The organism is Nocardia sp. NPDC004573 (genome assembly GCF_053602135.1).
Genome location: NZ_JBSGDA010000022.1, coordinates 1 through 57,671, shown reverse-complemented (window position 1 = coordinate 57,671; position 57,671 = coordinate 1). Strand labels below are relative to the sequence as shown.

Sequence of the window (57,671 nt, the reverse complement as noted above, 5' to 3'; positions counted from 1 at the left end):
CCAGCTGAATCACCCCGGTATCGCGGGGATCTACGACTACGGCGAGACGATCGACCCGCAAGGCAGCGAGATCGCCTACCTGGTCATGGAATTCGTCCAGGGCGAACCGCTGAACACGGTGCTCAACCGCCTGGGCAGGCTGTCGGTCGCCCAGGGCCTCGACCTGCTCGAGCAGACCGGGCGCGCTCTGGAGGTGGCGCACCGCGCGGGCGTGGTGCATCGCGACGTGAAACCGGGCAACATCCTGGTCACCCCGACCGGACAGGCGAAGATCACCGACTTCGGTATCGCCAAGGCGGTGGACGCGTCCCCGGTGACCAAGACCGGCATGGTGATGGGCACCGCGCAGTACATCGCACCGGAACAGGCGGTCGGCGAGGACGCCTCCGCGGCCAGCGACGTGTATTCGCTCGCCGTGGTCGGCTACGAGGCGCTGTCCGGACAACGGCCGTTCACCGGCGACGGCGCGCTCACCGTCGCGATGAAGCACGTGCGCGAGACGCCGCCCCCGATGCCGGCCGATCTGCCCGGCAATGTGCGCGAGCTCATCGAGATCACGATGGAGAAGGATCCGGGGCGCCGCTACGCCAGTGGCGGCGAGTTCGCCGACGCGGTCGCCGCGGTGCGCGCGGGCCGACGTCCGCCGCCGCCGAGCGGCGCCCACCCCGCCGCGCCCCTCACCGGCGCCACGCGAGTCCTCCCGCCCGGCCCGACCGCCGTGATCCCCTCCACCCCATCCGACTTCGACGGTGCGACGGTGCGCTACTCGACGCCCGCGGCAGGCGCGGTGAACGCGGCGAATCGCGCGGGCACGGTCGCCGCCCCGGCCACCGTGCTCAGCCGTGGCGCCGCGGCGGGCGGTCCGCCGCCCGGCGACGACAAGCGGTTCACCTCGACCCAGAAATGGTTGGCGGGTCTGGGTATCGGCGCCGTGCTGCTCGGCGCGCTGACGGTCTTCTTGTTGTTCGGCGGCGACACCAACCCGGATTCGACACCGTCGCCCACCACGACGTTCGCGCCGAACCCCAAGCCCGCGCCGCCGGTGGCCACCACGACCACCCCCAAGCCCGCGCCCGCGCCGGTGGAGACCGAGACCTACGAGCCGACCACCACCGAGCCGAAGACCACGACACCGGAGCCGACGACGACCACCCCGCCGCCCACCACCACGGCACCGAGCACCACCAAGCCGACCACCACCGCGCCGACCACCACTACCCGGCCGCGCGTCCCCACCCTCGATCTACCGTTCCCCGAGATTCCCGGTGCCCGGGGGCCATCGGCCACCCGTAACAGCACCGCCACTCCTCCGCAAGGACTGCCATGACGACCCCGAAGAATCTCTCGTCTCGCTACGAGCTGGGCGAGATCATCGGGTTCGGCGGTATGTCCGAGGTGCACAAGGCGCGCGACGTCCGGCTGAGCCGGGATGTGGCGATCAAGGTGCTGCGGGCGGACCTGGCCCGCGACCCCACGTTCTACCTGCGGTTCAAGCGCGAAGCGCAGAACGCCGCCGCGCTCAACCATCCGGCCATCGTCGCGGTCTACGACACCGGCGAGGCCGAGGTGGACGGCGGCCCGCTGCCCTACATCGTGATGGAGTACGTCGACGGCGACACGCTGCGCGACATCGTGCGCGGCAAGGGACCGCTCCCGCCGCGCCGCGCGATGGAGGTCGTCGCGGATGTCTGCGCCGCTTTGGATTTCAGCCACAAGGCCGGGATCGTGCACCGCGACATGAAGCCCGCGAACATCATGATCAACCGGGCGGGCGCGGTGAAGGTGATGGACTTCGGCATCGCGCGCGCGCTCGCCGACAGTTCCAACCCGATGACCCAGACCGCGGCGGTGATCGGCACGGCGCAGTATCTCTCGCCGGAACAGGCCCGCGGCGAAACGGTGGACGCGCGCTCGGACGTCTACTCCGTCGGCTGTGTGTTGTTCGAGATCCTCACCGGCGAGCCACCTTTCACGGGTGACTCACCGGTCGCGGTCGCCTACCAGCACGTCCGGGAGGATCCGCGGCTGCCCTCGCATGTGTACTCGGGCGTCCCGCGCGAGCTGGACTCGGTCGTGCTCAAGGCGATGAGCAAGAATCCGGCCAACCGCTACCAGACCGCGGCGGAGATGCGTGCCGACCTGATCCGGGTGCTCGGCGGTCAGAAACCCAGCGCTCCCATGGTGATGACCGACGAGGATCGCACCACCTTCATGGGCCAGGACGAGCCCCCGCCGCGCATCTACCGCACGGTCGAGCGGCACGACGATACCGCGGAACAGGATCCGGCCGAGCCGAACGGCCGGCGTCGGACCACCTACATCGCGCTCGGCGTCGCCGCGGCTGTCGCCGTGGCGTTCGCGCTGTTCTGGGTGCTGCTCGGCCCGGGTAGCCGCCCGGATCAAGTGGCCGTTCCCGACCTGTCCAACAAGTCCTCGCAGCAAGCGCAGGACGCGTTGCAGAAGCTCGGCTTCACAGTGGCGGTCCAGCAGAAGCCCGACAGCAAGATCGCGACGGGCAACGTCATCGCCACCCAGCCACTCGGCGGCTCGCGGATCGACGAGGGCAGCACGGTCACCGTCCAGGTGTCCTCCGGTCCCGCGCAGGTCCAGGTGCCGAAGCTGACGGGGCTGACCCAGGAGCAGGCCGAGCAGGTGCTGAACTCCAAGGGTCTGCGGATCAACCCGAACATCGAGCGCAAGCCGTCGAGCACCGCCGAGAAGGATCAGGTGATCGAGCAGAACCCGTCGCCGGGTTCGAAGGTGGACGTCGACTGGGAAGTCGTCGTCACGGTCGGCACCGGTCCGGAATCCGTGCGGGTGCCCTACGTCGTCGGCCAGTCGATCGATGTGGCCCAGCCGAACATCGAGGGCAACGGCTTCAAGGTCGTTGTCCAAGAGGTGCAGTCCTCCAAGCCCAAGGGCGAGGTGGTCGCCTCCACTCCGGCCGGCGGCAGCAACGCGGAGAAGGGTTCCACGGTCACCGTCCAGGTGTCCGCGGGTGATCTCAGGATGCCGTCACTGATCGGCCTCACCGTCTCGCAGGCGGTGGAGAAGCTGCGCGCGGAAGGCTGGTCGGGTAGCACCAGCCAGATCAGCCAGTCGCCGCAGGGCACCTTCGACGCGGGCAATGTCGGGCGCATCCTCAGCCAGCAACCGTCCGCGGGCAGTTCCATCCAGAAGAACAGCGCCATCCTGGTCGGTGTGGGGGTGCTCGGCCCGCCGTGATCGGCGTCGCCGCTGGTATCCAGAAAACGAGACCATCCGGTGTGAATTGCGGGAGAATGATGCTGCTCCATCCCAATCAGCGCAGCTGAGCACGAGGAGGTAGCTCATGACCACTGCCAGGGACATCATGAAACCGGGCGTTCAGTGGATCTCGAAGGACACGACCATCCAGCAGGCCGCGCGCACCATGGCCGAGCTCAACGTCGGGTCCTTGATCATCTCGGACGAGAACGAGCGGATGTGCGGCATCGTGACCGACCGCGACATCGTGGTGAAGTGCATCGCCCAGGGCAAGGCGCCGGCGGATTGCCGCGTCGACGAACTGTGCGAAGCGACGCCACGGTGGGTCGACGCCAACGCCGACATCGAGGAAGTTCTCGATGAGATGGAAAGCAACCGCGTCAAGCGCATGCCGGTGATCGAGAACAAGCGGCTGGTCGGCATGATCAGCGAGGCGGATCTGGCCAGGCACCTGGACGACAACCAGCTCGGCGAGTTCGTGACCGCCGTCTACGGGCGTCCATAGATCCCGGAAGCAGGTCACCGCACCTTCCGCGGGCACTTCGACACGAGCTGCCGTGCCGCCCCGAGGCTGAATCCACTCGGCGACAGCGCTCCTGAGGTCCGGCAACTCGGCACGAAGGGCGATACAGGCTTGAACCGCGGACGGCCTAACCGTCGTCCGCGGTTCACGCGCTCGTAGCCGTGGCGCACGACGTCGATCGTTGAACGCGGCAGCGGCGTCAGATCGGCTCGGCCTTCGGTAGATATCGCAACACGGCGACATCGCCGACTTGCGTCACGCCCGCTAATCGCATCCTGCGGTGTGGCGCCCCAGGAAAGTCGGCCGGATCGACAAAACGCGGCGCGGCGGCGTCGCCGACCAGGATGGGGGCGATCGCCAAGTGCAGTTCGTCGGCCAGATCGGCAGCGAGAAATGCGGTGTGGATACGGGTGCCGCCCTCCACCATGAGGCGCTCGACACCGCGTCGGCCGAGGTCGTCCAACAGCGCACCGAAGTCGAGGTCGGCGCCCAGATCCACGACTTCGGCCAGTCCCGCCAGCCGGGCGGTGAGTTTCGGCGCGCCCGCCGCGGTGGTGTAGACGAGTTTGTCGCCGCCGTGGTGCCAGAACCGCAGCCCGGGATCCAGTTCGCCGCTCGCCGAGAGCGTGACCTTCAGCGGGTACTCCGTTCTACCCGCCGCGACGCGGGCTGCCCTGCGCTCGGAGCTGTCGACGAGCAACCGCGGGTTGTCGCTGCGCAAGGTCTGCGCGCCGACCAGGATGGCGTCGGAGTCCGCGCGGACCTGGTCGACCCGATCGAAGTCCGCGGCGCCGGACAAGCGCAGCCGCTCGGGACTCGCGTCGTCGATGTACCCGTCGACGCTCACCGCGGCCGACAGCAGCACATGCGGACGGGTCACTGCAACACCAGCGCGGCGACCTCCGCCTCCAGCGCCTGCACCAAGCCCTCCGCGGGACGCTTCCCGCACACGCCGAGCCAGTTCGCCAGCATGCGATGCCCACCCTGGGTCAGCACCGATTCCGGATGGAACTGCACACCGTGGATAGGCAGGGTCCGATGACGCATGGCCATCACAATCCCGCTCTCGGTGCGTCCGAGTACCTCGATCTCCTCCGGGAGGGTCTCCTCGAGCACGGTGAGCGAGTGGTACCGCGTGGCGGTGAACGGGTCGGGCAGACCGGCCAGCACGCCGGCGCCGATGTGGAACACCTCGCTGGTCTTCCCGTGCAACAACTCGGGAGCCCTGGTGACGGTGGCGCCGAACGCCTCGCCGATCGCTTGGTGCCCGAGGCATACGCCGAGCAGCGGGACACTCTGCTCCGCGCAGGCGCGCACGAGCGGGATGCTGGCGCCCGCACGATCCGGGGTGCCTGGGCCGGGGCTGATCAGAATGCCGTCGAAGTCGCGCACAACCGCGCCGACGTCGGCCAGATTCGGATCGTCGTTACGCCACACGACAGCGTCGACACCGAGCTGGCCGAGGTATTGCACCAGGTTGAAGACGAAGCTGTCGTAATTGTCGACGACCAGAACACGCATGGCATCGAGATTACGTCCCCGCACGGCACCGCGTCGCATCCATTACCTGTTGGGATAGCCTAGAGAACACGACCTGCCGCCGAATTCGAGGACGTCATGCCCAAGTCGAAGGTCCGTAAGAAGACCGACTACACGATCAACCCCGCCAGCCGGACCCCGGTGAAGGTGAAGGCCGGCCCCTCTCCGGCCTGGTATGTCGCCATCATGCTCGGGTTCATGCTCGCCGGGCTGGTGTGGCTGCTCGTCTACTACTTGGCAGCCGAGCAGATCAGCTGGATGAACGACCTCAACGCCTGGAACTTCCTGATCGGCTTCGGCCTGATGGTGGTGGGCTTGATCATGACGATGCGCTGGCGCTGAGCCGGCGACATCGACCCGGATTACAGACGTGTCATTCATGCACACCTGTGGATGAGCCTGTGTACAACTCGAGGAGCGATTGGGGAGTGTCGTGAGTCCGGAGCGCTCCGTCCCCGGCCCACTGGATCGTGACGAGCCGAGCCTGACCTGGACCACACCGACGCCCGCGCTCGCCGCGGTCGCCGTCGGCGGCATCGCCTTGGCCGTTGCCGCGGTGGTGACCACCGAGGCGGCCAGCCGCCTGCTCGTCGGGCTGGCAGCCGTCGGCCTGCTCGCGCTCGCCGGGCTCGGATTCCGGCAACGCCCGCGGCTGTCCGTGGTAACCGGCGAGCGACCACGCATGGTGGTCCGCACGCTGACCGGACCGGACGAGTACGCCCCGGAACAGATCGTTCGCGCCCGGGTGGTGAGCTACCGGCGTCTCGGACGCAAGATGCCGATGCTGGAACTCGACGTCCTGCACGACGGCGCGGAGCGGCTGCTGATCTTCGGCCGCTGGGATCTGGGCGCCAACCCGGAGCTCGTCTACCAACAACTGGTCGGAGCACTGCGGCTCACCGAGGACAAGACCCGCTGACGAGACATCCGGTGACTCTGCCGACCGAATGTTTCACGTGAAGCCAATCCCCCTGTCAGACAGTCGAAGTGATAGCGCTCACAGTCACTGCGGCCAATGCCGCGACCGCGACCAGAGCCACCGCCACCCAGCCGACGGTCCGCGCCGCTTGCGGAGTCCGCACGCGCAGCCAGCCCGGCAGGAACAGGATGCCCAGGGTCGCGAGCGTGCCCGCGGCCAGTCCGCCCAGGTGACCCCAGAGCGAGATGCCGGGCAGCGACAGACTGATGAACACATTGATGCCGATGATGATGAGCATCTGATTCGGGTTCTGTCGCAGACGGATCAGAATGACCGTGATCGCACCGAACATGCCGTACACCGCACCGGACGCACCCGCCGTGAGGCTGTTCTGCGCGAACAGCATGACTCCGGCCGACCCGCCGAGCAGCGAGACCAGGTACACCGCCAGGTAGCGCGATCGCCCGAGCACCAGCTCGGCGTCTCGGCCCACCACGTACAGGGCGAACATATTGAGCAGCAGATGGATGGGGCCGTAGTGCAGGAATCCGGAACCGAGCACCCGCCACCATTCACCGTCCGCGACCGCCGGTGCGTACAAGACCCAGTCGATGAACAGTGCGGAGCCCAGCTGGTTGTCCATCAAGCTCTTGGCCTGGGCCGCGGTGATCGCGTAGATCACTACGTTGATCGCGATCAGCGCGTAGGTGACATAGGGAGCGGACGCTCGAGCCGCCGCGCCCGAGACTGTCCGCACCGGCGCGGCGCTGCGCTGATCCGCACGCAGACAGTCGACACAGTGCTGGCCGACGGCCGCGGGGTGCAGGCACTCCGCACAGGACGGCCGCCCGCACCGCGTGCAGGCCAGGCCGGTAGGGCGATTCGGATGGCGGACGCATGTGGGTGCGGGCGGCTGGGGATTCATAGTCTCATTCGATCGTGATCTTGGTGATGACGACGGGCTCCAGCGGCCGGTCGTTGCGGTCGGTCCTGGTGGCGGCGATCGTGTCGACGACCTTCCGGGAATCCGGGTCCACCACCTCACCGAAGATCGTGTGCTTGCGGTTGAGGTGCGGCTGCGGGCCGACGGTGATGAAGAACTGCGAGCCGTTGGTGCCCGGCCCCGCGTTGGCCATCGCCAGCAGGTAGCCCTGGTCGAAGCGCAGTTCGGGGTGGAACTCGTCACCGAATTCGTAGCCGGGGCCGCCGCGCCCGGTGCCGGTGGGATCACCACCCTGGATCATGAAGCCGGCCATCACGCGATGGAACAGGGCACCGTCGTAGAACGGGCCGGTGTTGCCTCCACTCGCGTTCGCGGTGGTGTACCGCGCCGAACCGTCGGCGAGACCTAGGAAATTGCGGACCGTCTTGGGCGCGTGGTTACCGAAGAGCGAAAGCTTGATATCGCCGTGATTCGTGTGCAGCGTTGCCACGGATGTCTGATTCGGTGAGGTCACGCCGCCCATCGTGCCACGGTCCGCGACAGGGCCGCGGAACTGGGCCGGACCGGCTTGTGAGCTGGGCCTCCTGCGCGAATCGCCGCCCTGTGCATACAGTGGTCCCATGACCTCGGGGCGCCTGCATGTCTCTTCGCGTTCACGTAACCGGCTCATCCTCGCGGCCGCCGTCGCGCTGACGGGTGGTGTGGCCTATCTGGTCCGCACCCGGCGGCCGCAGCAGCCGGAACCCGCCCCCGCGCCGCCGCGCATCGGATACTCCCGCAACGGCTCCGCACCGACCCCGGTGGCGGGAGCCGGCGCGGAGCACGAGCACTGACCCGCACCCGGCAGATCAGCGACTGACGGTCTTCTTGTACTGACGCAGGGCCAGCGGCACGAATACCACCAGGATCACCACCACCCAGGCCAGGGAGGTGATCACCGGGTGCCGCAGCGACCAGGCGTCCGATGTCGGCGCGAGCGGACTGGTGTTGCCGAACAGGTCACGCGTCGCCTGAGTGAGCGCGGAAACGGGGTTCCATTCCGCGATCACGCGCAGGGCGGTGGGCAGCTTGTCGCTGGGGACGAAGGTGTTGGCGATGAAGGTGAGCGGGAAGATCACCATGAAACTCGCGTTGTTGAACACCTCCGGCGCCCGTACCAGCAGGCCCACCACGGCCATGATCCAGGACACCGCGTAGGCGAACAGCAGCAACAGGATGTAGGCCAACACCGCGTCCAGGAACGAGCCGCGAATCCGCCAGCCGACGAGCAGACCGGTCAATGACATGACCGTCAGGCTGACCACGTTGATCACCACGTCGCTGACCGTGCGGCCGACCAGTACCGCCGACGAGGCCATCGGCAGGGAGCGGAATCGGTCGATGATGCCCTTCTGCATGTCCTCGGCCAAACCCGCCCCGGTGAAGGTCGCGCCGAACACCACGGTCTGCGCGAAGATGCCCGCGATGAGGAACTCGCGGTATCCGCCGGACAGACCGGGCACATCGATGGCCGCGCCGAAGACGTAAGCGAACAGCAGCACGAACATGATCGGCGACAACGTGGAGAAGATCAGCACGTCGGGCACCCGTTTGATCTTGATGACGTTGCGTTTCGCGATGGTCACGCTGTCGCTGACCACTATGGACAGTCGCGCGCCCAGCGAGGGCCGTGCCGGGACCGAAGCCGTCGCGGTCATCGGGTCGTTCCTTCCGTAGCTTCCGACTGGGCCTGCGACGAGCCGTCGGCGGCGATCGTCTCCGCTTCGTGGCCGGTGAGAGTGAGGAAAACGTCGTCAAGGGACGGACGGCGCAGACCGACATCGTGGATCTGCACGCTGTGGTCGGCCAGCCGCCCGACCGCCTCCACCAAGGCTTGGGATCCGTCGGCGACCGGAACGATGATCCGGCGCAGCCCCGGTTCGAGATGGATCTCGCCGTCGGCCAGGCTCTTCAGTGCGGCCTCGGCCGTCGCGAGATTGTCGGCGCGGTCGACGGTCAGCTCGATGCGATCGCCGCCCACCATGGTCTTGAGTTCGTCCGCGGTGCCCTTGGCGATCACCTTGCCACGGTCGATCACCGCGATGGAATCGGCGAGCCGATCCGCCTCCTCCATGTACTGCGTGGTGAGCAGCAACGTGGTCCCGCTCGCGACCAGTTCCTCGATGACGTCCCACAGGTCGAGGCGGGCACGGGGATCCAGCCCGGTGGTCGGCTCGTCGAGGAACAGGACGGGTGGATTGGCGACCAGCGCACCCGCCAGGTCGAGGCGACGGCGCATACCGCCGGAGTAGCCCTTGACCGGACGGTCCGCGGCTTCGGTGAGCCGGAATCGCTCGAGCAATTCGCGCGCGCGTGCCTTACTCCGTTGCACGCCCATGTGATAAAGACGTCCCACCATTTCCAGATTCTCGAAACCGGTGAGATATTCGTCGACTGCGGCATATTGCCCCGACGCCCCGATGCGGGATCGTAGTGTCTGCGGATCACGCAGCACGTCGATTCCCGCGACCGTCGCGTGCCCGGCATCCGGTACGAGCAGGGTGGTGAGCACTCGGACGGTGGTGGTCTTACCTGCGCCGTTGGGTCCGAGCAGTGCGGTGACGGTGCCTTCCGGGACTCGCAGGTCGAGTCCGTCGAGGGCCACCAGCCGGCCGTATCTCTTGACCAACCCGTCGGCGACTATTGCGTCGGGCATGATTCTCCTGAGGTTGCTGCGTTCGATGCGCTTGGGTGCGCCGCCGAGCGCCGATCGATGCGTCGGATCGGGTGACCGGCCGATACCGAGCCAGTATTGTCCGGGCCGCCGACAAATTCATCCGAATTGTTTCCGCCCCGACCGGACGGCTCGGGCCACGCGAGAAGGCCGCATTCCGATCCAGTGGTGCTCGGGGGTACCGGATCGGAATGCGACCGGTTCGATGATCTCGTGGGACGGGCAGCCGAGCGCGCGTAGCGCACTACCCGAATCGAGCGGAGCCCGTACTCGGACCGCGAGGATTCGAACGCGGGCTCTCGCGACGAGCGGATCAGCTCGGCGCGAACGATCGAGTCGATGGACACGAACACATGTTCGCATCGGGGTACGACACAGTTCGGTCGTCGCACGGAGACCGGCGATATGGGGGGGCATCCGTGATCGGCGTGCCGACACGCCCGGAAGCATTGTCGAGTCGTTGCGCGGCGACTGGTCGGCATGTTCCACGCCGCCCCACTCTTTAGCAGGTCAAAGGGGTAGAACTGCACGGAAAAGGTTGGTCGACAAGGGTTTTGGCAAACAACAAGACAACAGCCGCCCCGCAGCGCGGACCACCGGTCGGCTCACCGCGACCGCCCCCGGTCGGCCTCGAGTAAGCCGACCCGAAAAAACTTGGAACGTGGCCGTCCCCACGCGCACACAATCGCAGATCATCGAGTAGCATCGTTCTCGTCGGCCCCTCCCCCCCGGGCCGACCCTACGCGGGCCTCGGCTAACTCCCCCCCTTCGCCGAGGCCCGCTCCCCATTTCCGGGACAGTGAGCGCCTATTCCGCCCGATCTCCTTCTGCTTCCACCGCTCGCCACGCCGCGATGAGCCGCTGCTCACGCGCCCGCCCGGCGGTCGCGAGCAACGGACGGTCCCGCTCCCACCGCTGCCGGATCACCGGGTCCGCGGTCTGCCACAACAGCTCCAGCTCGGTCGACAGCGCAGCGAAGGACGCGAAGACGCCGCCGAGGGCGATGTGCACGCCCGGAGAAGTCGGCGCATCGATGTCCAGGCCACGCACGGCGGCCACCAGGGTCAGCAGCCGTTGCAGGCTCTCGCGCGGCCAGGCCGACGCCCGCGCCACCCGCACCAGCCAGCCGAGCGTGGCGGCCAGCACGTGAATGTCCTCGATCGTCCGAAACGGCTTCAGGTAGTCGAGATACCCATCACCCGGGAGCACCAGCGCGGGCACGTCGGTCAGCACGACCGAGGCGTGGGGAACCTCGGGCGCGAACGCGAGCGGGGGATGATCGGTCAGGCGCACCCCGGCTTCGCCGGCCCGGATCAAGCATGCGCGCAGGCGATTCCGTCCGTCCGCGGCCGTGCCGACGCTGGCGATCACGAGCAGTTGCCGCGCGAAAGAGCCCATGGTCGCGAAGGACTTCGCACCGTCGACCCGCCAGACCCCGTCTCGCTCGGTGAGCCCGGTGCGGATCGCCGAGGGGTGACCGCCGCCCTCCTCGGTGGCGCACATCGCGACCAGCTCGTCGTCCGGCAGATCGGGAATCAGCGTCCGCAGCGCCTCCTGATAGCCGGACAGGAAGGCGAAACCGAGCCGGTCGGCGCCGAAGCCGCCTGCGATCGCGACCTCGACCGGTTGACCGAATCGGTTCGCGGCCACCCGATGTCGCGTCCAGGCCGCGGCGACATCGTCCAGCGGCGCGGCCGCCACCGGCTCGGTCAGCAGGAAGTCGAGCAGTGTATCCACCTCAGCACGGTAACCGAGCGGCCACGCGGACGGCTCGCTACGCCCCTGCAGGAGCCTGCCGGTTCTGGCAACCAAATGGCAATCGTCGGTGCTGCGTGGACGAATTCCACCGAGAAGCCTGCTTCACTGGGGTGTCGCCTCGTATCGGAAGGAGTTCGGACCGTGCCGGAGCTGGAAGAAAGTCGCAAGAAGGCGCTTTTCGACAGCGAGGCCAGACTGTCCTGGGTGCTCGCCGCGCTCGCCGGTCTTATCGGCGCGGCAGCCTTCATGCATACGGCCGGTTATTTCGTCACCTTCATGACGGGCAATACCGAACGAGCCGTCCTCGGGTACTTCCACGACGAGCCGGACATGGGTTTGGCCGCCGCCGGGTTGCTCGCGTCGTTCCTGTCGGGGGTCGTGGTGGCTTCGTGGTGCCGCAGGCGCTACTGGTCCGGACATCCGCACGGACCCACCCTGCTCACCACCGTCTGCTTGGCCGTGGCCTCGGCCGTCGACATCCTCGAGTACCAGACTTCCGATGAGCCGATCGGCCTGCTGCCGATCATGTTCGTCGCCTTCGGCGTCGGCGCGTTGAACACGTCGTTCGTGCAGAACGGCGAGGTGTCGGTGCCGCTCAGCTACGTCACCGGGACGCTGGTCAAGATGGGGCAGGGCATCGAACGCCATCTCAGCGGTGGCGACTACGCGGACTGGCTCGGGTATTTCCTGCTCTACGCCGGTTTCGGGCTCGGCGCGCTGCTCGGCGGCCTGCTGAGCCTGCTGGTCGCGGGCTGGGCGATGCTGATCACCGCGACCGTGGTGTGCCTGCTCGTCACCGGATTCACTTATCTACACCTGGACCGGCACGGTCCCCTCAGCGAGTAAGCCGCCGACGGACGTCGGTCGGCGATCACGACTACGGTGGCCGCGTGCAGAACATCGAAGACGAAGCCACCGCGTTCGCCGCGCTCGTGATGCGACAGCTGTCCACGCTGGGCGAGACCGACGTCGAATACCAGCCCGACGATTTCGCGATACGCGCGGGCGATCTGATTCTCGATCTGCACAACATCTTTCACGAAACCCGTGAGCTCGATCCCGCGGAACGCGAGGCCCGGGTGGCACAACACTGCGACGCCCTGAGCGAGCTACGCACCCCCGCCCCGGATTGGCCGACGGTTCGGTCCATGCTGCGGCCGGTATTGCGTCCCAACAGTTTCGGCGTAGGCATCGAACCCGAGTCGCGACCGGTCGCGCGCCCCGCCTTTCCCTTCGTGGACGAGATGGTCGCCATCGACATGCCCCATACCCGATCCATCGTCACCTACGCGTCGTTGCGGGAGTGGGGCGTGAGCCCGGACGAGGTATTCGGTGTCGCGCGCGAGAATCTGGGCGAGATCATGAATTTCGCCGGTATCGAAGAAGACGGCATCCTGCATTTCGTCGACGACGGCAACGGCTACTGCTCTTCCTGGCCGCTGCTACCCGGCCGGCTCGCCGGTACCGGGACGTCATCCGTCGCGTTCATGCCCGATGTCGACACACTGATCGTCGCCTCCGGCGTCAGCGATCTCGATCCTATTTTCGAAGCGGTGGAAGAGCAGTACCGTGACGCGCCTCGCCCGATCTCGCCGCAGGGATATCTCGTGGACGACAGCGGGGCGGTGATCCCGCTCGATCGTTCGCCGGCTCATCGCCACCTGCCCGCCGTGCAGCGTGCCCGGTGCGGTCTGGCGGTCACCGAATACGACGCGCAGGCTCGGATTCTCAACGAGATCGTGGAGAGCGATATGGAATTCACGCCGTACGCCATCGAGCCCGCCTACGTCGGTTCCGTCATGTACGGCCATGGCGACAACGGTCCCTACACGATCACCGTCTGGGGCGAGGGTGTCGACTACCTCCTGCCGGAGGCCGACTACGTCGCCTTCTGCCGGGACGACCGAGGTGAGCTGGAGCGGCTGTTCGAGGTTCCGTTCGAGGCTGTCGTCGCGCTGACCGGCATCGACCCGGTCCCCGATCTCGCACCTCGTCGCTACGAGATTCGCCACTGGCCGGATACCGAGACGCTGGCGAGGCTGGAAGCTGCGGCAGTCTCTGTCTGACCGGGAACGGTCGGCGCGGATTTCGCGGCGGAAGTCAGAAGCGGCGGGCGCCGGTCACCGGCATCGAGGAGAGCGGGGAAGTGATCACTCCCGTGCCGTACGTCGAGGCATGGATGACTTTGCCGTCGCCCGCGTAGAGGGCGGAATGACTTCCGCCGTAGAACGACACCATGTCGCCGGGGCGCAGGTCGTCGAGCGGTATCGGCGTTCCGGCGGCGAGCTGGTCGTAGCTGGTGCGGGGCAGTTCGACGCCGGCCTGCTCATAGGACCACTGCACCAGTCCGGAGCAATCGAAGGTGTCGGGGCCGACCGCGCCGTAGCTGTAATCGGATCCGATCTTGGTCCGGGCCGCGTCGACCGCCATTTCGCCTGCGGACTTCTGCGGTATCACTGCCGCGGGCGGGGTGGGCGCCCGCGGCATGATCTGCGGGATGTCGCCCAGGAAGGGGAGCTCGATCTCAGGAAGCAGGCCGAGCAGCGGGATGTCGATGGCCGGAACGATCGTCGGCACCGGCAGCTCGATCACGGGGACGGGCACCGAAATCGGGAACTCGATCGCCGGGCCGAGCGTGGCCGGCGCGATTTCGATTTGCGGCACCGAGGCTCCTGCGATGTCCTCGATTTCCGTGAATTCACCGGTGACGGGCGACTCGGTGACGGGAAGTATGGCGTTGTTCCGGAAAAGCTTCTCCGGCGAGTCGGGAAGCGGAATATCGTCGGAGATCTCGAACGTTCCCACGCCCGGGATGGTCACCGGCTGGGCCGATGCCTCCCCGGTGTTGCACCACATGCCCAGGAGGGCGGCCGCTCCGGCGGCGAACGCCCACAGCAGCGCACGTCGCAGGTAGCGGGTATATCGGACGTCGGTCGATGATGCCATGATGCGGTCCTCCGATGCTCATATCGCCGGCCTTCGGTGGGCCATCCGCCGTAGTTCACGGCGCGAGGGACCTCGCCTGAGACCTCGAATTGATTCGAAAACCATCACGGTGCTTCGTCAGTCCAGCGGATCCGATCCGAGCGTTCACCTTTCGGCATAGAGTGCACGACGTAAAGCACAACACGCGTTTATTTGCGTAACAAAACAATAACTCGTTCCGCGCGGGGTCCGGCAATATATATTTCGCGCCACGAAATGCAATCCTCCGGGACACAAAGCACCCCGCAGGGAAACATTTCCGCTGCGGGGCGCAATGCCGGTCCCGTGCGTCACGCGGTGATCTGCTCTTCGATCTGTTTCGCGATCGTCCGGAGCTTCGCCGCGAATTCGCGGGCCGCGCGCGGGTCATCGTTCGAACCTTTGACGACGCGTTTGGTCAGCGCGGCGAGCCGGGACTCCATGGCGGTGAAGATGTCGGCGGCGCGATCGTTCGGGTCGTCCGGCAGTTCGCCGCGCAGCCACGCTTGCAGACGCTCGACCACTACTTCTTCGTCGTAGCGTTCGGGCAGCAACGCCACCGCTTGCCGGAGTTTCCCCGCGGTCACCTTCACCCCCGCGCCCGCCGCCACGGTGGTGTACACGGTTATCGCGGCGTCTTCGCCGTATTCGGCCACCACCGGCAACAGTTCACGCACCTGGCCCTCGTTGATCGCGGGCGCCATCGGGTGCAACCGCGCGGCGAGCGGCCAAGCCCGGATGAGCTTGTGCGCGTAGGACCGTTGCATATCCCACCGCTGCTCCACATACTCGTCGAACGTCTCGTGGCTGTCGCGGTAGAGCCGGCCGTCCCGGACGATCTGCAGGGCGCGCCCGGCCGCCCAGAACGCGATGCGCAACGTGTCGATCGACGACTCGCACGCCGTCAACTGCGCCCGTTCCCGATCGCTCAGCGGACCGTCGCCGGCATCCGGCACCGGCATGGTCAAGACATTCGGGCTGACGGCCGCCTTCGGCCGCCGCCACTCGGCATCGCGCAGCGGTGACACCGGCGGTGTGTGTTCGGCGCCGTCGGATAGCGGATTGCCGCCACCGATCGAACCCTTCCTGCGTTGCGGAGGCATCAGGCCGGCACCTCCATCAGCGCCCGGTACGAGTTCACCAGCTCGTCGCCCACCCGGCGGTACTCGCCCAAATCCTCGATCGGGTTCTCGGCGCCCTCCCCGACCTCCCCGTCGGCCGCCTCCCGATACCATTTCCAGGCGCTCAGATAGGAATCGAATACGTCGTACCCCGCGCTTTCCAAATGGCCGCGCTGAGCGCGGTATTCGGTCGAGACGTTGACGCCTTTCTTCATGATCACCGGCACTTTGGTCATCAGCACCCGCACCCGGATTTCCCGGTCGGTATCGGCCGCCGCTTCCTCGGCGGCTTTGAAGGTACTCGGCACACGTTTGACTTCCGACGGGCTCACACTGGTCAACAGCAGGAGCTCGTCGCTCTCGGGAACGGCGGCCTTGAAGATGTCGGCCGACTCGCCCCCGGCGTCCACGATGATGACGTCGAAATCGGCGGAATTGTCGGTGATGCAGTCGCCGACATGCCGCGACGGGAACGCGACCAGTTCGAACGGCACATCGATGCCCCCCTTGACCAGCCGCCGGTACCAGGAGTATCCGGTCTGGCTGAGCGGGTCGGCGTCGATCACCAGCACCCGCAGTTCGTGAACCGAAGCGAAGTAACTCGCCAAGAAGAACGCTGATGTCGTTTTGCCGACACCGCCCTTGAGATTCCCCAGCGTGATGACCAGAGGTTCGGGCAATTCGAGTGGCGCAACAGAATTCGTCATAGACGGTCCTCCGAGGATGAGGAGTGCATTACTGTGCGTGGCCAGTCTGGCACAGTACGCGCGAATACCGCCTGATTGCGGCGCCTTGCTCCGGCTGTGCCGCCACCGCCGCTGTGTCCAATTGGACACAGCACGACGGGCGTACAGGATGCTTATTCTGTGGAGCCTAGGGGAATCGAACCCCTAACCCCTGCCTTGCAAAGGCAGTGCTCTGCCAATTGAGCTAAGGCCCCCGGAGATCAGCGGCTGGTGACCTCGTGCCACATGTCCGCCTCGCTGCGCCGGCGCAACTTGGAGATGCCGAACAGAACCAGGACCACGACACCGGCGGTGCAGAGAAGTTTCATGGCTTCCACCCTACTGCGCCACCGGGACGCCGCCCAGAACCAGCCGAGTCCGGTGCACCGGCACCACCGGCCTCCTGACCGGCCAGGAAATAGGGCATCGCCGCACAGAGCACGGGCAGGTCCCGGGCGGTGCGCTGCACAACGCCGTCGGGCCGGACCAGGGCGGCGCGGGCGCCGCGCCGGGTCAGCCAGCGCCGCAGTTCGCTCCCGGGAGCTGCCATCACCAGCTCTGCCCCATGCTCCCTGATCCGGGCGTGCTCCGCCGACGCGGGCTCGATCGTGGTGACGATGGCGTACCGGCCCGCGACGACGTCGTCGTAACGACGGCCGTCGGCCAGGAGGGCATTGGGAACCAGACGACCCGCCCGTCCACCACCGAGGCGCGACCGCATGACCAGCTCGGATCGACGCAGGGGCGGTGTCTCGCCACTGGTGACCAGCGCGTGCAAACCGGGCAGGCGACCAAGGTGGGGAGCGAGCCCGCCGCGCAAGAGATTGCCGAGCTCACCGCCCTCGGTCATCACCATCCCGGTAAGCTTCGCCAGCCGAATCATGCTCCGCGCGTGCGGCTTTCGTTCGGTCTCGTAGGAGTCCAGGACCCGCTCGGGCAGGTCTCCGGCGAGCACGCCTGCCAGTTTCCAGGTGAGGTTGGCCGCATCGCGCAGGCCGGCGCCCATGCCCTGACCGATGAACGGCGGCGTGAGATGCGCCGCGTCGCCGAGCAGGAAGACCCGGCCCGCCCGCCAGCGGTCGGCGAGTTGGGCGCGGAAAGTGTATTCGGCCACCCGGCGCAGTTGGATGTCCTCGACCGGGATGTCACCGGTCCAGGGGCTGATCAGTGCGTACACCCGGCCGATGTCGTCGTAGTCGGCCGCTGCCGCACCGGAAGCCAGCCGGAATTCCCAGCGGTACCGTGACTTTCCGATGCGCATGTAGGTCGCGGCGCGGACGGGGTCGCAAACCTGATGCACGCCCTCCCACTCCCCTGGTTCCGCCGTCGTATCCACGTCGACGACCAGCCACCGCTGCTCGAAGTTCAACTCACGCATTCTGGCGCCGATGGCGGTGCGAACCGAACTGTTCGCGCCGTCGCAACCCAGCACGTACGCCGCACGAACCGACTCGGGGGCGCCGGAGGTCCGATCGGTGAAGTCGACCCTGACGCCGCCGGTTTCCTGGACCACCGCGGTGACTTCGGCGTCCCCGCGCAGCGTCACTCGCGCCTGGCGCCGCACCGCGGCACGCAAAATCCCTTCCAACTCCGGCTGGTCGAACATGTTCGCGTCCGGGTATCCGTTGCGGCCGCCCGCCGGATCGCGCCGGAATTCGGCGAGTATCCGCAGATCCCGGTCGAGCAGGCGCAGCCCGAGCGCGGGACGGGAGATGGCGTCGAATTCGTCGCCGATGCCCAGCCTCGCCACGATCCGGCGGATCTCACCGTCCATGTGCACCGCGCGCGGTTGCGGGTAGACGCCTTCCCACCGCTCCAGAACCAGCGACTCGACGCCGTAGCGGGCCAGTAGCAACGCCGCGGTGAGACCGGTCGGGCCGGCGCCGACGATCACGATCGGGGCATTCATCGGCACGCCTCGACCTTCCACTCGATCGCGTGCCGGCCCAGGGTCGCCGCGACCGCGCTCTCGTCGCCGGTGTGGTCGAGTACGACGGTGGCCACGATCGCACCGTCCTGGGCAGCGGCGGCGATGTCGCGCACTCCCACGGTCCGGGCGAGCGCGTCGAGCGATTCGCGACGTGTGGCGGCGGCGCGTGGGTCCGGCCGTGACGAGCACGCGTGCTCCGGTGCGCCGCAGCAGTTCGGCGATGTGCCGCTCGGACAACTCACCGTTGATCGGGGCGGCGACCCGGCGAGCTGGGCGGCCAAGGTCGCCGGGATGAGCTCGGCGCAGTTGGGGGCGAGCAACGCCACCGCGTCGTCCCGGCGCACACCGATGTCATACCGCAGGTTCGCGTATCGGTGCACGTCCGCGAGAAGCTGAGCGCTGTTGCGCCGCAGCGGTTCCCGCCAACGCCCCGCTTCCGGCAGCACCGTCACCGCGGTGCGTTCCGGCCACGATCGCGCCGCCCGCGCCAGCAGGGCGTAGGTCGATTCCGGCAGGGCGCGCTCGGCCAAGGGCACGGATTCGATATCGGGCAGGTCGGCTGGTTCGGCGTAGCGGGGCCACAGCGGGTGCTCGGTCACCGGTACCTCACCGTGGTGCGCTGACGGCCCAGATCGATGGCGCCGTCGTCGGTGGACACCGTTGCCTCGACGACGTCACCGTCGCGCAGGTACTTCGGGTTCTTCGCCTGGCCTTTGAAGAACAGTTTCCATTTCACCGCGGGCGGCAGCAGCGAGCCGATGATCTCGACCGGTTTGGGCGGGGCACTGATCGCGGTGCCGACGGGGGTTCCGGTGAGCAGCAGGTCACCGGCGTCCATACGCTGGAAACCGGTCAACACGCGCAGGGTCTCCGCCGGCTGGTAGATCATGTCCGCGACGGTCATGTCCTGACGCAGTTCGCCGTTGACCCACAACCGCAGCCGCAGATCGGTGAACCGTTTCAGCTCGTCGTCCTCCAGCAGCACCAGCGCGGGCCCGACCGGGGTGAAGGTCGGATACGACTTCGCTTCGTAGAACTGGGTTTTCGGCAATTGGACATCGCGGGCGGAGATATCGTTGGTGACGACCAGACCGGCGATATAGTCGGCGACGTTGTCGCTCGTGATCTCGGAGCCGACCGGCATTTCGCGACCGAACACCAGCCCGATCTCCACCTCGTAATCCAGCAACCGCACGTGCGGGGGCCGGATGACGTCAGCGTGCGGGCCGCTGATCGACCCCGATGCCTTGCGGAAGAACGTCAGCGGCACGGTGGCCGGGTCACCGCCGGAGTCCCGCACGTGCGAGGCGAAGTTCGTCATCTGTGCCACCACCCGGCACGGCGCGGTCACCGGAGACACCAGCGCCAGGCTTTCCAACGGCACCACCTCGGTACTCGCGCTCGCCGCGCGAATCGCCTGCCGGTCGGCCAACAGTTGCCCGGTGGTGGTCGCGGCGGTATCGATCCGGGCGGCGCCCGCACGTGTGCTTACCCACCAGGCGTCGAAGGTACGGAGAACAGAAATGCTCATGAGCGGGCTACTTTCCACAGGCCGCGCAGGCGGCGGAGGTCGAATTCGTTGTCCTCGCGCAGCGCGTCGACCACCGCCGCCAGCTCGCGAAGGGATTCCCGGCCCGGTTTGAGGCCGAGGAAATCTCCGCTGGCCGGCGGCCCCCACTGCGCCAGCCCGGAGGCGGTGAACGGCGCCCAACCGGGTTCGAGCGTGCAGTCGAACATGTCGCCGTCGCTGAAATGCTCGACGAGAAATCCGTCCGGGTCGCGCCAGTAGTCGAAGATCTGGCTGCCCTGGATGTGCCTGCCGATCCCCCACGACCGGTAGTAACCGTGATCGCGCAGATACTCGCCACCGGCGGCCAGCGCGTCGAGGTCGGCGACCTGATAGGCCGAGTGCACGTATCGGTTCGCCGGACCGAGCACCAACGCCAGCGTGTGGTGATCGGCGGGTGTCCGGCCGCGATCACAGCGGATGAAGCTCATCACCGGACCGCGTTCGCGTTGTCCCGGGTAGTAGAGGAAGTCGCTGACGATCAGCCCCAGGTGCCGCAGATACCAATCCAGCGTTTCGCGGTACTTGGTGGTCTGCACCACCACATGCCCCAGCCGCTGAACCAGCGCAGGCGAGCGAGGCGGCCGCTGCGTCCGGTTCACCCGCGCGACTTCGTGCCCGACGTTGAGCGTAAGCGGCGACTGCGCCGGCAGAGCCGGGAGCTGGTCGGTGTCGGCGACCACCCGCACCCGTAATCCACTCGGGTCGGTCAGATCGACGGTGGATCCGCCCAAAGTGTCAGGCAGGGCAGCCACCGCGCCGCCCGCGGCGTCGGCCAGCCGGAGCAAGTCCGCAGTATCCGCCGCACGAAAGGCCGGACCGGCGAACCGCGAACGCACGCCTCGGCGGATCAACACGCACGGCGACTGGGGGTCGGTGCCCCGCAAGTACAGCTCATCGGCCGTGCGCAACGAGGTGACGAACCCGAACGCGTGCGCGAAGACCTCGGCGCGCTCGAGGTCCGGCTTCTCGAACTCCAGCCACGCCAGATCGTGCACCTTCACGATCGGATCGCGAGCCCGCCCCGGATGCTCGCCCGCCTGCGCACCGTACTCGCTGTGCAATCCGGTATGCGGGTCGTGCTGGTCGGACATCGACCACTCCCTCCATTTTCTGACGATATCGTCACATACGACACGATATTCAGTCAAGACACCCTTGATGAATTCGTCATAACTGAGCGCTGGCAGCTACGATGGTCGATGCACCGACAGGGAGAGGAGCGCGCATGACCGATCGAACCGGGACGGCGGAACCCAACCGCTTGGAGCGCCGCAAGGCCCGTACCCGCGCCGCCCTGATAACCGCGGCCCAGGCGTTCATCGCGACCGGCAGATCGAACGCACCGATCCTGGAGATCACCCAGGCCGCCGACGTGGGCATGGGGTCGTTCTACAACCACTTTCAGAGCCGGGAGGACCTGCTCCGGGCGGCAGTGGAAGAAGCGCTCGAGATGCACGGCGCCGTGCTCGACACCTTGACCGAAGGCATCGAGGACCCCGCCGAAGTCTTCGCGCAGAGTTTTCGATTGACCGGCCGTCTGCACCGGAGAACCCCCACATTGAGCAAGGTGCTGCTGAACAACGGGCTGATCTTGACCGGATCCGAGAAGGGACTTGCCCCGCGCGCTCGTCGCGATATCGAGGCCGCCGCTCGCGCGGGCCGGTTCCGGACGAGCGATGCGGAACTCTCCATGACCATCGTGGCCGGCGCCGCCCTGTGCCTGGGCCAACTGCTGCACGATCATCCCGACCGCGACGACGCGGCCGCCACCGATCAGATCACCGAGGACCTGCTCCGGATGTTCGGACTCTCCGCCGACGAGGCGCGCGACATCTGCTCGCGTCCCCTGCCGTCCCTCGACGACGTGCTCGAGCGCGGCGACGCCGCCTGACCGCGCCGGTCTGAGGGCGTCACCCGCTCGCGCTGCCGACGACGGCGCTCGGATTTCTCGACGACAACCTGCCGTTTTGACCACGTCAACGGCGAGAAGGTACCGTTTTCCAGGCGTCTGTACGCGCAAGCCGTGCCACACGGTGACGGGGCCTTAGCTCAATTGGCAGAGCACTGCCTTTGCAAGGCAGGGGTTAGGGGTTCGATTCCCCTAGGCTCCACTCCTCGGAGGCTCATGCTCATAGCGAGCATGAGCCTTTGTCGTTTCGCGGGTTCTGTGGCACGCGACCCCGCCGGGCGGGCTTCGCCCCGGACCTCGTGCTCCGAGTTGGGTGAGCGTTGTCCGGGTAGGTGCCGCGGCAGGTCCACGAGGTCAGTGTTCGCGCAGCGAACGTCCCGCATCGACCGAGAGTTCTGCTTTCCGCCGAGAACAACCGCGACCGCTGGATCAGCAATGCCAGGGATTCGAATGGGTCGGCGACCGAATGAGAGGAAGGGAGTGGGCCTAGGAGGACTTGAACCTCCGACCTCTTCGTTATCAGCGAAGCGCTCTAACCGCCTGAGCTATAGGCCCGTAGTCGTGTTGTTCGCGGTAACAACAACGTGTAGAGACTACACAACACTGATCTACTGAACCAAAACGGCTGGTAGAGACCCTACGGAGCCTCATTCACGACAAGAGCGGCATCCGCACCGACAGCGTGACCCGCCCTCCAGGCCGGGTAGCACCAACGAGAACGGCCGGTACCCCCACCCTGCGGTGGCGAGTACCGGCCGTTCGGAACGCTGGATGACTAGTCGGGGTCGGCCAGGGTGACCTGGATGCCGCCGACGAGGTCGCAGCACTGGTTGTAGATGAACGTGCCGACCGTGCCGAGTGCGGTGAACAGCACGACGTTGATCAGGCCGATCACGCCGGCGTAGCCGAACACGGTGCCCGCGTCGATCAAACCCACCGAGCCGCTGTCCTGCGACACCATGTCGGTGAACGTGTTGTTCAACCGCTCCCACACACCCATGCCCTCGAGCACGATGTACAGCAGACCGACCGCGAGCATCCACACGAAGAACATCGCCACGCTGATCACCAGCGAGATCTTCAGCGTCGACCAGGGATCGATGCGACGGATCTGCACGGTGGCCCGCAGCGGCTCTCCGGAGGCCACCGCTGCCACCGCGACCGGGACCGCGGGCGACACCGGCCCGGACTGCGGGGCGGCGGCTTCGGTGGGCGGCAGCGGATGGCGGATCTCGGACAGGTCGGGCATGTCCTTGATCAGCTCCGGCCGTGCGATGCTGCGGGTGGGCCCGTCGATGCCGACCGACTTCACCATGGCCGCTTCCTTCCGGGCCGCCTTGGCCGCCAGGTCGGCGGTGGTGCGGGCATTGGACGTGCCGCCGCCGAGACCGCCGCCACCGCCCGAGGTCGGGCGTCCGGTGACCGGCGCCTGCCCGGGGCGGTACAGGTTCGACTGCGGCTCCCGCTGCGGCAGCTGTGCCCACCCGTCTTGGTACGGCGACTGCGGACCGCCGTTAGCGGCGGCCCCGACCGGTTGCTTGTCCTCGTTTTCGGGCGCGGACTGCGGGGCCTGGCTGTTGATCCGCGTCGTCTTCTGATCGAAGCGGTCGTGGCCGTCGCCGCCGGGCGCCTGGTCCGGCGCGCCCTGCTGCGGAGCGAAATCGCCCTGCTGATCGCGGATCTCGTGCGGCTGAGCATTCGGCTGGTTGCCGCCCGGCTGGTTCGCCGGCGGCCCACCCGGATGTCCGCCGGACTGCGGCCCGTTCGGCTGGCCCTGGTGACCACCCGGCTGCGCGCCACCGGGCTGACCGCCACCAGGGTGACCGCCACCAGGGTGACCGCCACCAGGGTGACCGCCACCAGGGTGACCGCCGCCAGGGTGACCGCCCGGCTGACCGCCGCTCTGCTGGCCGCCGCCGGGCTGACCGTTCTCGGCCGAGGAGACCGGCCGTGGGATCGGCCGCGGCGGGATCGGTGACGGTGCGATCCGCTCGGTCACGCCGTTCGTCTGGTGCCGCTCGTCATTCGGCTGATTCGGAGTGGTCAATGGGAATCCTTGGGTCCGTTCGTTGCCGCCGCTATTGGATTACTGCTAGGAGCCGGTGTCGCCGCCACCGGAGACCTGATCGGGATCGGGCTCGTCGGCGTTGCGCGCGATCGCAAGCAAGGTATCGCCCTCCGCCAGGTTCATCAATCGCACACCCTTGGTCTGTCGTCCGGCCTTGCGAACCTGCTTCGCCGCCGTCCGGATGACGCCGCCACCGGAGGTGATCGCGTACAACTCGTCGTCGTCATCGACGATGAGCGCCCCGACCAGGGTGCCACGTTTCGCGTCGAACTGGATGGTCAATACGCCTTTACCCCCGCGGCCCTGCGGGGTGTACTCCTCGATCGCGGTGCGCTTCGCGTAGCCGCCGGACGTGGCGACCAGCAGATATGTGCCGGCGCGAACCACATTGAGGGACAGGAGTTCATCGCTGTCGTTGAACCGCATGCCCTGTACGCCGGAGGTGGCGCGTCCCATCGGGCGCAGCGCCTCGTCGGTGGCCGAGAAGCGAATCGACTGGCCGAGCGCGGAAACCAACAGCAGGTCGTCGTCGGACGAGCAGAGCACGGCGCCGACCAATTCGTCCTCGTCGCGCAGATTCACCGCGACGATGCCGCCGCTGCGGTTGGAGTCGAAATCGGTCAGCTTCGACTTCTTCACCAGGCCGTTCTTGGTGGCGAGCACCAGATACGGCGCGTCGTCGTAGGACTTGATCTGGATGATCTGGGCGATCTTCTCGTCCGGCTGGAAGGCCAGCAGGTTCGCCACGTGCTGGCCGCGCGCGGTGCGGTTGGCCTCGGGCAGCTCGTAGGCCTTCGCCCGGTAGACCCGTCCCTTGTTCGTGAAGAACAGCAGCCAGTCGTGCGTCGAGCTGATGAAGAAGTGCTTGACGATGTCGTCCTGCTTGAGACCCGCGCCCTGCACGCCCTTGCCGCCGCGCTTCTGGCTGCGGTAGAGGTCGGTCTTGGTGCGCTTGGCGTAGCCGGTCTCGGTGATCGTGACGACCACGTCCTCGCGGGCGATCAGATCCTCGTCGGCCACGTCGCCGTCCGCGGAGACGATCTGGGTGCGCCGGTCGTCGCCGTACTTGTCCACGATCTCGGCCAGCTCGTCACGCACGATCGTGCGCTGACGCTCCGGCTTGTCGAGAATGTCCTTGTAGTCGGCGATTTCGGCTTCGATCTTGGTCAGATCGTCGATGATCCGCTGCCGCTCCAGCGCCGAGAGCCTGCGCAGCTGCATGTCCAGGATCGCGGTCGCCTGGATCTCGTCGATGTCGAGCAGCTGCATCAGACCGGTGCGCGCGGTGTCGGTGTTGGCCGAGCGGCGGATCAGCGCGATGACCTCGTCGAGCGCGTCGAGCGCCTTGACCAGGCCGCGCAGGATGTGGGCCCGCTCCTCGGCCTTGCGCAGCAGGTACCGGGTACGCCGGATGATGACGTCCAACTGGTGGTTGACGTAGAACCGGATCATCTGGTCCAGCCGCAACGTGCGCGGCACGCCGTCGACGATGGACAGCATGTTGGCGCCGAAGCTGGTCTGCAGCTGGGTGTGCTTGTACAGATTGTTCAGCACGACCTTGGCCACGGCGTCCCGCTTGACCGTCACCACGATGCGCAGGCCCACGCGGTCGGAGGACTCGTCGTGGATGTCGGCGATGCCCGCGATCTTGCCGTCCTTGACCTGCTCGGCGATCGCGTTGATGAAGTTGTCGGTGTTGACCTGGTAGGGCAGCTCGGTGATGACAATCGTGGTGCGGCCGCGATTGTCCTCTTCGATCTCGACGACGCCGCGCATCTTGATGGAGCCGCGTCCGGTGGTGTACGCGTCGTGGATGCCCTGGGTGCCGACGATCAGACCCGCGGTCGGGAAGTCGGGGCCCTTGATCCGCTCCATGCACGCGGCGAGGGTGGTCTCCTCGTCGGCGTCGTGGTTGTCCAGCGCCCAGTAGATCGCGTTGGCCAGCTCGGTCAGGTTGTGCGGCGGGATGTTGGTCGCCATCCCGACCGCGATGCCGTTGCTGCCGTTCATCAGCATGTTCGGCACGCGGCTCGGCAGGACCACCGGTTCCTGCGTCTTGCCGTCGTAGTTGGGGATGAAATCGACCGTCTCGTGGTCGATCTCGCGCAGCATCTCCATCGCCAGCGGCGTGAGGCGGCACTCGGTGTAGCGCATGGCCGCGGCGCCGTCGTTACCGCGGCTGCCGAAGTTGCCCTGGCCGTCGACCAGCGGGTAGCGCATCGCCCACGGCTGGGCCATGCGCACCAACGTGTCGTAGATCGCCGAGTCGCCGTGCGGGTGGTAGTTGCCCATCGTGTCCGAGACCGGGCGTGCGGACTTCACATAGCCGCGATCGGGCCGGTACCCGTTGTCGTACATGGCGTAGAGGATGCGGCGATGCACCGGCTTGAGGCCGTCGCGCACTTCGGGCAGTGCGCGGCCGACGATCACGCTCATGGCGTAATCGATGTAGCTGTTCTGCATCTCCAGCTGGATGTCGACCGGTTCGACGCGGTCGCCCGCCCCGTCCGGCGGCAGGGTGATGTCGGTCATGAAGAAGTCTCCTTAACGGGCTGACGTGCGCAGACTGCCGGGCGCCACCGGGAACGGCGGCGCCTCGGGCGGATCACACGTCGAGGAAGCGGACGTCCTTGGCGTTGCGGGTGATGAAGCTGCGGCGGGCCTCCACGTCCTCACCCATCAGCACGCTGAACAGCTCGTCGGCCGCGGCCGCGTCGTCCAGCGTCACTTGACGAAGCACCCGGACACTGGGATCCATCGTGGTCTCCCAGAGCTCCTTGGGATTCATCTCGCCCAGACCTTTGTAGCGCTGGATGCCGTCGTCCTTGTTGATCTTCTTGCCCGCGGCAAGGCCACGCTCGAGCAGGCCGTCGCGCTCTCGATCGGAGTAGGCGAACTCCGGCTCACTGCGCTGCCACTTCAGCTTGTACAGCGGCGGCTGCGCCAGGTAGACGTGCCCGTGCTCGACCAGCGGGCGCATGAACCGGAACAGCAAGGTCAGCAGCAGCGTGGAGATGTGCTGGCCGTCGACGTCGGCGTCGGCCATCAGCACGATCTTGTGATAGCGCAGCTTGCTGATGTCGAACTCGTCGTGGATACCGGTGCCGAACGCGGTGATGATCGACTGGACCTCGTTGTTCTTGAGGACCCTGTCGATGCGCGCCTTCTCGACGTTGATGATCTTGCCGCGCAGCGGGAGGATCGCCTGGTACATCGAGTCCCGCCCGGACTTGGCGGAGCCGCCGGCGGAGTCACCCTCCACGATGTAGATCTCGGACTTGCTCGGATCCTTGGACCGGCAATCGGCCAGCTTGCCCGGCAGGCCGCCCAGGTCGGTGGCGGACTTGCGCCGTACCAGCTCGCGCGCCTTGCGCGCGGCGACACGGGCCTGCGCCGAGGAGACCGCCTTGTTGACGATGGTCTTCGCGTCGGCCGGGTTGGCCTCGAACCAGTGGGTGAGGTGCTCGTTGCAGGTGCGCTGCACGAACGACTTCACCTCGGTGTTGCCGAGCTTGGTCTTGGTCTGGCCCTCGAACTGCGGCTCGCCGACCTTGACGCTCACGATGGCGGCCAGGCCCTCCCGGATGTCGTCACCGGTGAGGTTGCCGTCCTTCTCCTTGATGAGCTTCTTGTCCTTCGCGTACTTGTTGACCACCGTGGTCAGCGCCGCGCGGAAGCCCTCTTCGTGCGTGCCACCCTCATGGGTGTTGATGGTGTTGGCGAAGGTGTGCACCGACTCCGAGTAGCCGGAGTTCCACTGCATCGCGACCTCGAGTTCGTGGCCGGTGCCCTTGCCGGTGAACGCGACGACCGAGTTGTGGATCGGTTGCTTGGTCCGGTTGATGTGGCGGACGAAATCCTCCAGGCCACCGGGGTAGTGGTAGGTCCGCGACTTCACCTTGTGCTCGGCAGGCGCGGCGCCTTCTTCGGCGTGCTTGGGCGCCTCGGCCGTCTCGCTGACCACCTCGTCGGTGATCTCGGTGTCGCTGACGCGCTCGTCGTTGAGGACGATGGTCAGGCCCTTGTTCAGGAACGCCATCTCCTGCAACCGGCGCGCGACGGTCTCGAAGTTGAAGGTGGTGGTCTCGAAGATGTCCGGATCCGGCCAGAACCGGATGGTGGTGCCGGTCCGCTTCGTCGGGTCGCCCTGGATGAGCTTGCCGGGCTTCGCGTCCTTGTACTCCTGGGTCCAGTGATAGCCGCCGGTGTCGATCTCGGCTTGCAGCCGCGTCGACAGCGCGTTGACCACGGAGATGCCGACGCCGTGCAGACCACCGGACACCGCATAGGACTCGGAGTCGAACTTGCCGCCCGCGTGCAGCTGGGTCATGACGACCTCGATGGTCGGGATGCCCTGCGCGTGCATCTCCACGGGGATGCCCCGGCCGTCGTCGATTACTTCGACGCCGCCGTCGGCCAGCAGGGTGACCTCGACCTTCGTCGCGTATCCGGCCATCGCCTCATCGACGGAGTTGTCGACGACCTCCCAGATCAGGTGGTGCAGACCGCGTTCACCGGTGGAGCCGATGTACATGCCCGGACGCTTGCGAACCGCCTCGAGTCCTTCGAGAACCGTGATGGAGGAGGCACCGTAGTCCTGCTTCCCGGTCGCTTTGGTCGAACCCGATGCGTTGGAGTCTTTGGCAGCCACTGGTCGGTAGCTCTCCTTACTTGCTGATCCCGGCATAGAGCGATCGGACAGCACACGTGAGGCCCTGGTTCACGTCTGGCTCGAGAATTAGGGTCCGGCCGTGGACTGCGTGGAACGCGCCGAAGGTATCGCCGCTAGTTACGTAACCATCCTACTGGTACACCCAACTTACAACCCACCTCCGACACCCCTCACAGCGCCGTGGATGCGAGAAATCGAATTCCGCCGACTCCGTTGCGCCTGACGGCGGTTTTGATCCAGCAGAAGTGGGCTCAGAGATGCGTTGCCCGATCGCACTCGCGCGCAGCGCCGTCGATCCGGGCGACGAAGGCGGCGGTATGACGCGCCAGCTCCGCTGGGTGTGAGATCGGCGACCAGTGTCGCGCCGGGATCTCCACCCGGGTCAGGCGCGGCACCCACCGATCCGCCTCGGCGTTCGCCGCGGGCCGCACGGCGCGATCCCGCGTGGCGACGATCAGCTGAACGGGTACCTCGATCGGACGGGGCCGCGGACGACGCAGATGGGAACGAATGTTCGCCCGGTAGAGCTTCAGGCTGTTCAGCATATCGGTGCGCAGTGTCGGCGCTGTCTCCACCAATGCGGGGTCGAGCCCGTCGAAGAAGGCGAGGAATCGCGGCCACCGGCCGGAAAGAATCCGCAGCACCGGGTCCGGCAACCCGGGGATCTGAAAGGCGACGGTATAGGCCGAAGCGACGGCCTGGGCCAGCGCGCCACGCAGCCGCGCGGGAGTGAGCGGCCCACGCAGATAGGCGCCGAGGTAGTCCAGGTTCGGACCGGACACCGAAGTGAAGGACGCGATCACCGATCCGGCGTCCTCGGCCGCGACCGCCTCCCATCCGATCACCGACCCCCAGTCGTGTCCGAGGACGTGCACCCGCTCGCCGGGCGAGACCGCGGCGATGACCGCACGCACGTCGGCCGCGAGCTCCTCGATCCGATAGGCCTCGACCGCGGCCGGCGCGGAACTACTGCCCGCGCCCTGGTTGTCGAAGGCGATCACACGATGGCGACCGCCGAGCAGAGCCGCCACCCGGCTCCACAGCAGATGGGTATCGGGCCACCCGTGGATCAGCAGTACCGGCACACCCTCGGGGTTGCCGCATTCGTAGACCGCGAGCTCGACGCCGTCTCGAAGAACCGTCCGGGTCGCGGTCACCGGAAACGGACCCACCGCCGTGGTGATCGTCATCGAGGTTCCTTCTGCCCGGACGGTTCCGATCCGACGTCGCAGGCTTCCGGTGCGGACGTCGAACCGGGGCGTTCCACGTGAAACGCCGCTTCTGAATAAACGTAACATCAAGTATCAGATATTGCTCGGTCTGGTCATCCGTACGTATCGCGCGGTCCACGACCTTTGATATGGCGCTCGCCCTTGCGCCAACTCGGTGCGGCAGGTCCGGAGATCTTCAGCGAGGTCACCACACCCTGACCGACCGCGGCGTTGATCTTTGCGAGGATCTGGCCTTGCAGCATCCGCAACTGGGTTGCCCAGGCGGTCGATTCCGCCGAGATGCTCAGCACGCCGTCCTTCAAGGTGACCGGCGTGGCATGCGCGGCGATGTCCTCGCCGACCACCCCCGCCCAACGGCCGAAGACCATGCCCTCGGCCACCTTGGCCGACCACCCTCGATTCTTGGCGAGGGAGCCGGCCAACTTCGACAACAGCTGTGGATCGCGATCGTCCGGACCCGCGCCCGACCATCCGGTGCGCCTGCGCGCTCCGGTCCGCAGCCTGCGCTGTGGCGAGGAACGCCCCTGACCGACGGACTTGCCACTCGCCCGTGCCGCGGCGCGCGCTTCCTCCAAGGCTCGCCGGGCCAGATCGATCCCGCGCAATTCGGGTTCCGGTCCTGCGGATTCGGGCTCCGTGGGCCGATCACTCATCGCCCTTCTCCCTCCGCGTCCCGTGGTCTGTCCCCAGTTTCGATCAAGTTGTCCCCAGCCTCCGCCCACGGTTGCCAGCACCGGGAATCACGCACGCCGCATACCGAGCTGGCTGGTGGAACACCCTGTTTGCCGCCCAGAACGCCGGATTCGTCGGCCAGGTCAGCCGCTTGCTCAGCTGTTGCTGCGGCGATTTTCACGGGAGCGGTCACCCATGACCGAGCGAGTTTTCCACAGGTGTTGGCGAATCGGTGCCTGCTGTTGAGAACTCGATCGTCGTTCCCGACGACTGGTCACTGTAGTGGACCGGAACGGCTGATGGCGAGGCCGGGACTCCGGTGCATTCCACCCGTGGATGGCTAGGGCGTCCGTGACTCCGTCGACCCGGTGACCGGGTCACGTTCGCTCTCGGTCGCCGAGTGGGTGGCGTCGTCGTCTCGTCGTTCGCCGCCGAAACCTCCACTCTAGAACCGGTCTTCGGCGGCGATCCGGGAAACGCGGCCGCCGGGGCCGCCGGCGGTTTCCACTCGCAGCGGCACGGCGGCGAGTTCGGCGGGCACGTCCTCCGGCACGGCCGCGGTGATCAGCACTTGCTCCGCGTCCGCGGCGACGGCCGCCAGCGCGGCACGGCGGCGGCGATCGAGTTCGGCGAACACGTCATCGAGCAGCAGCACCGGTTCGGCGCCGGTGGTGCGCAGCAGTTCGAACGCCCCCAACCGCAAAGCCAATGCGAACGACCACGACTCGCCGTGGCTGGCGAAGCCCTTGGCGGGCGAATCTCCCAGCACGAGGTCCAGGTCGTCGCGGTGCGGACCCACCAGGCACACCCCGCGCTCGAGTTCCTTCGGTCGGGCGGAGGCGAGTTCGGCCAGCAAGAGCGCCTCCAGTTCCGCCGCGTCCTCCGGGAGCGGCGATCTGGCCGGATCCAGGAACTTCGGGGGTAGCGCGGAGCTGCGGTAGACGATCGACGCGGGCCGCGATTCCGGGGCGATCGACGCGTAGGACTGCGCCAGATACGGCCCGAGATCGTGCACCAGACGCAGCCGCTGCGCGAGCAGGACGGACGCATGTGCGGCGAGGTGCCCGTCCCACACGTCGAGGGTGCTCAGATCGGTCTTCGACCTGGCTTGCCGCCCGGCGGTTTTCAGCAGCGCCGAGCGCTGGCGCAGCACCCGGTCGTAGTCGCTGCGGACCGCGGCCAGCCTGGGGAGGCGAGTTGTGCACAACTCGTCCATGAAGCGGCGACGCTCCCCGGGATCGCCGCGCACCAACGCGAGGTCTTCCGGGGCGAACAACACCGTCTGCAGGATCCCCAGGATCTCCCGAGGGCGGCGGACCGGTGAGCGGTTGATCTGTGCGCGATTCGCGCTGCCCTGGTTCAACTCGACATCGATGCGCAACTCACGCCCGGTGTTGACCACCGTGGCGCCGATCCGGGCTCGCTCGGTCCCGGTCCGGATCAATGGGGCGTCCGTGGCGACCCGATGTGACCCGAGCGTGGCCAAGTAGCCGATCGCTTCCAGCAGATTTGTCTTGCCGTTGCCGTTCGATCCCAAGAAAACGGTTCGACCTGGGGATAATTCGACTTCCGCATGCTCCCACGAGCGGAAGTCGCGCAGCGACAGGGCACGGACGAACATCCGCTACCGTGCCCCTGCCTGGGCCGAAGCGGACATTCCTGCCGATCGATGCCCCACCACAGCGGCGAACAGGCGCTGCGCGGTCCGCCGCACCCCTGTGGAAGACCTGTGGATAAACCAGGGCCCTGGGCGCTGCGGTACCGGTTTCTCCGACGTCGCTGGGGAGTTTCCAGCAGCGTCACCGCTCGGCCGCACTGGATCACGCGGCGCGGATCCGTTCGACATCAGGTCATGCACAGGCGATCAGCCCGGAAGCCGGACCGGCATCAACAGATAGATGTACGGGCTCGACAGTGCGGCGAACGTCCCGGAGTCCAGCACTTCGGGCTCCTCCTCGGACGCAGGGAGCAGCACGGCGGGCCTGCTGGGCGTGGTGAAGCCGAAGGTGACCCGATCGGCGTGCAGGGCGGACAAGCCGTCGATGAGATATCCCGGGTTGAACGCGATGGTGAGCGATTCGCCCCGGAAATCGGCCTCCAGCCATTCCTCGGCGCGGCCCGCGTCGTCGCCGCCCGCGGACAGCAGCAGGCCGTCTGCGGAGAACTCCAGCCGCACCTGCGCGCCTCGCTCGGCGACCAACGCGACGCGCTTGATCGCGTCGGTCAGCGCGGCGACGGCGAGAGTGGCGATCGAGGTGTGCTCCTTGGGGAGCAATTGACGGAACTTGGGGAATTCCGCGTCGAGCAGGCGCGTGGTGGTCCGGCGGCCGGCGTTCACGATGCCGAGCAGGCCGTCCGACCCCCCACCGGAGCCGAGGGACAACTGGACGGGCGCGTCGGAGGGTCCGAGCGTCTTGGCGGCCTCGGACAGCGTCCTGGCCGGGATGAGCACCGATGTCTCGATATCGGCGCGCGCGGGCTGCCATTCGATGTGCCGGACGGCGAGGCGGAACCGGTCGGTCGCCGCGAGGACGACCTGGGATCCCTCGATCTCCACCCGGATACCGGTGAGCATGGGCAGCGTGTCGTCGCGGCCCGCGGCGACGGCGACCTGGCCGACGGCCTCCGCGAAGACATCCACACTCAATTCACCGGTCTGCTGCGGCACCTCGGGCAGCTGGGGATAGTCCTCGACCGGCATGGTCGGCAGGGAGAACTTCGCGCTGCCACAGGTGATCAGCACGCGGGTGCCGTCCACCGAGACGTCGACCGGCTTGTTCGACAGCGCCTTGGTGATATCGGCCAGCAGGCGACCGGAGACGAGCACCTGACCGGGCCCAGCGACCTCGGCCGCGACCCGAACCTGCGCGGAGACCTCGTAGTCGAAGCCGGAGACGGTCAGCCCGTCTTCGTCGGCGACCAGCAGCACGCCGCCTAGCACCGGTACCGGAGGCCGGGAGGGAAGACTGCGCGCCACCCAGGCGACGGACTCGGCGAAATCCTCACGGGCGACCCGAAACTTCATGCTTGCAAGCTCCATCGCCCGATCTGTCCTCTCCCGGTTCCGTGATCTGTTGTCGGCTCGTCAGTGTCGGTGCTCGAAAGGATCCTGCCGAATCGGCCGCCTTCGCAGTCTGGCACAGGCGACCGACATAGAACCGTACCCGCGGAGGGGACGTGCACCTAGCCCGACCCTCCGGCAGCACAGATGACCGCCCTCGGATGGAAGCACGGCCGGGGCCGGGGCGATGCGGGATGAACCGCGGACTGCTTGCGCCGATTCGCGATGGGGACCCGTGATCCCTCTGTCGTACTTGCTGCGAACGGGAGCGGCTGCAAAGGGGACGCTGCCGTGCCGACTTTCCACACACCCTGTTTTGAAGAGAGATCTCTAATGAGAAGAACTGAAGTAGTAGTAGGCGCTGTGGATTCTGTGGACTGCGGCCGAATCCGCTGTTCAGGGGGCGTGGTGCCGTGGGGATGGCCAGGGGGTGTCTCGAGGATGAACACCCGGCGTCTGTGGAGGCTCTCCGGTTGTCCCCGATTCATCCTCGAGCGCTCCTCGAGTTGTTCCACTGGATTCACCCGGTTGTCCACACATGTGCACGAAATCGTGGACAGCTCGAGGAATCCTCGAGGACTCCACAAGGACTCCTCGAGGATTCCACAACGCCTGATCCGGACACCGCGCTGGTCAACGGCTGTGCGCAACCATGCCTGGGGAAACTGTGTAATTCGCCCTGTGAGGGAACTCGCGCAGGCGCCTACCCCGACCTGTGCACGGATCGGTGGACAAACCGGGGGATTCCTCGAGGACTCCACAAGGATTCCTCGAGGAATCCACAGCCCACAAAAAAGCACCGCCCCAGGTCAGGGGCGGTGCTCAGCTGTGGATGCCGCTCAGCGCGAGCGTTGCTTGATCCGGGCTGTGAGTTCCTGCACCTGGTCGTAGACCCGGCGCCGCTCGGTCATCTCCTTGCGTACCTTCTTCTCCGCGTACATCACCGTGGTGTGGTCGCGGCCGAATGCCTGGCCGATCTTCGGCAGGGACAGGTCGGTCAGTTCGCGGCACAGATACATGGCGATCTGTCTGGCCTGAGCCAGCGGCCGCGCCTTGCCGGGACCGGTGAGCTCTTCCAACGTCGTGTTGAAGTACTCCGCGGTGACGGCCATGATCGTGGCCGCGTTGATCTCCAACGCCGCGGTGTCGGGCATCAGGTCGCGCAGCACCACCTCGGCCAGCGGAAGATCCAGCGGCTGGCCGTTCAGCGACGCGAACGCGGTCACCCGGATCAGCGCGCCCTCCAGTTCCCGGATGTTGCGCTCCACCCGGCTGGCGATCAGCTCCAGCACGTCGTGCGGCACGTCGAGCCGGTCCATCCGCGCTTTCTTGCGCAGGATCGCGATGCGCGTCTCCAGCTCCGGCGGCTGCACGTCGGTGATCAGGCCCCATTCGAATCGGGTGCGCAGCCGCTCTTCCAGCGTCGCCAGTTGCTTGGGCGGGCGATCCGAGGAGACGACGATCTGTTTGTTCGCGTTGTGCAGGGTGTTGAAGGTGTGGAAGAACTCCTCCTGGATGCCTTCCTTGCCCTCGATGAACTGGATGTCGTCGACCAGCAGGATGTCGGTCTCGCGGTAGCGGCGCTTGAACGCGACCTTGCGGTCGTCGCGCAGGCTGTTGATGAAGTCGTTGGTGAACTCTTCGGTCGACACGTACTTGACTCGCATGCCCGGGAAGAGCCGCTGTGCGTAATGACCCGCCGCGTGCAGCAGGTGTGTCTTGCCCAGGCCCGAAGCTCCCCAGACGAACAACGGGTTGTAGGCGCGAGCCGGCGCTTCGGCGATGGCGACCGCCGCGGCGTGCGCGAACCGGTTGGACGCGCCGATGACGAAGGTTTCGAAGGTGTACTTCGCGTTCAGGCTGGCCGAGGACGTCGCAGGCGCGGGGGATTCCTGGGACTTGGCGAAGTAGGTGGGCCAGGAGTTGCGGACGTTCACCACGGGCTCGTCGTCGTGATCACCGCGCGGATGGTCGCCGACCGGTTCCCGGACCGGATCGCGTGCCAGGCCCGTGTCGTCGTCGGCGGTCTCGCGCAGCGGAGCACGGAGCGGGCCGCGCGCACCGCCCGGCGACGACGGTTCCGGAGTGAACAGTGACTCCTGTCCCGGCGGGATGGCAGGCTCCCTGCGGGGCGGCAGGCCGGGTTCGCGACGGGGCGCGACGTCCGCCCCGGGCATCAGGGGCAGCTCGCCGGTCGCGGAATACTCGCCGCGTGGCGGATAGTCGGCGTACTCCGACTGGCGGTACTCCTCCGGCGGGGCGAAGTCCTGCCCGTATTCCGGGCCGGGGTAGTCGGAGCCGTCGTTGTACGGAGACGCTGCCGGGAATTCGGCCGGCTGTGCATAACGCGGCCCGGGGTAGGCGTCGCGGCCGGGAAATTCCGAGCCGGGGTAGGCGGCGGGAGCCCGGCCCTCTCGGCTCCGTTCGGGCCTGCTCGTCATCCGCGCGTGCCGGGGGGTATTGCTCTGCCGGTCGACGGTAGGGGTGGTCGGGGCGGCGATGCGGACGCCGAGTCCTTCCACTTGGGGACCGAGCCTGCGGCCGAGGGACCGGAGGATGGGTTCGCGCAGGTCGCGTTCGATGGCCTCCTGAGCCAGCGACGAAGGCACGGAGAGCAGGGCGAACCCCTGTGCGACCGTCAGCGGCTTGACCAGCTTCAGCCACGCCTGCTGTGCTCGGGTGACCGGAGGAATAGCGCCGTCCGGTGACCCGGTGGTGAGCTCGGTGACAACCTCGGGCCACACCCTGGCCAGCACATTCTGCTCGTCGTCCATGCAGTTTCCTCCCCGGAGTAGGTCGATAGGAGCAGACGGCCGGGGCACGCGTGGAGTGTGCTGCTCGGGGGTGGTCCCGGTATCCTCTGCGTACGTCCGTAACCGGTTCGGACGCTGTCCGGGTCCCCCATCTGGACAGCGGCGTGGCACCGTCGGCCCTACGAATATGCCACTCCAGGGGTCTTTCCACACAATTATCCACAGATGTGGAGAACCCTGGGGAACTATGGAACGCGCGCACGCGCGGGGAGGGCGAGGCTGCGACCTGCGGTTCTACAGCAATCGACTGGCTACGTACCTTAGCGGCCCGCGACGGGTGCCGACTAGGGGTGTGGACGAACTCACGGTCATTGCCAGAAGGCCTGACTCCAGGGAGCCGATTGTGCCTGGTCGCCGCGCCCGTGCGCACATAGGGGGCGAGTTTGACCCGTTCCTGGACGATCAGTACCCTCGTACAGTCACCCCTTGGTGCGGTGGCGGTCTTGTGCTGACCGCGTTTAGGTCGTGATCGACCGACTGTGCGCCAGGACCGACGCGCGCCGATGATGACCAGACCTGCGATTCATTCGCGCAATATACGTATCACCGACAAGCTTCGGGCACTACCTGGTGCCCGCCTACTCGAGGAGTGTTGACCGTGGCCAAGGGCAAGCGGACGTTCCAGCCGAACAACCGTCGTCGGGCGCGGGTTCACGGCTTCCGCCTCCGGATGCGCACCCGTGCGGGCCGCGCCATCGTCTCGGCGCGTCGCCGTAAGGGCCGCGCTTCCCTCACTGCCTGACCCTCGCTCTCGGACGCTCGGGTGTTGCCTGAGCCGTATCGGTTGCATCATCGTGCCGACTTCTCCCGGACGGTGCGCCGCGGCCAGCGAATCGGGAGGCGTGATCTGGTCGTGCATGCGCTCGCACACGGGTATGACGGAAGCGTGGGCGCGAATGGACGACCAGATCAGATCCCGGACGATGCGCTGGCCCGTGTAGGCGGACCGCGCTTCGGGTTGATCGTCAGCAAGGCGGTGGGCAACGCGGTGATTCGACATCGCGTCGCCCGCCGCCTGCGTCATATGTGCGCCCAGGTGGTCGACGAATTGCCGCCCGGGACCGATGTCGTGATTCGTGCGCTCCCGGGCGCCGCTACGGCGTCGTCGGAGGACTTGCTGCGCCAGCTGCGCACCGCGCTGCGCAAGCTCGGCATCGGCGCCGTACCGGGCGTGTCGACGGGCGGCACCGTATGAGTCTCTGGGCGACGATCGCCAGACTGCCCGCGAATGTGCTGATCTTCTCGATCGAGCTGTATCGGACCTATGTCTCCCCCACCCGCATGCCGGTGTGCCGATTCACCCCGACCTGCAGCGAGTACGCGGTCACCGCATTGCGCACCCGGGGCCTGTTCATCGGGCTCGTACTGACGGTCGTGCGCTTGGCCAAATGTGCGCCCTGGCACCCTGGTGGGTGGGACCCCGTCCCGGAGCGGAAGCGGAGCGGACTCCGCACCGAGCCGGCGGATGGGGCAGCGACCGAGGCGGCGACGCAGGAATCGAGCCTGCCCGCCGGACCGCGGTCGGAGCCGAAGGCTTGTAAAGGATCGCCGCACGCGGTGATCGGCGACACGAACGACGGGAGTGCATAGAGCCGTGCTCGACTTCATTTATTACCCGGTGTCCTGGATCCTCTGGTTCTGGCATCGGGTCTTCGGGTTCGCGTTCGGCGCGGACAACGGTCTCACCTGGGCGCTGGCCGTGGTGTTCCTGGTGTTCACCCTGCGCCTGGTGCTCTACAAGCCGTTCGTCAAACAGGTGCGCACCACCAAGCAGATGCAGGAACTGCAGCCGCAGATCAAAGAGCTGCAGAAGAAGTACAAGAACGACCGCCAGAAGATGGCGCTCGAGATGCAGAAGCTGCAGAAGGAGAACGGCTTCAACCCGCTGATGGGTTGCCTGCCGATCCTCGCTCAGGTGCCGGTGTTCCTGGGCCTGTTCCATGTGCTGCGGTCGTTCAACCGGACCGGTCACGGCTTCGGCCAGCTCGGCATGACGCCCGAGCAGAACGCGAACACCGCGAACTACGTCTTCAATGCAGCCGACGTCCAGTCCTTCCTCAGTGCTCGCATCTTCGGGGCGCCGATCTCCGCGTTCATCACGACGCCGGTCAACGAGTTGCAGGCGTTCGCCGATTACGGCGGTGTGCCGAGCAAGTTGAGCATCGCGCTCGTCGCCATCCCCCTGATGGTCATCGCCGGTCTGGCGACCCACTTCAACGCGCGCGCGTCGGTCGCGCGGCAGACGCCGGAAGCGGCGGCCAATCCTCAGGCCGCGATGATGAACAAACTCGCGCTGTGGGTGTTCCCGCTCGGCGTGCTCGTCGGTGGCCCCTTCCTGCCGATCGCCATCCTGCTGTACTGGGTCTCCAACAACATCTGGACCTACGGGCAGCAGCACCTTGTGTTCGGTCGCATGGCGAAAGAAGAGGAAGCCAAGAAGCAGGCGAAGCTGGAGCAGCGCGCGCAGAACGCGCCGAAGCCCGGCGCCAAACCGGTCAACGTGAAGAAGAAGCCCGCGCCCACCGCCGCTGCCGATACCGCCACGGACGAGGACACTCCGGTCGCGTCGTCGAACGGTACCGCGAAGCCGTCGAAGCAGTCCGCGGGCCAACGCCGCCCGGCCGGCCAGAAACGGCCCGGTAACCGCGGCAGGGCGAATCAGAAGCGCAGGCGCTGATACCCAATCGGTGGGCCGAGCCGCCCACCTCTCTTTATCGCTGAGCAACCCCTTGATCGCGAATACCGCCCGGCGGCGATTGCCCGGCGCGCGCGATGAGCAGATGAAGGAAATCAAATGACTGTTGAGACCGACGGAGGGGACGCCACCGTGGCGACGACGACGGCGAGCGCCGGAGCGGACACCGGCGATGTCGTGAACGATGCCGAGGAAGCGCTGATCGAAGAAGGCGAGATCGCGGGTGACTACCTCGAGCAGTTGCTCGACGTGCTGGACTTCGACGGCGACATCGATCTCGATGTGGAAGGCGACCGCGCCGTGGTGAGCATCGACGGTGGCCGCGATCTGACCAAGCTCGTGGGACGCAACGGCGAGGTGCTCGACGCGTTGCAGGAACTGACTCGTCTCGCTGTCCAGCAGGCGACCGGAGTGCGCAGTCGGCTGATGCTGGACGTGGCGGGCTGGCGGGCCAAGCGGCGGTCCGAGCTGAGTGAGCTCGGCGCGGCCGCGGCGCAGCGGGTGCTGGACTCCGGCGAGCCGGAATCGCTTGCTCCCATGACTCCGTTCGAGCGCAAGATCGTGCACGACGCGGTGGCGGCTGTCGATGGGGTCAGCAGCGAGAGCGAGGGCGTCGAGCCGAACCGGCACGTGGTGGTCGTTCCCGGCTGAGCCGCGGCATCTCCGAAGCCGGCGGCATGTTTCGCGGCCCGGACGGGTAGTGGTTGGATAGGGCCTCTGGTCTTCGGACCGGGGGCCTTGTTCGTGTCCGGAGCCCGATTGCTCGCTCGTAGATCGACCCGAGTTCGGAAGGATGTTTCACGTGGAACGAGATCTCGGTGGCACCACCGCGGTACCCGCGGAGTTGGAACCACCCGCGTCGGCGGCCACCGTCTTCGGCGACCGACTCGATCTCGCGCGTCGATATTGCACAGCGCTCGCCACCGCGGGAGTGGAGCGCGGGTTGATCGGCCCACGCGAGGTGCCCCGCCTGTGGGATCGCCACCTGCTCAACTGCGCGGTGCTCGGGGAGTTGATCGCCGAGGGCGCCTCCGTGGTCGACATCGGCAGCGGCGCGGGCCTGCCCGGCATCCCCCTCGCGATCGCTCGACCGGATCTCCGGATCACCTTGGTCGAGCCCCTGCTGCGCCGAACCCTCTTCCTGAGCGAGTTCATCGAAATGGCCGGACTGGACGTGACCGTCGTACGTGGGCGCGCCGAACAGTCCGGCGTGATGAAGGAGGCGGGTGGCGCGGACGTTGTCACGTCCCGCGCGGTGGCTCCACTGGGGAAACTCGCTCAGTGGTCTCTCCCCCTGCTCCGCGACCACGGACACATGCTCGCCCTCAAGGGCGCCAGCGCGGCAGAGGAACTCGAACGCGACGGCGAGGCGCTGGCGAAAGCCGGAGCCGGCAATGCCATCGTGTTGGAATGCGGCGTCGGTCTCGTGGACACACCCACCGTGGTGATCAGCGCGGAGCGGCTTCCTCGCGCCGAACGTACGTCACGGCGGCGCGCGGAACGTGCGGTCGAACGCGAAGGCAAGACGGTTCGCAAGGCGGCGACAGAGCGGGCGCGCAAGCGTGCCGCACGCAAGGCCGAGTAGCAGCTTCGATCGCGAAGGCTTCCGGTTCGAACTGGGACCACCGGCCGTTTCGTCACCCTGACGGAATGGGTGATCTGATCGTGGTCACGCGGTGCGCGCGGGATAGTGGGGCGTACCCGCAAGGTGTGCGTGTCACCGCTTCGGGCCTGATCTGTGGCGCGCACGTCCGAGAGGTGTGGCGCGGCCTATCGAAGCTGCCCAACCCCCGCGAGCGCGTGCCATGTCGCCGAGGTATGAGGTTGCAGTACCCGTCCCTTGCGCGTCGCTGACGGTCGCATGTTTCACGTGAATCCGGGCTTCGATTCACTGACCCTTCGGCTTCGTACGCCCAGAACAGCGTCTAGGTGGCGTCGCCGCATGTTTCACGTGAATCATGCGCCGTATGCGGGTTCCTGGAACGGCCTAGCGCTCGTAGAAAGCGTGTACTCGGCGTGAACCGAACTAGGCACGACACCGCCGCCACGTAAGACTTCGCTCGCCTCCTCCTGGGCTTTCTCGTTCACCGGTGGCTATGGCGCACCGCCCGGGTCCGCTATCCGTTCGCGCTCGTGGCGCACAGTCGAAGTGGTGCACCGCGAATTCGACACCGAAAGGTTGGCGCCGGACGAGCCGATCCCGCTTCACCATCTCACCTGACGAAGAGCGCGCCGGATGACGGAAAGCGCCCAACGATGCGTGTCTACGGCAACGAGCAGTGCCGGGTCCGCTGGAAGACAGACCCGCTCGACAGCGAAGCGCCAACGCGCAGCCACAGACAACAGACGTGATCTGCCGCGGGGCGGCGGCGACGCGGCAGCTGCTGACGGACAGATCCGTTGACGCGCACCGCCGCTCGGTCACCGCAGCGTACAGTCCGCGCGACGCCTCTCCTCCCCCTTGGGGTCTGGCGTGAGCCAACTCGAAGCAATAGGGAGTACATCGCCGAACGGGTCGAGAGGACTCCCGGGCCGAGCACGGTCAAACCGCCACTGCGAGAGTGGGCTTCCAATAGCGGCGGATAGTTGCGTCGGAACCTGGCACCAGCTACCACCCCACTGTGGGACGCGCGGTCCACGGCAATGTTTCATGTGAAACAGCGGGCGCGGGGCGCTGAATTCGTGCGGTTTCAGCGTGTCGCTCTGCGCCTCGCCGCGATTCAGCTTTCTTAAACCGCTCAGTGCTGGCAAGCTAGTGGGCGTCGGGCGTGAGCGTAGGTGCCACGGAGGGATCTGGTTGTCACAACGACGAGGAGCTCCGCTCGGTCGATCGGGCGCCGCGAACCCGGTTGTGCATCGTGTTCGATCCGACAAAGGCTGTTGCAGACACGGCGCCGATCTGTCCCGTCGCGCGTACGTGTTCTGAAGTTTCTCGGGTTAGGAGCTGTCTATGTCGAGCGGTCCGGCGAATGTTTCACGGGAAACAACGTCGCGCGTGCCGGGGATGCTGGACTCCAGCAATTTCGACGCGGAGGCATTCGGAAGTACACCGTTCGGGCACATCTCCCCTAGCGAGACCCCGATAGCCGCCGAAGCGCAACGTGCAAGTCAAATCCTCCATCCAGGAAAGGTGACTGTGCCGAAACCGCACGAGCAACGGATCATCACTATCGCCAATCAGAAAGGCGGGGTCGGGAAGACGACCACCGCGGTGAATCTGGCGGCCGCCCTGGCGCACCAAGGGATGACGGTTCTCGTGATCGATCTCGACCCTCAGGGCAACGCGAGCACCGCCTTGGGCATCGAGCATCATTCGGGTGTCCCCTCCAGTTACGAGTTGCTCATCGGCGAGGTTTCGGTCAGGGACGCCATCCAGACGAGCCCGCACAGCGAGCGTCTCCTGTGTATTCCCGCGACTATCGACCTGGCGGGTGCCGAAATCGAACTCGTGTCGATGGTGGCCAGGGAGGGCAGGCTGAAAGCCGCAATCCAAGAAGCGAATATCGCCGGATACGACATCGATTATGTGATGATCGACTGCCCGCCTTCCTTGGGGCTGCTGACGGTCAACGCGCTCGTCGCGGCGAAGGAGGTCCTGATCCCGATCCAGTGCGAGTACTACGCGCTGGAAGGCGTCGGCCAGTTGCTGCGCAATATCGGCTTGGTGCAGGCGCACTTGAATCCCGAACTCCACGTCTCCACCGTGATCCTCACGATGTACGACGGACGCACCAAATTGGCCGACCAGGTCGCCGAAGAGGTCCGCGGACACTTCGGCGATGTGGTGCTGCGGTCGGTGATCCCGCGCAGTGTGAAGGTGTCGGAGGCACCCGGTTACGGCATGACGGTGCTCGATTATGATCCAGGCTCCCGGGGCGCGATGAGCTACCTGGATGCCGGACGCGAGATGGCGGCCCGCGCGGTGGCTCCGCGCGTCGCCGCGACGAAGTCGGCGGAGTGATTCGGCCAGTGGTGTCGACGCTCGGCACAGTCCGGTTTGGTAGCGGAACGAGGAAGGGGTCGGTAGACCGATGAGTCAGGCGAAGAAGGGTGGGCTCGGGCGCGGTCTCGCCGCGCTGATCCCGACGACACCGACGACAGCACCGGGCCTCAGCAGCGCGGCTGCGAGTGTCATCGGTCTGGATCCGGTGGGGCCGCAGCCGCCCGCTACCTACCTGCATCGGGTACCTGATCCCGCCGACAACGCCGAACTCGAGGCCGGTGGCGCTGTCTACCGCGAGATCCCGCCGGACCAGATCGAACCGAACCCGAAGCAGCCGCGGACGGTGTTCGAAGAGGACGCGCTGGCCGAGCTGGTGCACTCGATCCGTGAGTTCGGTCTGATGCAGCCGATCGTGGTGCGCCGGACCGAGCCGGGCGTGGATCGCTATCAGCTGGTCATGGGCGAGCGGCGCTGGCGGGCGTGCCAAGAGGCGGGGCTGGCCGCCATTCCCGCGATCGTGCGGGAGACCGCGGACGAGTCGATGCTGCGTGACGCCCTGTTGGAGAACATCCACCGGGTGCAGCTGAATCCGCTCGAAGAGGCGGCGGCCTACCAGCAGCTGCTGGAGGAATTCGACGTCACCCACGAGGAATTGGCTGCCCGAATCGGCCGCTCTCGCCCGGTTGTGACGAATATGATCCGTCTACTGAAGTTGCCTATCCCGGTGCAGCGCCGGGTCGCGGCGGGCGTACTGTCCGCCGGACACGCGCGAGCACTGCTCGGTCTCGAAGCGGGTGCGGACGCTCAAGAGGTGCTCGCCGCCCGAATCGTTGCCGAGGGACTCTCGGTCCGGGCTACCGAGGAAGCCGTCACGCTGGCGAACCGAGAGCAGGACGCGGCCGCGCCCTCTCCTGTCGTCCGTCGCAAGCCGATCGAGATGCCCGGCCTCCAAGCCGTGGCCGATCGGTTGTCCGGCTCCTTCGACACTCGGGTCCTGGTGAGCATGGGCAAGCGCAAAGGCAAGATCGTCGTCGAGTTCGGGTCGGTGGAAGACCTCGAGCGGATCGTCGCCCTGATGGAGCAGAACGCACCTACCGTGTGACAGAAGTGACGAAATTCAACTTGTGGTTTACATAGGTGCGGGTTCCGGGCCGAAACGTCACTGTGACGGCAGGGATTCACGCGGGCCGTGGAGCGCACATCGCTCCCGGCGAAGCAACACAAGTTCTTCTGACCAACAGCACAGCGACATGGAATGAGGCGGGTTCCCCTTGATCGCTTATTCTTGCTGGCGAGCAAACGTTGATGCGACGTGAGCGTGGATGAATCGGACAGCTGGAGGCTGAGCAGAGCGGTGTCGACCAGCGTCACAGCACTAACCCTCGGCGGACTGGAGAAGCTTCCCGCGCATGCGCGGCGCTGTGTCTTCTGGGAGATGGACCCCGCGGTGGCCGAGGACTCGCGCAACTTCAGCGATCCGGTGTTCGAGAAGGAAGCCTGGCTGTCCACGGTCATGCTGGAGTGGGGTTCGTGCGGGCAGGTGGCGAACGTCGACGGCAACGTCGCCGGCTGCGCCTTCTACGCACCGCCCAGCGCGGTGCCCAGGGCCGGCCTCTTCCCCACCTCCCCGGTGAGCCCGGACGCGGTCCTGCTGACCACGCTGCGGGCCGAATTTCCCTACCGGGATGCCGATGTCGCCCACCACCTCATCCAGGCTGTGGTGGCGGACCTGGTGCGCCGTGGCGTGCGAGCTCTGGAGGCATTCGGCATCCGCAGCCACCCGGCGACGCAGGCACTGTCGGAGCGGTCCGGCTCGATGACGCTGCTCGAGCGGATCGTGGCCCCGATCAAGAGTGCGAGCGCCACTACCGAGTGCTCACCGGAGAGCTGCATGATCGATGCCGACTTCCTGGAAGATGTCGGCTTCGAGGTGGTGGCCCCGCATCACCGGTTCCCACGGTTGCGGTTGGAACTCGACTCCGACCACGGCTGGAAGGAAGACGTCGAACGAGCGTTGGATCAGCTGCTCGCCGCGGCGTCGATGACCGCGCCGACTCGCATCGGGGCGCGCTGAGGCAGACAACGAAACGCCCCCTGGCCGATTCGAAAGGTCAGGGGGCGCTTCGAAGGATGGAAGGCGAAGCTACATCCGGTCTGCGGCGGCCAGCTCCTCAGCCAGCAGTTCCGCGAAAGTGTACGTACCGGTCGGCTGGTCGTCCTGGCCCAGCAGATACAGCCGCTTCACCGAGATCAGAATGGCCTCGGCGATCACGTCGCGCATGCGCGGGTTGGTGAGAACCGAGGCATCGTATTCGTTGGTCAGATAACCGATGTCCACCTGGACCGTCGGCATCTTGGTGAGGCGCAACAGATCCCAGGTGCGCGCATGGGTACGGCAGTCCTGCAGCGAGGTTCGGGCGACGACCTCACGCTGGATGAAGCCGGCCAGCACCTGGCCGATCATGGACACCGAGCCGTGCGAGTTGCCGAAGTAGAACCCGGCCACGCCGTTGGCCAGTGGGCTCGGGTTGGCGGCACAGCGCAGGGAGATCATCAGATCCGCGTCGAAGGCGTTGGACGTGTCCGCACGCTCGGCGTCGGTGGGGTTGGCGCCCCACGGCCGCGACAAGAAGGTCTCCATACCCGTGGCCGCCATCCGTCCTTCGAGACGGCTGGCCAAGTCCCACAGGATCTCCGACTCGTAGACGTCGCCGTACTCGGTGGGTACGGCGCATCCCTTGTCCGGCCCGCCGAGGCCCGGATCGATGACGATTCGCTTGCCCGTCAGCTGCGGCCCCGCCCGGTGCACCACTTCTTCCTCGGCGATCCGGTGCGGATTGCCTCCGGTCACCCTGGCACCGAGCAGGTCCAGCGAGCGCAGCGTGTCGGGACCACAGATCCCGTCGGCCGACAGCCCGATCTCCCGCTGGAAGGCGGTCAGCGCGTCATGGGTGTGCGGACCGAAGTAGCCGTCGACCCGGTGCACGTAGAAGCCGAGATCCTGCAGCCTGCGCTGGAGCGTGGCCACGTCGTCGCCGTAGAGCGGCGCGGACAGCTGATAGATCAGCGTGCGCGCGCCGAGCCGGTAGGACGCTTCCTTGAGTGCCCGGTAGGTCGCCGGGCCGACCACCCCGTCGACCAGCAGACCGCGATGCTGCTGGAACGCGCGAACCGCGGAGTCGAGGTGGTGGTCGAAGGACACCTCCGTGTCCTTCCAGTATTCGCGCGCGTCCGCCTGATCGGTACCGACGTGCGCGTGTAGGAACCCGAGGCTTGCCAGGGTGCTCCGAACCTCTGCTACGGCTGGACCGGAATCGCCGTGACGAAGTCGGTGCATGCGTGAGAGCCCTTTCCTTCCGTCAACCCGCGGGTACCCACTCATGCGATGGGATACACCTTCGCACGACAGGAGCGTCGGTCGATTGTCTCAGACCCGGACCAGGTTTCGACAACCCCGGGTCCAGGGCATCCTACGGCGCGTCGTCGGATCGCGTCGTCAGATGACGTCTTCGAGTTCGCGCAGAAGAGCCGCCTTGCCCTTCGCCCCGACGATCTGTTTGACCGGCTTACCGCCGCGGAACAGCATCATAGTGGGCAGCGAGAGGATCTGATAATCGCGGGCGGTGCTCGGGTTGGCATCCACGTCCAGCTTCGCGATGGTCAGCTTGTCCGCATGCGCACCGGCGATCTCCTCCAGCACGGGCGCGACCATCTTGCACGGCCCGCACCAGTCGGCCCAGAAATCGACGAGGACGGGCTTCTCACTCAGCAGCACGTCGTCGGCGAAGGTCGCGTCGGTGACGACAACCGTGTTGGCGGACTTGGACATGGGTGTTCTCCTAGCGATACAGCGAAACGAAAGGTGTGTGGCTGGTCCGGTGCGAACTCAGGTAGCGGGGACTGCCACCGACTCGCCCGCGTGGGCGAGAGTGTTCGAGGTGATGTCGCCCTGCTCGGCCAACCAGCGTTCGGCATCGATGGCCGCCCGGCAGCCCGTGCCCGCGGCGGTGATCGCCTGGCGGTAAGTGTGGTCGACCAGATCGCCCGCGGCGAAGACGCCGGGGATGTCGGTGGCGGTCGTCGGCTCCTGGACCAGCACGTATCCCTCGTCGTCCAAGGCGACCTGGCCTCGGACGAGTTCGCTGCGCGGGTCGTGGCCGATCGCGACGAACAGGCCGGTGGCGGGCAGCTCAAAGGTGTCGCCGGTCCGGGTGTCCCGCACGGTCAGGTGGGTGACGCTGTTCTCACCGTGCACCTCGACCACTTCGGCATTGAGCACGAACTTGATCTTCTCGTTCGCCTTCGCACGCTCGAGCATGATGCGGGAGGCGCGGAACTCCTCGCGACGGTGCACGATGGTCACGCTGGAGGCGAACTTGGTCAGGAAGGTCGCCTCTTCCATCGCGGAGTCCCCGCCGCCGACCACCACGATGTCCTGGCCCTTGAAGAAGAAGCCGTCACAGGTGGCGCAGGCGCTGACGCCGCGGCCGAGCAACCGCTGTTCGCCCGGGACGTTCAGGTAGCGCGCGGCCGAGCCCATGGCGAGGATGACGGCGTAGGCCTGGAACGTCTCGCCGCCGACGACGACCTTCTTGATCGGGCCGGTCAAGTCGACGGCCTCCACGTCCTCGGTGCGGATGTCCGCGCCGAAACGTTTCGCCTGCTCGCGCATCTCCTCCATGAGATCCGGGCCCATGATGCCGCCGCGGAAGCCGGGAAAGTTCTCGACCTCGGTGGTGGTCATCAACGCACCGCCGAACTGGGTCCCCTCGAACTGCAGCGGCTGGAGCTCGGCGCGGCCGGCGTAGATGGCGGCCGTGTAGCCGGCAGGTCCGGAGCCGATGATGATCAGATCGCGAACTGGCGTGCCGGGGTCGCTTGCTTGCTCGCTACGCTCGCTCATGGGGCCCTTCCGGGAAGATTCGATCGGACGTGTCGGTCAACAACAGGGTAATGGCTGTTGTTCCCGCGTCGACGGGCTCACGCCGCCCGGGTGGTCCAGATCGCATGGTCAGCCGATGTCCTGCAGCGCCTTGCGCTGGGGATCACCCGCACCGCACCCGGTTCCGACCACCAGGGCGGTGATCTTGGGCGGCTGCGGGCCGTTGAGCAGGATGAGCACCGCGTTCCCGCCCTGGAATCGGATGTCTGTCGATCCGAGGACCGTGCGGTCGAGACCGTTCGCCCGCACACAGCGCTCCAGTGCTCCCGGGCCGGACAGGGAGCCGGTGACGGTGTGCCGGCCGAGCGCGCTGAGGGCCATGGTGGCGGTGAGATCATCGCCCCATTCGTCGTTACCCGTGGTCGGTCGCGCGCTGGGCGCGGGAGCGTCACCGCCGCGCAACGTCGAGACCCACACCCCCGCACCCGCCACAGTGACGATCGCCGCGGCCGCCGCGGCGAACCAGCGCAATCTGCCATGGCGTCGCTCGTCCAGAGCCACCGGTGGGGACTGCGAAACCTCGGCTTCGCCGACGGATTCGCCTGCCCATGCGCGCGGAAGCTCATGAACCGCAGCGTCGGGCGCGTCCTGCGAGGGTTCGAGTTCGCCGACGAACAGAGCGAGCCGAGCCGCCACGTCGTCCGGCATCGGGTGAACGATGCGCTCATCCCGGGCGAGGGCACGCAGCTCGGCGGTGACGTCGTCCAAACCGCGCAGGAACCGCATGGCCTCTTGATCACGCGAGACCGCAGGCCACAATTGCGCACGCTGCTCCGGCGTCACGTTGTCGGCATGCAAGTCAGCCAGCAATTCGGAAGTGAACGGGGGCTGCGGCACGGACTGGGTAGCCATCGCACCTCCGTTGTTCGCATCTGACATCGCGGGGATCCCCTCGCCGACGGGGCCTGCCTCTGAATCGTTCAGGGGTTCGTCACTATTAATGACGCATCCCAACTACCTCCGGTTCCCCGGATCACGCAGATAATCCAATCGCTCTTTCAACCGCTGCCGCGCGCGAGCGCACCGGCTCTTGATCGTTCCCTCGGGCACACCGAGCAATGCGGCCGCCTCGGCCACGCTATACCCCTCCACGTCGACCGCGACGAGCGCGGTCCGCTGATCCGGTGGCAAGGAGAACAGCGCGCGATCGATGTCCATGGACATCTCCACCTGGGCCATCTCGTCGCGGTCGTCCTTGGGCTCGGGCAGCGACTCCGGCGCCAGCGATACCGCGCGTCTGGTCTTGTTGCGGCGGATCCGATCCAGGCAAGCGTTCACCACGATCGCATGCAGCCAGCTGCGCACTTCCGCCTCCGCACGGAACGAGGCAGCCGTGCGATGCGCCGACAAAAGCGCGTCCTGCAGCGAATCGGCCGCGTCCTCGCGCGTGTAGGACGTCCGCAACGCGGTCTGCCACAGATGATCGTTGTGCCTGCGCAGCAACTCGGCGAACGCGTGACGCTGACCACGCACATGCGCCCGCAACAACTCCACATCGGTGGCTTCACCGAGTACCAGGGAACGCTCGTGACACATCACCTGTCGCGACGCCCCCCTGCCGAGCTCCTCGTTCACTTCGGACGACAATGCCAACCCCTTGGACGGCCCTCACGGCGGCAACGGGCCCGATCGACCATTACCGAGACTTCGCAGCATCCAGGAACGAAAACGCCGGAACCTGGGAAGCTCCCCTGCCGAGAGCGCCCGAAGATCATATCGTCCGTAACGTTTTGGCAGCAACCGAATCTCGGGCCGGGTACGGAGGAATGCGACGCGCGACGTGCGCTACGAACGCTCCGCGCGAACGGAGGGCGCGGCGGGAATGCCGGCTACGGCGCGACGTCGAAACGGATGTCGGAAATGGCGGTCTGGAACTGTCCTCCGGAGTTACCCAGTCCGGTGATCCAGACGAGCACGTAGCGGGCGGCTTGGTCGGCGCGTACCGGGATGTCGGTGACGCCGTCGTCCAGCCGGGCGGAACCGATCAGCTGGGTCTGATCCAGCGTCGGCGACCCGGTCGGCGAGGTGCGGATCTCCACCGACGTGCCCGCGCTGGGCGAGTTGATCGAGACGTTCGTGAGCTTGGCCGGGGCAGGCAGCGTCGCCAGCAGCCCGACGCCCTTCTTGAGCGCCGGGAACTGCTGGAAGTACTGATCGGTGCGCCACTGGGTGCCCGGATCGTTGTCCAGCACCGCCTGGACGTTGGCGACGCCGTCGGCCGTGCCTTCCGGCGAGAACACCGAAACACCGGTCACCGGGACCGGCGCACCGGTCGAGGTCAGGTTCGGGCCCGCGGCGGCGGGCGTCGGCGCCGGCTGGTTGTTCGTCGTCAGGCCGATATTGCGCTGCTCGTTGAGCGGCGCCTCCGAAGCGGTCGGCGCGAACACGCTGACCATCCACCAGATCACGATGCCGACCACCAGCGCGGCGAGAATGCCGAGGCCGACCATGATCCACATCATCCGCTGTGAGCGTTCGCGTTCGGCCGCGAGCAGCTCCGGATCGGCGAGCGAGTCGTCCATATTCGCGGGCGCGCGCTGGCCGAGGCGCAGCACGGGGATGAAATCGGTCTTCTGATCGACGACGGACGCCTGCTCCAGCACGTGCTGGACCGTCGCCGCCGTCCGCACGCCCTTGTTCGACTCCAGCGAGCGCACGGCGACCGCGGAGATCTCGAATGGCACCTCGGGGCGGATCTGGCGCGGCTCCACCGGAGTGCCGTCCGGGCCGAAGTCCGCCAGCCGAAGTCCGCCGACCGTCGCGGCGGTGCCGGTGACACCGCCCGAGCGGATCGGCCAGCGGGCGGTGATGAGCGCGTAGAGCATCGCACCCAGACCACGCACATCGGATTGCGCATCCGAGTCCGACAGTGTGCCGGGGAACGCGAGCACCGCATCGCCCGAGGCGCTGATGCGCACCCGGTCGGGATGGTCGATGGACAGCGATCCACCGCCGCGGTGCGCCAGCTCGGCCGCCGAGGCGAGGGCGCGGATGGCGCGGGCCGCGCCGATCGGCGATGGCACCGTCTCGGCCATCTCGCGCAGCGAACGGCCCGGCGTCCACTCGGCCACCACGATGCCGCCGGAGCTGCCGCGCACCACGTCCAAGACGCGGGCCAGGCCGGGCGAGTTGATCCGGCCGAGGCGCAGCGTCCGGGACAGGATCGCCTGCGGGCCGTCCTGCCCGGAGTTCTCCGTCGCCTTCTGGTCGGCGTCGACGAAGGTCAGCGCGACCTCGCGATCCAGTTTGATGTCCAGCGCCTGCCAGAACTTCAAGCCGCGGGCGCCGCCGTGGCTGGCCAGCAGACGGTACCGGCCGCCCGCCACCGAAGCGCCAGGGATGAGCTTGGGGCCGCGCGGGATACGCCGGGCGCCCAGATTCTCCCCGCCCATCGGCGGCATCTCCGGCGAGCCGATGGGGATCATCCCGGTGTCGTACATCGGGTCTCGCGGCGGCAGCTGATTCTCCTGCGATCTCGGCGCGTCCTGACCCGGTGCGGCCGTCCCCGGCTGCTTGTTCGCGTACGCGGGATCCGACTGCTCCCCCGCGGTCGGCGGTACATCGGTGGACAATCCGCCGGGCGTGGTCGCAGAAGAATCGGCGGCCGGGACGCCGCCCACCGCGTCGTCGCTCACCCTCGGTCCTCCTTCGCCCTGGTATGTCGAGGTTCCGGCGAATTCGCCACTTGTGCTTCTCTGCCGAACAGGGTACGGGAACTCCCCCACGCCGGTGCGGTCAACGGCATCGGGTCTGATTACCGGCAGCACCATGGTCTGGGCATCCATGTACGGATCGAACCGCGGGTATGCCAGGTAGGGATCGGGCCTGCGCAGGACCTGCGTCACGTACGGATCCTCGGCCGGGCTCTCCAGATCGAGATCCGGCGCGGGCGGCGTCCAGCCCAGGCGCCGCGAGATGGCCACGGTGATGGCGACGATCTCCGGGATACCGGCGAGTCGCATCAGGCCGAAGGCAACCGCGAACATGACGATCGCGGTGATCGCCACCCGGATCAGCGAACCCGGGCCGCCGAAGGACGCGGTCAGCCGATCCAGACCGAGTACCCGGTCCACGATCCACATCACCGCGCCGCCCGCGAGTGACGCAAGCACGACACGAGTCACTGTGCGGCCGACATTGGCCATCCGGAGATCCCCGAGACTGCGGTGCAGCAGGAAACCGCCCACCACGGCGCCGACCGCGAAGCCGAGGCCGTTCGCGACGCCGAGCGCGATCACCACATGCTCGGCATCGGTGATGACCGGAGCCAGCGCGGAGAAGACGATCTTGGCTGCGGTGATGCCGAGGATGATCCAGGTCGGAATCCACGCCTGCTCCCTGGCGTAGAACACGCGCAGGTGGATCAACACCAGCGAGTACGGGATCAGCGCGAACGCCGACCAACTGACCGCGAGCCCGAGCCGTTCGGCGTCCGAACCGAAATTGCCGTAGCCGTAGAGCGCCTGCCCGACCTGCGGACCGGCCAGCGTGAGGAAGGTGACCACGGGGACCAGCGCGATCATGGTCAACCGGGTGGCGGCGGAGAGGTCGTCGACCACCGCCGGCGTGTCGTCGGCGGCGGCGTTGCGGCTCAGCCGCGGCATGATCGCGGTGAGCACCGTGACCCCGAGCACGCCGTAGGGCAACTGCAGCAGCAGCCAGGCGTTGTTGTAGATGGCAGGCCCCGCCGCGTCCGCATGCGAGGAGATCCGCGTGGCGAAGACGAAACCCGCCTGGCTGATCAGCACGTACAGGATGATCGCCGCGCCCATGCCGCCGAACTGCTTGAGGCGATCGTCGACGCCCCACAGCGGGCGCAGGTCGATGCCCGACCTCCGGATCGCAGGAAGCAGGCTGACCGCCTGCACCACCACACCCACCGTGACGCCGACGCCGAGCACCAGCAGCTTCGGGTCGCTCATGCGGACCGGGTCCAGCGTGATCTCCCCGGGCATCAGCACGTACAAGCCGAGCACGGTGAGCACGACCAGGTTGTTCAGCACCGGCGCCCACGCGCCGGGCTTGAACATCTGCCGGGTGTTGAGGATCGCCGTGAGCAGCGCCGACATGCCGTAGAAGAGGATCGCGGGCAACAGCAGGAAAGCCAGCGCCGTGGTGAGCGCCGTGTTGACCTTGCCGTCGTCGGAGAGGAAAACGTGCGTGGTGAGCACCGGCGCCGCGGCGGTCGCCAGCAGGGCGGCCGTCGCCAGGACCACGAAAGCGGCGGTCACCAGGCGGCGGACGAACGCCGCTCCGCGATCCGGATCCTCCTGCTCCGCGCGCACCAGCGTGGGTACCACGATGGCGGTGAGCACCGCACCGAGCACCAGTTCCGCGATCATGTTGGGAATCTGGCTGGCGACGGTGAACGCGCTGGCGATGGCCGGGCCGAGGACGGTCAGCAGCAGCAGTTGTTTGCCGAAGCCGGTGATCCGGCTGATCAGCGTCGCGAACGCGATCGATCCCGAGTCGCTGAGCAACCGGGAACTCGCGTTCTGCTTCGAATCGTCCGTCTTCGGCGGCTCCGCGGCGCCGGTGGCGGCAGGCCACTCCCTCGTCCGTGGGCGTTCCGGTGCCGCGGGTTCGTGCCGGACCGGGGCGGCCGGCCGTTGACGCGGCGGCGGGAACTGCTGCGGCTGTGGCGGAGCGTAGCGCGGCGGTGGCACCCGTTCGGATTCCGGCGCGACGGCCGGCATCGGCCCGGACCGGGGTGGACGCGGCGCGGCGGGGATCGGGCCCGACTGCGGAGGACGCGGCACGGCAGGTATCGCGCCGGACCGGGGTGGACGCGGGGCGGCAGGTATCGCGCCGGACTGCGGACCGCGCGGTGCGATAGGTGGCGGCGCCTGCCGGGCGGAGCCTGGCGGCGGACCGGCGGGCGCGTGGCCCGGACGAGCGGGCACCGGCGGAACCGGTCGCGGTTGTCCCGGACCGGCCGGAGGCGGCGGAGCGGGATACGGCCGTGGGTTCGGCCCGGGCCGCGGTGGTGCAGGCGGCATGGGCCGCGCGGGGGGAGGCGGCGGAGCCATACGCTGGTCGGGCCGCTGCGGCGTGGCCGGCGGACGACTGACCTGCGGCACCCGCGGCGGCTGGCCCTCGGGATAGGGGCCGCCGTTCACGCCGGGCGGCTCGGCTTCGGAGGGAGCAGGGCCGCGTTCCCAAGGAGCGACCGGCGCTCGACGAACCGGTGGCCCGTCGAGGCGGTCGTTTGGTCGAGGGCGATGAGCCGATATGTCATCGTCGCTCATCATGCCTCCTGTACCAGCCGGGATGTCCGCACCCCATCGGTGCGGTGAGCCGCGACTCGCCGCAACGGTCCGCCGTGGTCGGCGAACATTCTGTCAGTGGTCCCCCTCCGGACCGGACCGGCTCGGGAACTCTGTGATTGTCCTCCACCGTGCCACACGACAGCCCGGTACCCCACATCGGCGCAGGTAGTAGCTGTTCGCGGGGCCCCGTCGAAGCGGGATCCGTCACCGCGTCTCCTGCAGCTGCTCCTGCTCGCGCTCTCGTTCCTGGGCGCGCAGGACGCGCAGGCGCGCACGCCGGTACCGGTTGACCCGCCGCCTGGTTCCCGGATCGAAGCCCTCGTCGGCCGGGTCGGGCTGCCCGCGGAACCGGCGCCACAAACGGCGACCGGCCAACAGGAGCAGCAGGAGTGCGGCGCATCCCGTAATTATCGCCAACGCTTTGCCGTAGGCATTCGAACGCACCGAGACCTGGGTCGGATTGCCGAGCGCGACGCCCTCCGGCGTGGTGAGCGAGATCGGAATGACCAGATTCCGGCTGTCGCTGACCTCCGTCGGAATCTGGAAGGACCGCGACCCGTTCGCCGGGAGCTGCTGCTCGCCGGGATCGGTGATCTGCGTCGCGGTCGGCGCCTCGATCCGGAATCTGACCCGGATCGCGACCGGCAGATCGTTGCGGGCGACCAGCAGCAGGGGGCTCTGTTCGGACGCGAGGGTGTACACACCGCCCGGTGGAAGCACCGTGACCGAGCGATAGAGCTTGTCCATCGTCCGCGTGTTCTGGTCCAGCCGCCGCTGGGCGAACGTATCCGGCGGCGCGGCATCGCCCGCGCGCCGATCGGAGAGGCTGAGCACGCGCAGCAGGTCGTCGCGCAGCGGTGTCAGGAAATCGTGGGGCGTCGGTTCGGCCTCGGGCACGTCCACCAGGGCGCGCATCATCTCGGTGATCCGACGGCTTTGTTCGCGCACGGGCGGCAGGAACCGGTCCGGCACCGCGTCCTGCGCCGCCTGCGGCAGATAGTCCAGCTCGTAGGGCTGCGGGTCCGGCGGCAGCGCCACCAGATCGTGGAACGGACGCGCGGTGGCCAGGTTGCCACGCAGCAGCTGGTCGACTTGGCGCAGCAGTGCGGTCGCTTCATCCCGGTTCGCACCCCACTGCTGCGGGGGGACCAGCAACAGCGACCGCGACCGGTTCGCCCCCGGATGCAGTGCGCTCCAGGAGATCGCCCCGAGAGCGTCCTGCAAGCGTGCCGCGCGCGAGTCGTTGGTGACGTCGTAACGCACCCGGGACGGGGTGAACGGCGGGGTGGGCGGGTTCGAGCCCACCGCGGCGAGCGCGGTGGCCGACCAGATGTCGAACGTCACCGCGTGCAGGGCGGGGTCGGCGGCGGGTGTGGGCGAACCCGCGACGGGCGGCGCCGGATTACCCGTGACCTGTGGTGCGGGTGCCGGTGCGGTCGGCTGACTCGCGGTGATCTCGGGCAGCCGCACCACCTCCGGGATCGCCGGTTCCGTGGTGGAGGCGACCTCGTTCGCGCCGGTCGTGGCCTGGCCGCTGTCACTACTCGATTGGGCCCAATCCACGCTGCCCTGGGGAACCGCCGCCGTCGAGGCGAGCACAGCGGTGCCGAAACCGTGACTGCGCAACAGGACGCCCGCGCCGTGGTCGATACTGCCGGAATCCGGCAGGCTGACCCCGCGCACCGACCGGGTGGCGAGGATCGAGTCGACGATCTCGGCCGGTTCGTTGACGGCGCGCGCCGACAGCGCCGGATCGTTGACCGCGGCCAGCGCGGTGAGGTCCACCTGCGCGAACGGCAGCGCGACGGTGCACATCGAGCCGGCCAGCGCGCGCAACCGGTCCAGCCAGGTCTGCGCCTGTTCGGCGCCGGCGCCCGCCCTGGTCGCGCCGTCGGGATCGGACGGGCTGGCCAGCACCCGATAACCCTTGGTCATCGCGCGAACGGTGAGCAGCAGGTCGGGGTCGACGGCCAGGCATACGGCCGAGGCCAGATCGGCGTTGCCGCGGCCCGCGCCGGGGTTCATCGTCCCCTCCAGCGCGGCGAGCAGTTGATCGAGACGGCCGCCCTTGCCGAGCGAAGCGGCCAACTCGTCGTCGGTGAGTTCCACCTTGCCGTCCACGCTGCCCGGACGACCACCGACCTGCCTCGGCCGGTCGGCCAGCGGCCACAGCAACGTCGTCGCCACGGGCGCGTCGGTGGGCGCGGACACCGGCGGAGCCTCGTCGCCAGGGGCGGGTGGCACACCGAGCACCGGGAGCAGGAACCTGGCGTCGTCGAGCCGGGCCTGCGTGCCGTAAGCCGGTTCGCCGTTCACGTTCAGCAGCAGCGGGTAGACGCCCGGTTCCGTGATGCGCAAGGACGTGGCGCCGCTCTCCGAGCGTAACGGGATGCTCAGCGTGAACTGTTTGCGCTGCCCCGGGGTGAGCCGCTGCGCGATGTCCTCGAACTCGCCGTTCACGTCGTAATTGACCTCATCGAGGCGCAACGTGGTGCGCAACCCGGCCGGCGCGGTGATCGCCGCCGCCCGCTGGACGCGGATGCTGACGTCGTCCACCACACGATCGCCGATATTGGTGACCGTCCCCGCCACCGTGAGCTGGGAGTCGCTGCTGGTGGTCACTGTGGTCGGCGTCACCGAATCGAGCGACAGTTTCAGAAATTTGGGATTCGTCGAAGTGCCGGATCCTGCGGGTTGGGCTACGGCCGACGCGGAATCGAGCAGTGGCAGCGTCGTCACCGGGCCGAGGATGGTCAGGACCGCCACGAAGATCCGGAACAGTCCACGCGTCATCGCTTGCCGGTCTCCATCCGGTCGATCAGCTTGTTCGCCATCTCCGCCAGCCGCCGCTCGTCGGCGTAGGCCAGCCGAGAATCCAGTTCACTCAACGGAACCCAGGCGACCTGGGTCACTTCCACGTCGGCGTCGGACAGTTCGCCACCGACCGACCGCAGCAGATAATGATGCACCGTTTTGTGTACCCGCCGACCATCGGTCACGAACCAGTAATCGATGCTGCCGAGTTCGGCGACCACGACACCGTTGATGCCGGTCTCCTCGGCGACCTCGCGGATCGCGGTCTGCTCGGCGGTCTCACCTTCTTCGATATGTCCTTTGGGCAGCGACCACAGTAACCGCCCGCGGCGATCGGTGCGCCCGATGAGCGCCGCGCTCCGCGATTCCGGGGGGCCGTCCAAGCCGTCGACGACCAGCCCACCCGCCGAGGTCTCTCGCACCGTGCGCATCCGCGGCTTCGCGGCATTGGTGGCCGAACCGCGGCGCCGAGGCTGGCGGCGTCGACTGTTCGCACGATCGGCCGGAGACACCTGGCAATCCTACTGTGTTTGTTTTCCAGCGCCTGCGGCGCTGGGTGTTCGCGGCCCCCTCATGGCTCGCGTCCGAGCGACCGCCGCTGGCGACTGCGTCGCGGACGCGGCGGCCGCT

47 protein-coding genes, 3 tRNA genes and 1 pseudogene (1 of these 51 running past the window's edge) are annotated in these 57,671 nt (G+C 67.3%); 19 read left to right on the top strand and 32 right to left on the bottom strand.

The genetic code is table 11. The features are described from left to right. From ACWEKR_RS27595 to ACWEKR_RS27585, 3 genes are all read left to right on the top strand, one after another. Positions 1 to 1,327, top strand: partial view of a protein kinase domain-containing protein gene (locus ACWEKR_RS27595; RefSeq protein ID WP_452356920.1) — the 3' portion only. Its footprint begins 194 nt before the window's first position; the window shows 1,327 of its 1,521 coding nt (coding positions 195-1,521); its start codon lies beyond the left edge, outside the window; it ends in the stop codon at positions 1,325 to 1,327. Continuing rightward, on the top strand, positions 1,324 to 3,225 hold the full coding sequence (gene pknB, locus ACWEKR_RS27590) for a Stk1 family PASTA domain-containing Ser/Thr kinase (RefSeq protein WP_452356919.1): 1,902 nt from the start codon (positions 1,324 to 1,326) through the stop codon (positions 3,223 to 3,225). Before ACWEKR_RS27595 ends, pknB begins: the two co-directional genes overlap by 4 nt. 106 nt (positions 3,226 to 3,331) lie before the next feature. Next, the gene (locus tag ACWEKR_RS27585; protein ID WP_195085121.1) at positions 3,332 to 3,751 is read left to right on the top strand and encodes a CBS domain-containing protein; all 420 of its coding nucleotides are present in this window, start codon (positions 3,332 to 3,334) and stop codon (positions 3,749 to 3,751) included. 217 nt (positions 3,752 to 3,968) lie between these two features. On the opposite strand, the gene ACWEKR_RS27580 is transcribed toward ACWEKR_RS27585, so the two are convergent. Next, on the bottom strand, positions 3,969 to 4,649 hold the full coding sequence (locus ACWEKR_RS27580; protein ID WP_452356918.1) for a RibD family protein: 681 nt from the start codon (positions 4,647 to 4,649) through the stop codon (positions 3,969 to 3,971). Continuing rightward, positions 4,646 to 5,290 carry an aminodeoxychorismate/anthranilate synthase component II gene (locus tag ACWEKR_RS27575; RefSeq protein ID WP_159840932.1) on the bottom strand — a complete coding sequence of 215 codons (645 nt, stop codon included), beginning with the start codon at positions 5,288 to 5,290 and terminating at the stop codon, positions 4,646 to 4,648. Before ACWEKR_RS27575 ends, ACWEKR_RS27580 begins: the two co-directional genes overlap by 4 nt. Before the next feature lie 96 nt (positions 5,291 to 5,386). Between ACWEKR_RS27575 and crgA the strand changes: the two genes are divergently transcribed. Continuing rightward, on the top strand, positions 5,387 to 5,650 hold the full coding sequence (gene crgA, locus ACWEKR_RS27570; RefSeq protein WP_452356917.1) for a cell division protein CrgA: 264 nt from the start codon (positions 5,387 to 5,389) through the stop codon (positions 5,648 to 5,650). A 91-nt stretch (positions 5,651 to 5,741) separates the two neighbouring features. Beyond that, on the top strand, positions 5,742 to 6,227 hold the full coding sequence (locus tag ACWEKR_RS27565) for a PH domain-containing protein (RefSeq protein ID WP_452356916.1): 486 nt from the start codon (positions 5,742 to 5,744) through the stop codon (positions 6,225 to 6,227). A 55-nt stretch (positions 6,228 to 6,282) separates the two neighbouring features. On the opposite strand, the gene ACWEKR_RS27560 is transcribed toward ACWEKR_RS27565, so the two are convergent. Together ACWEKR_RS27560 and ACWEKR_RS27555 are read right to left on the bottom strand one after the other, a co-directional pair. Beyond that, a complete protein-coding gene (locus ACWEKR_RS27560; protein ID WP_452356915.1) occupies positions 6,283 to 7,152 on the bottom strand; it encodes a rhomboid family intramembrane serine protease in 870 nt (289 codons plus the stop codon). Between the two features lie 4 nt (positions 7,153 to 7,156). Next, complete coding sequence (locus ACWEKR_RS27555; protein WP_452356914.1) at positions 7,157 to 7,684, bottom strand: peptidylprolyl isomerase; 528 nt, start codon at positions 7,682 to 7,684, stop codon at positions 7,157 to 7,159. 106 nt (positions 7,685 to 7,790) lie between these two features. Here ACWEKR_RS27555 and ACWEKR_RS27550 point away from each other — a divergent pair, with 106 nt between their 5' ends. Continuing rightward, positions 7,791 to 8,003, top strand: coding sequence for a hypothetical protein (locus ACWEKR_RS27550; RefSeq protein ID WP_159840940.1), 213 nt, complete (start codon positions 7,791 to 7,793; stop codon positions 8,001 to 8,003). 15 nt (positions 8,004 to 8,018) lie between these two features. On the opposite strand, the gene ACWEKR_RS27545 is transcribed toward ACWEKR_RS27550, so the two are convergent. From ACWEKR_RS27545 to ACWEKR_RS27535, 3 genes are all read right to left on the bottom strand, one after another. Further along, a complete protein-coding gene (locus tag ACWEKR_RS27545; RefSeq protein ID WP_159840942.1) occupies positions 8,019 to 8,867 on the bottom strand; it encodes an ABC transporter permease in 849 nt (282 codons plus the stop codon). Then, positions 8,864 to 9,865 (bottom strand): ATP-binding cassette domain-containing protein, encoded by a 1,002-nt coding sequence (locus ACWEKR_RS27540; protein WP_452356913.1) that lies wholly within the window; start codon positions 9,863 to 9,865, stop codon positions 8,864 to 8,866. Before ACWEKR_RS27540 ends, ACWEKR_RS27545 begins: the two co-directional genes overlap by 4 nt. An 825-nt stretch (positions 9,866 to 10,690) precedes the next feature. Then, positions 10,691 to 11,620, bottom strand: coding sequence for an acyl-CoA dehydrogenase family protein (locus ACWEKR_RS27535; RefSeq protein WP_452356912.1), 930 nt, complete (start codon positions 11,618 to 11,620; stop codon positions 10,691 to 10,693). Positions 11,621 to 11,782: 162 nt separating this feature from the next. Between ACWEKR_RS27535 and ACWEKR_RS27530 the strand changes: the two genes are divergently transcribed. Together ACWEKR_RS27530 and ACWEKR_RS27525 are read left to right on the top strand one after the other, a co-directional pair. Then, entirely contained in the window at positions 11,783 to 12,487 is a 705-nt protein-coding gene (locus ACWEKR_RS27530) for a YoaK family protein (protein WP_452356911.1), read from the top strand. Beyond that, a complete protein-coding gene (locus tag ACWEKR_RS27525) occupies positions 12,424 to 13,707 on the top strand; it encodes a hypothetical protein (protein WP_452356910.1) in 1,284 nt (427 codons plus the stop codon). Before ACWEKR_RS27530 ends, ACWEKR_RS27525 begins: the two co-directional genes overlap by 64 nt. Positions 13,708 to 13,741: 34 nt before the next feature. On the opposite strand, the gene ACWEKR_RS27520 is transcribed toward ACWEKR_RS27525, so the two are convergent. From ACWEKR_RS27520 to ACWEKR_RS27485, 8 genes and pseudogenes are all read right to left on the bottom strand, one after another. Beyond that, a complete protein-coding gene (locus ACWEKR_RS27520) occupies positions 13,742 to 14,263 on the bottom strand; it encodes a C40 family peptidase (RefSeq protein WP_452356945.1) in 522 nt (173 codons plus the stop codon). A 653-nt stretch (positions 14,264 to 14,916) separates the two neighbouring features. Continuing rightward, positions 14,917 to 15,708, bottom strand: a complete 792-nt coding sequence (locus ACWEKR_RS27515) for a hypothetical protein (RefSeq protein WP_452356909.1) — start codon at positions 15,706 to 15,708, stop codon at positions 14,917 to 14,919. Continuing rightward, entirely contained in the window at positions 15,708 to 16,433 is a 726-nt protein-coding gene (locus ACWEKR_RS27510; RefSeq protein WP_195085130.1) for a ParA family protein, read from the bottom strand. Before ACWEKR_RS27510 ends, ACWEKR_RS27515 begins: the two co-directional genes overlap by 1 nt. A gap of 160 nt (positions 16,434 to 16,593) precedes the next feature. Further along, positions 16,594 to 16,666 (bottom strand) — tRNA-Ala (locus ACWEKR_RS27505). Positions 16,667 to 16,776: 110 nt separating this feature from the next. Next, the gene (gene mhpA / locus ACWEKR_RS27500; protein ID WP_452356944.1) at positions 16,777 to 18,360 is read right to left on the bottom strand and encodes a bifunctional 3-(3-hydroxy-phenyl)propionate/3-hydroxycinnamic acid hydroxylase MhpA; all 1,584 of its coding nucleotides are present in this window, start codon (positions 18,358 to 18,360) and stop codon (positions 16,777 to 16,779) included. A 189-nt stretch (positions 18,361 to 18,549) separates the two neighbouring features. Further along, positions 18,550 to 18,980: pseudogene (locus ACWEKR_RS27495) on the bottom strand (AMP-binding protein); the annotation flags it as partial. Further along, entirely contained in the window at positions 18,977 to 19,912 is a 936-nt protein-coding gene (locus tag ACWEKR_RS27490; protein ID WP_452356908.1) for a fumarylacetoacetate hydrolase family protein, read from the bottom strand. The gene ACWEKR_RS27490 and the pseudogene ACWEKR_RS27495, both read right to left, overlap by 4 nt. Then, positions 19,909 to 21,042, bottom strand: a complete 1,134-nt coding sequence (locus tag ACWEKR_RS27485; RefSeq protein ID WP_452356907.1) for a VOC family protein — start codon at positions 21,040 to 21,042, stop codon at positions 19,909 to 19,911. Before ACWEKR_RS27485 ends, ACWEKR_RS27490 begins: the two co-directional genes overlap by 4 nt. A 134-nt stretch (positions 21,043 to 21,176) precedes the next feature. On the opposite strand from ACWEKR_RS27485, the gene ACWEKR_RS27480 reads away from it, so the two are divergent. After that, the gene (locus ACWEKR_RS27480; protein WP_452356906.1) at positions 21,177 to 21,842 is read left to right on the top strand and encodes a TetR/AcrR family transcriptional regulator; all 666 of its coding nucleotides are present in this window, start codon (positions 21,177 to 21,179) and stop codon (positions 21,840 to 21,842) included. Positions 21,843 to 21,989: 147 nt separating this feature from the next. Further along, positions 21,990 to 22,062 (top strand) — tRNA-Ala (locus ACWEKR_RS27475). A gap of 279 nt (positions 22,063 to 22,341) precedes the next feature. On the opposite strand, the gene ACWEKR_RS27470 is transcribed toward ACWEKR_RS27475, so the two are convergent. From ACWEKR_RS27470 to dnaA, 9 genes are all read right to left on the bottom strand, one after another. Then, positions 22,342 to 22,415: transfer RNA gene (locus ACWEKR_RS27470), tRNA-Ile, on the bottom strand. Positions 22,416 to 22,635: 220 nt separating this feature from the next. Next, positions 22,636 to 23,907 (bottom strand): DUF3566 domain-containing protein, encoded by a 1,272-nt coding sequence (locus ACWEKR_RS27465; protein ID WP_452356905.1) that lies wholly within the window; start codon positions 23,905 to 23,907, stop codon positions 22,636 to 22,638. A gap of 45 nt (positions 23,908 to 23,952) precedes the next feature. Then, entirely contained in the window at positions 23,953 to 26,460 is a 2,508-nt protein-coding gene (gyrA, locus tag ACWEKR_RS27460; RefSeq protein ID WP_195091356.1) for a DNA gyrase subunit A, read from the bottom strand. A 73-nt stretch (positions 26,461 to 26,533) separates the two neighbouring features. After that, the gene (gene gyrB, locus ACWEKR_RS27455) at positions 26,534 to 28,579 is read right to left on the bottom strand and encodes a DNA topoisomerase (ATP-hydrolyzing) subunit B (protein WP_195091359.1); all 2,046 of its coding nucleotides are present in this window, start codon (positions 28,577 to 28,579) and stop codon (positions 26,534 to 26,536) included. A 272-nt stretch (positions 28,580 to 28,851) separates the two neighbouring features. Next, positions 28,852 to 29,790, bottom strand: coding sequence for an alpha/beta fold hydrolase (locus ACWEKR_RS27450; protein WP_452356904.1), 939 nt, complete (start codon positions 29,788 to 29,790; stop codon positions 28,852 to 28,854). Between the two features lie 134 nt (positions 29,791 to 29,924). Beyond that, the gene (locus tag ACWEKR_RS27445) at positions 29,925 to 30,485 is read right to left on the bottom strand and encodes a DUF721 family protein (RefSeq protein ID WP_159841144.1); all 561 of its coding nucleotides are present in this window, start codon (positions 30,483 to 30,485) and stop codon (positions 29,925 to 29,927) included. 464 nt (positions 30,486 to 30,949) lie between these two features. Then, on the bottom strand, positions 30,950 to 32,125 hold the full coding sequence (gene recF, locus ACWEKR_RS27440; protein ID WP_452356903.1) for a DNA replication/repair protein RecF: 1,176 nt from the start codon (positions 32,123 to 32,125) through the stop codon (positions 30,950 to 30,952). Between the two features lie 243 nt (positions 32,126 to 32,368). After that, complete coding sequence (gene dnaN, locus ACWEKR_RS27435; protein WP_452356902.1) at positions 32,369 to 33,544, bottom strand: DNA polymerase III subunit beta; 1,176 nt, start codon at positions 33,542 to 33,544, stop codon at positions 32,369 to 32,371. 860 nt (positions 33,545 to 34,404) lie between these two features. After that, a complete protein-coding gene (gene dnaA, locus ACWEKR_RS27430) occupies positions 34,405 to 36,339 on the bottom strand; it encodes a chromosomal replication initiator protein DnaA (protein WP_452356901.1) in 1,935 nt (644 codons plus the stop codon). A gap of 637 nt (positions 36,340 to 36,976) precedes the next feature. Between dnaA and rpmH the strand changes: the two genes are divergently transcribed. From rpmH to ACWEKR_RS27385, 9 genes are all read left to right on the top strand, one after another. Next, complete coding sequence (gene rpmH / locus ACWEKR_RS27425) at positions 36,977 to 37,120, top strand: 50S ribosomal protein L34 (RefSeq protein WP_006550910.1); 144 nt, start codon at positions 36,977 to 36,979, stop codon at positions 37,118 to 37,120. A gap of 21 nt (positions 37,121 to 37,141) precedes the next feature. Continuing rightward, positions 37,142 to 37,573 (top strand): ribonuclease P protein component, encoded by a 432-nt coding sequence (rnpA, locus tag ACWEKR_RS27420; protein ID WP_452356900.1) that lies wholly within the window; start codon positions 37,142 to 37,144, stop codon positions 37,571 to 37,573. Further along, the gene (yidD, locus tag ACWEKR_RS27415) at positions 37,570 to 37,968 is read left to right on the top strand and encodes a membrane protein insertion efficiency factor YidD (protein WP_195091373.1); all 399 of its coding nucleotides are present in this window, start codon (positions 37,570 to 37,572) and stop codon (positions 37,966 to 37,968) included. Before rnpA ends, yidD begins: the two co-directional genes overlap by 4 nt. Before the next feature lie 4 nt (positions 37,969 to 37,972). Beyond that, entirely contained in the window at positions 37,973 to 39,055 is a 1,083-nt protein-coding gene (yidC, locus tag ACWEKR_RS27410; protein WP_281876505.1) for a membrane protein insertase YidC, read from the top strand. A gap of 117 nt (positions 39,056 to 39,172) precedes the next feature. Then, positions 39,173 to 39,724 carry a Jag family protein gene (locus tag ACWEKR_RS27405; RefSeq protein ID WP_228830596.1) on the top strand — a complete coding sequence of 184 codons (552 nt, stop codon included), beginning with the start codon at positions 39,173 to 39,175 and terminating at the stop codon, positions 39,722 to 39,724. 142 nt (positions 39,725 to 39,866) lie between these two features. After that, the gene (rsmG, locus tag ACWEKR_RS27400; protein WP_452356899.1) at positions 39,867 to 40,658 is read left to right on the top strand and encodes a 16S rRNA (guanine(527)-N(7))-methyltransferase RsmG; all 792 of its coding nucleotides are present in this window, start codon (positions 39,867 to 39,869) and stop codon (positions 40,656 to 40,658) included. Positions 40,659 to 42,077: 1,419 nt separating this feature from the next. Further along, positions 42,078 to 43,034: a ParA family protein gene (locus ACWEKR_RS27395; RefSeq protein WP_228830599.1), complete on the top strand. Its 957-nt coding sequence runs from the start codon at positions 42,078 to 42,080 to the stop codon at positions 43,032 to 43,034. Positions 43,035 to 43,104: 70 nt separating this feature from the next. Continuing rightward, positions 43,105 to 44,118 carry a ParB/RepB/Spo0J family partition protein gene (locus ACWEKR_RS27390; protein ID WP_452356898.1) on the top strand — a complete coding sequence of 338 codons (1,014 nt, stop codon included), beginning with the start codon at positions 43,105 to 43,107 and terminating at the stop codon, positions 44,116 to 44,118. A gap of 252 nt (positions 44,119 to 44,370) precedes the next feature. Then, a complete protein-coding gene (locus tag ACWEKR_RS27385) occupies positions 44,371 to 45,090 on the top strand; it encodes a GNAT family N-acetyltransferase (RefSeq protein ID WP_159841146.1) in 720 nt (239 codons plus the stop codon). 69 nt (positions 45,091 to 45,159) lie between these two features. On the opposite strand, the gene ACWEKR_RS27380 is transcribed toward ACWEKR_RS27385, so the two are convergent. The 8 genes from ACWEKR_RS27380 to ACWEKR_RS27345 all read right to left on the bottom strand — a co-directional run bounded on the left by ACWEKR_RS27380 (position 45,160) and on the right by ACWEKR_RS27345 (position 57,553). Further along, positions 45,160 to 46,353, bottom strand: coding sequence for an N-acetylmuramoyl-L-alanine amidase (locus ACWEKR_RS27380; protein ID WP_063016999.1), 1,194 nt, complete (start codon positions 46,351 to 46,353; stop codon positions 45,160 to 45,162). Positions 46,354 to 46,512: 159 nt separating this feature from the next. Beyond that, the gene (trxA, locus tag ACWEKR_RS27375; RefSeq protein ID WP_159840992.1) at positions 46,513 to 46,845 is read right to left on the bottom strand and encodes a thioredoxin; all 333 of its coding nucleotides are present in this window, start codon (positions 46,843 to 46,845) and stop codon (positions 46,513 to 46,515) included. A 57-nt stretch (positions 46,846 to 46,902) separates the two neighbouring features. Then, positions 46,903 to 47,919, bottom strand: a complete 1,017-nt coding sequence (gene trxB / locus ACWEKR_RS27370) for a thioredoxin-disulfide reductase (protein WP_452356897.1) — start codon at positions 47,917 to 47,919, stop codon at positions 46,903 to 46,905. A gap of 108 nt (positions 47,920 to 48,027) precedes the next feature. Then, a complete protein-coding gene (locus ACWEKR_RS27365) occupies positions 48,028 to 48,810 on the bottom strand; it encodes a hypothetical protein (RefSeq protein ID WP_452356896.1) in 783 nt (260 codons plus the stop codon). A gap of 102 nt (positions 48,811 to 48,912) precedes the next feature. Continuing rightward, positions 48,913 to 49,494 (bottom strand): RNA polymerase sigma factor SigM, encoded by a 582-nt coding sequence (gene sigM, locus ACWEKR_RS27360; RefSeq protein ID WP_195091434.1) that lies wholly within the window; start codon positions 49,492 to 49,494, stop codon positions 48,913 to 48,915. 293 nt (positions 49,495 to 49,787) lie between these two features. Beyond that, on the bottom strand, positions 49,788 to 53,654 hold the full coding sequence (locus ACWEKR_RS27355; protein ID WP_452356895.1) for a lipid II flippase MurJ: 3,867 nt from the start codon (positions 53,652 to 53,654) through the stop codon (positions 49,788 to 49,790). 777 nt (positions 53,655 to 54,431) lie between these two features. Further along, the gene (locus ACWEKR_RS27350) at positions 54,432 to 57,020 is read right to left on the bottom strand and encodes a DUF6049 family protein (protein ID WP_452356894.1); all 2,589 of its coding nucleotides are present in this window, start codon (positions 57,018 to 57,020) and stop codon (positions 54,432 to 54,434) included. Then, positions 57,017 to 57,553, bottom strand: a complete 537-nt coding sequence (locus ACWEKR_RS27345) for an NUDIX hydrolase (RefSeq protein ID WP_159841000.1) — start codon at positions 57,551 to 57,553, stop codon at positions 57,017 to 57,019. Before ACWEKR_RS27345 ends, ACWEKR_RS27350 begins: the two co-directional genes overlap by 4 nt. Between the last annotated feature and the right edge of the window lie 118 nt (positions 57,554 to 57,671).

Excerpts from the sequence above, each read along its gene's own strand:
- pknB (WP_452356919.1), top strand. The coding sequence starts at position 1,324 with ATGACGACCCCGAAGAATCTCTCGTCTCGCTACGAGCTGGGCGAGATC.
- ACWEKR_RS27585 (WP_195085121.1), top strand. The coding sequence starts at position 3,332 with ATGACCACTGCCAGGGACATCATGAAACCGGGCGTTCAGTGGATCTCG.
- ACWEKR_RS27575 (WP_159840932.1), bottom strand. The coding sequence starts at position 5,290 with ATGCGTGTTCTGGTCGTCGACAATTACGACAGCTTCGTCTTCAACCTG.
- crgA (WP_452356917.1), top strand. The coding sequence starts at position 5,387 with ATGCCCAAGTCGAAGGTCCGTAAGAAGACCGACTACACGATCAACCCC.
- ACWEKR_RS27560 (WP_452356915.1), bottom strand. The coding sequence starts at position 7,152 with ATGAATCCCCAGCCGCCCGCACCCACATGCGTCCGCCATCCGAATCGC.
- ACWEKR_RS27550 (WP_159840940.1), top strand. The coding sequence starts at position 7,791 with ATGACCTCGGGGCGCCTGCATGTCTCTTCGCGTTCACGTAACCGGCTC.
- ACWEKR_RS27545 (WP_159840942.1), bottom strand. The coding sequence starts at position 8,867 with ATGACCGCGACGGCTTCGGTCCCGGCACGGCCCTCGCTGGGCGCGCGA.
- ACWEKR_RS27540 (WP_452356913.1), bottom strand. The coding sequence starts at position 9,865 with ATGCCCGACGCAATAGTCGCCGACGGGTTGGTCAAGAGATACGGCCGG.
- ACWEKR_RS27515 (WP_452356909.1), bottom strand. The coding sequence starts at position 15,708 with ATGCCTCCGCAACGCAGGAAGGGTTCGATCGGTGGCGGCAATCCGCTA.
- ACWEKR_RS27510 (WP_195085130.1), bottom strand. The coding sequence starts at position 16,433 with ATGACGAATTCTGTTGCGCCACTCGAATTGCCCGAACCTCTGGTCATC.
- mhpA (WP_452356944.1), bottom strand. The coding sequence starts at position 18,360 with ATGAATGCCCCGATCGTGATCGTCGGCGCCGGCCCGACCGGTCTCACC.
- ACWEKR_RS27490 (WP_452356908.1), bottom strand. The coding sequence starts at position 19,912 with ATGAGCATTTCTGTTCTCCGTACCTTCGACGCCTGGTGGGTAAGCACA.
- ACWEKR_RS27485 (WP_452356907.1), bottom strand. The coding sequence starts at position 21,042 with ATGTCCGACCAGCACGACCCGCATACCGGATTGCACAGCGAGTACGGT.
- ACWEKR_RS27480 (WP_452356906.1), top strand. The coding sequence starts at position 21,177 with ATGACCGATCGAACCGGGACGGCGGAACCCAACCGCTTGGAGCGCCGC.
- gyrA (WP_195091356.1), bottom strand. The coding sequence starts at position 26,460 with ATGACCGACATCACCCTGCCGCCGGACGGGGCGGGCGACCGCGTCGAA.
- ACWEKR_RS27450 (WP_452356904.1), bottom strand. The coding sequence starts at position 29,790 with ATGACGATCACCACGGCGGTGGGTCCGTTTCCGGTGACCGCGACCCGG.
- ACWEKR_RS27445 (WP_159841144.1), bottom strand. The coding sequence starts at position 30,485 with ATGAGTGATCGGCCCACGGAGCCCGAATCCGCAGGACCGGAACCCGAA.
- recF (WP_452356903.1), bottom strand. The coding sequence starts at position 32,125 with ATGTTCGTCCGTGCCCTGTCGCTGCGCGACTTCCGCTCGTGGGAGCAT.
- dnaN (WP_452356902.1), bottom strand. The coding sequence starts at position 33,544 with ATGGAGCTTGCAAGCATGAAGTTTCGGGTCGCCCGTGAGGATTTCGCC.
- dnaA (WP_452356901.1), bottom strand. The coding sequence starts at position 36,339 with ATGGACGACGAGCAGAATGTGCTGGCCAGGGTGTGGCCCGAGGTTGTC.
- yidD (WP_195091373.1), top strand. The coding sequence starts at position 37,570 with ATGAGTCTCTGGGCGACGATCGCCAGACTGCCCGCGAATGTGCTGATC.
- ACWEKR_RS27405 (WP_228830596.1), top strand. The coding sequence starts at position 39,173 with ATGACTGTTGAGACCGACGGAGGGGACGCCACCGTGGCGACGACGACG.
- rsmG (WP_452356899.1), top strand. The coding sequence starts at position 39,867 with ATGTTTCACGTGGAACGAGATCTCGGTGGCACCACCGCGGTACCCGCG.
- ACWEKR_RS27395 (WP_228830599.1), top strand. The coding sequence starts at position 42,078 with ATGCTGGACTCCAGCAATTTCGACGCGGAGGCATTCGGAAGTACACCG.
- ACWEKR_RS27390 (WP_452356898.1), top strand. The coding sequence starts at position 43,105 with ATGAGTCAGGCGAAGAAGGGTGGGCTCGGGCGCGGTCTCGCCGCGCTG.
- ACWEKR_RS27380 (WP_063016999.1), bottom strand. The coding sequence starts at position 46,353 with ATGCACCGACTTCGTCACGGCGATTCCGGTCCAGCCGTAGCAGAGGTT.
- trxA (WP_159840992.1), bottom strand. The coding sequence starts at position 46,845 with ATGTCCAAGTCCGCCAACACGGTTGTCGTCACCGACGCGACCTTCGCC.
- trxB (WP_452356897.1), bottom strand. The coding sequence starts at position 47,919 with ATGAGCGAGCGTAGCGAGCAAGCAAGCGACCCCGGCACGCCAGTTCGC.
- ACWEKR_RS27365 (WP_452356896.1), bottom strand. The coding sequence starts at position 48,810 with ATGGCTACCCAGTCCGTGCCGCAGCCCCCGTTCACTTCCGAATTGCTG.
- sigM (WP_195091434.1), bottom strand. The coding sequence starts at position 49,494 with ATGTGTCACGAGCGTTCCCTGGTACTCGGTGAAGCCACCGATGTGGAG.
- ACWEKR_RS27355 (WP_452356895.1), bottom strand. The coding sequence starts at position 53,654 with ATGCCGGCCGTCGCGCCGGAATCCGAACGGGTGCCACCGCCGCGCTAC.
- ACWEKR_RS27350 (WP_452356894.1), bottom strand. The coding sequence starts at position 57,020 with ATGACGCGTGGACTGTTCCGGATCTTCGTGGCGGTCCTGACCATCCTC.